A 57,671-nucleotide genomic window follows, 5' to 3' on the forward strand; every position below is an offset into this window, starting at 1 on the left:
ATGACTAAAACAGCTGATTCAGTTTGGATGGAATGTCTGTCCTTTATAAAGGACAATATCAAACCTCAAGCATATAAAACTTGGTTTGAACCGATTAAACCGGTAAAGCTATCTGGGGAAGCTTTAACAATACAGGTTCCAAGTAAATTTTTTTACGAATGGCTGGAAGAGCATTACATCAAGTTGCTGCGTGTTGCTCTTGTAAGACAGCTAGGAAGCGATGCTAAGTTGGTCTATGACGTTCGAATGGAAAATACATATAGTAGTAATAATCCTCAAACAGTAAAAATTCCTAGCTCTAATAGAAATCCAATTAAACCGCAAAAGGTAACGGTGCCTATTGAGTCGAAAAGAGAACTTAAAAATCCATTTGTAATTCCGGGTTTGCAAAAGGTGAAGATTGAATCACAGTTGAACCCAAATTACAACTTCGTTAATTTTGTTGAAGGAGATTCTAATAGACTGGCCAGATCAGCGGGAATGGCTGTGGCAAATAAGCCAGGAGGTACTTCTTTTAACCCACTACTTATTTATGGAGGTGTAGGGTTAGGTAAAACACATTTAGCTCATGCAATTGGAGTTGAAATAAAAGATAAATATCCTGATAAAACTGTTTTATATATTTCTTCAGAGAAATTTACACAACAATTTATAGATTCGGTAAAATCGAATACAAGAAACGATTTTATACATTTTTATCAAATGATTGATGTGTTAATAATTGACGATGTTCAATTTCTTTCTGGAAAAGCAGGAACTCAAGACGTGTTTTTTCATATTTTCAATCATTTACACCAAAATGGAAAACAGGTCATTTTAACTTCAGATAAGGCTCCTGTTGATATGCAAGATATAGAGCAACGATTGTTATCACGTTTTAAATGGGGATTGTCTGCAGAATTGCAATCACCTGACTATGAGACAAGAGTTTCAATTCTTCAAAATAAATTGTATAGAGATGGTGTAGAGATGCCTGAAGATATTGTTGACTATATTGCAAAAAATATAAAATCTAATGTTAGAGAGTTAGAAGGAGTTATTATTTCAATGATAGCACAAGCATCATTTAATAGAAAAGAATTTACTATTGAGTTAGCTAAACAAATAGTTGATAAATTTGTAAAAAATACTAAGAAGGAACTATCGATCGATTATATTCAGAAAGTTGTTTCCAAATATTTTGATATGGATGTGGCAACTTTGCAGTCTAAGACAAGAAAGAGGCATATAGTTCAAGCTCGTCAATTAGCGATGTATTTTGCTAAAAGAATGACTAAATCTTCATTAGCTAGTATTGGAAGTCAAATAGGTCAGAGAGATCATGCAACAGTTTTACATGCATGCAAAACTGTTGACAATTTGACAGAGACTGATAAGCAATTTAAAAAGTATGTTGAAGACTTAACAAAAAAGTTAACCATTTAATAGAATTTCAGAAATAATATGAAAATATTAATGGTATGTTTGGGTAATATTTGCAGATCTCCACTAGCGGAAGGTATATTAGCATCCAAAGTCGTATCAAAAAATATCATTATAGATTCAGCAGGTACTTCTGGATATCATGCAGGTGAACATCCTGATAAAAGGTCAATTAAAATAGCAGAAAAGAAAGGTATAGACATATCCAAACAAAGGTCAAGAAAGTTTATGATAGATGATTTTGAAAAATTTGATCTTATTTATGCAATGGATGAAAGTAACTTTCAGGATTTAATAACTTTAGCAAGGAATGAAAATGAAATTAAAAAAGTTAAACTAATACTAAAGGAAGTTTCAGAGAATAAAATATTAAATGTTCCAGATCCTTACTATGGAAGTAACCAAGGTTTTGAGAAAGTATTTGAAATGTTAAATGAGGCTTGTGAGGTAATAGCCTCAAAATATGTATAGTTTAGTCGTTTTTATTTAACTTAATTAAGCTTTGGTGTTCTATCTCTGAAAAGTAAATCTTACTATTATGATGATAATTTCGCTTAAAATCAATAAGTAAATGAAAGGTAAATTATATTTAATCCCAACTACTTTGGGTAATACAGAACCCTTAGAGGTGTTGCCAATTTCCGTAAAAAAAATAATTGAGCAATTAAATCATTTTATTGTTGAGAATGAGAAGACAGCACGTCGTTTTATTAAGAAAATAACCCCAAGTAAAGGTCAGGGTAATTTACAGTTGATGTTGTTGGATAAATACTCTGACGAAATTGAGATTCAAAACTACTTAGATGTTTGTGAAGAAGGAATTTCCGTAGGGATTTTATCTGAAGCTGGAGTACCTGCAATTGCAGATCCTGGAGCTTCGATTGCTAAGTTAGCTCATGAAAAAGGAATTCAGGTTGTTCCTCTAGTTGGTCCTTCATCTATTTTGTTGGCTATGATGGCTTCGGGAATGAACGGTCAGAGTTTTGCTTTTAATGGGTATCTTCCGATTGATAAAGCAGAAAGAAAAAGAGCTATTAAACAATTAGAAAATACTTCAAGAGAAAAAAATCAATCACAGATTTTTATTGAGACTCCTTATAGAAATGAAAAAATGTTAGCAGATTTATGTTCTATATTATCAGATCATACAAGGTTGTGTGTTGCTTGTGATGTAACATTAGCATCAGAATACATTAAAACACTTCCTGTAAAAAATTGGAAGAAACAAAAAATCGATTTACACAAAAGACCAGCTATATTTATTATTCATAAATAACCAGCTTACCTTGGTAAATACAATTTTTTGTATGTTGTTAATTAAGCACTAGCGTATTTATCACCAATAATATTTGATACATCGTAGCCCTTAAATTTTCTTATATAATCTTGAATTGTTGTTCCAAAGGCATCTTTAAAAGTAATTTTCCCATAAGATCTAAGATATTTTTTTACATTTCCTGCACCACTTAGATGAGCTGCCGCCAAGATTCCAGATTCTGTTATTACAACACCGTTAATCTTTTTACCTAAAAAACGACTAATGTCTTTACGTAGAATCCATTTATTAACTTTGCAAAGAGCTATAAAAGTTTTTTCTTGGAGTTCTGGGTCTCTTAGAAAGTTATAAGTATTGTATATTTTAAATCTTTTTAAAGTAGATTTACCAAATTGATATTTTCCCAAATATCCTAGTTTGTTTACAACCATGTACTTTCCTTGAGATTCTTTAAAAGCTAATGCTTCTCTAAACCCTATAAAATCTTTATCCAAAAAAGGAAAATTCAAATCCTCTTTAAAGACCACTTCAGGAATTGGTTTAGTTGTTTTCTTATTGTTCCCTTCTTTTTTACTCTTACTTATATTTTTAGTAAAACTTGTCGATAATAAAAATAATAAAAATAGAGTTCCTAAATTTCTGATAATTAAATACTTTCCGTTTAGCGCCGGCAAAGATACAATAAAAAATTAAAACTGCTAATAATCAATATGTTAAGTTTTTTTATCAGTTATTAAATATTTATTTAATTTGTGTTTATCTAATGAATTCAATAATCAAAATATTAATAAATATATTGGAAGAGTGTTAAAATATTCTTTTTGGTCTAAATAAAAAAAAATCAATTTATCTATTGATTCCTCTTTTGTTTATCCATTGTTGATATTGTAACGCATTTCTATTGTGTTGACTTAGCGTTCTCGCAAATTTATGGTAACCTATGTTTTCTATGCTAGCACACATATATATATAGTTATGTTCCTTATAATTTAAAACAGCATCGATAGCAGAAATGTCGGGCATTGAAATTACACCAGGAGGTAATCCTGAGTTTTTATAAGTGTTATAGGGAGAATCAATTAAAAGATCCTTGTTTAAAACTCTTTTTACTGTAAAATTAGGTCCATTGATCTCTTTCAAACAATAAATAACAGTAGGGTCAGCTTGTAACGGCATGTTACTTCTAAGTCTATTCAAATAAAGTCCAGCAACAATTGGACGTTCACTTTTCTGAACAGTTTCTTTTTGTACAATTGAAGCTAAGGTAAGAACTTCAGATTTGGATAAATTTAATTTTCTAGCCTTAGAAATTCTATCTTCATTCCAAAAACGATTATACTCTTTGAGCATTCTATTTCTGAATTTCTCAGCAGAGGTATTCCAATAAAATTCGTAGCTATTCGGAATATACATTCCTAAAGCCGATTTTTTATCAAAACCATTAGATTCTAAAAATCCCATGTCTTGCATTGACTGAAGTAAAGAAACAGAATCTGCTTCAATTTGTTCTGATATTCTACTGGCTAGTTTTTCTAATGTATCTTGATTGTTAAAAGAAAGTCTAATAGGGGTCTGTTTACCGCTCCTTAAAAGATTAATAAGATCATTTAAGCTCATCCCTTCTTTTAATTCATATCGTCCGCTTTTAGGTTTTATGTAATTTTTCTTTTCAGCAATCCATTCGAAATTTGAGGAATTATTTATGAATTGAGTAAGTTTGGTTTTAACATTAAGCAAGTTATCTGTGGAATTAATAAATAACGTGCCATTTTTAACAATAGCTTTTCCATAGATGTTTTTGTAAAAACTATATCCTTTAATTAGTGTAGCTATTAGTATAAAAATTATTATACCTGAGATAATTTTTTTATTCATTGATTAATTGAAGTAAAATTTCGTCTTTAAATTTTCCTTGATAATATATCCAGTCTTTTTTGATTCCTACTTTCGTGAAACGTTTAGCATGAAACAAATGTAAACTATTTTGGTTATCAATAGTAATATTTGCGTAAAGTTGACGAAGATTTAAGTGTTTGAAACAATAATTAATTAAATTATCTAAAGCTTCATTGGCATAACCTTTTTTTTGATAATCTGGATGAATAAGAATGCCAATACCAGCACGTTTATGTTGAGGATTGAAATCAAATAAGTCAATCATACCTACAGAAGATTTATTTTTAGAAAGTTCAATAATCAGTCGTAATTGTTTTGCTTCGTAAATATCTAAATGAGAGTTTTCTATGTATTTTTTAAGTAGAAACCTAGAGAAGGGGATTTGTGTATGGCTAACCTCCCAAAACTGTTCATTATTTTCAATATCGAATAAGAAAGAAAGATCTTCGGGCTCTAGAGCTCGTAAATTAATTTGATTTCCTTTAAGAGTTTTCATATTATAATTCAATATTAAGTTCTCCTTTAAAGACATATTTAGCAGGTCCTGTTAAAAAGATATTGGTATAAATACCATTATTTTTTTCAAATGAAACAGAAAGTTGACCTCCTTTTACAGGAAGTTTTATTGATGTACTATTGGTTTTCTTAGTAGCATGCATTGCAATTGCCACAGCAGTAACACCAGTGCCACAAGCAAGTGTTTCGTTTTCAACACCCCTTTCATAAGTTCTTACTTTAAAGGTTGATTCATCTATAGGTTCAACAAAGTTTACATTACTGCCATCTTTACCATAAAGATTATTTCGAATATTTTTTCCTTTATTAAATACATCAAAAGAATCTAAGTCATCTACCAATTCTATGTGATGAGGTGACCCTGTATTTGTAAAAGCATATGATTCTTGAATATTTATAGTGTCTACATTTATCATCTTTAGAGAAACAATGTCGTCTTTAATTGATGCAAAGTGAATGCCATCAACAGCATTAAATTTGGTTTCTTTTTGAATTAATTTTAACTTATGTGCGAAGGCAACAATACATCTGCCACCATTACCACACATGGTGCTTTCATTACCATCTGCATTGTAATAAACCATTTTAAAATCACTTTCTACATCATTTTCCAATAAGATTAACCCATCAGATCCAATACCGAAATAACGGTTACATAACGAAGAAATGATGTCTTTATTTTTTTTTGGAAAGGTTTTTGATCTGTTATCAATAATAATGAAATCATTACCTGTACCTTGGTATTTATAAAATATCAAATTCATGCAACAAATATAAGTATTTAAACAATGATTTGTTGCTGTTAAACAGTGGTTAAAAACAGTTAAAAACAAGTTAAACAGATTTTGTTAAAATGTTAAAATTGTATATTTGTATAACACTTAAATTATTGTAGACGTATGAAGAAAATCTTAGGAATTTTAGTAATAGCGTTTTTAGGGGGCGCTTTATCACTTGCTGGTTACAAATTATTTTTCGAGGAAACACAAGTAGTGGTTCAAGAAAGTACACCTTCTTTGCAAACAGTAAAAGCAAATTATGTTTCACCTATTTTAGCAAATTCTTCAGCACCAACAGACTTTACAAAAGCAGCTGAAAGTTCTGTTAATGCAGTTGTTCATGTGAAAAATACAGCAATCAGGACGCAACAAAATCCTTGGCTAGAACATTTTTTTGGAAGAGGAAGTGGTACAAGAAAATATGAGCAAATTGGAACTGGGAGTGGAGTGATTATTTCACCCGATGGTTATATTGTTACAAATAATCATGTTATTGATGGGGCTTCTGAAATTGAAATTACCCTGAATAATAGAAAAAAATTAAAAGCTGAATTAATAGGTTCTTCAAAAGATAATGATATTGCTTTATTAAAAGTTGATACAGATGAAGACTTACCTTTCTTGCCATTTGCCAATTCTGACTTTGTAAAAATAGGAGAGTGGGTTTTAGCTGTAGGGAATCCTTATAATTTAACGTCTACGGTAACTGCGGGTATTGTTAGTGCTAAGGGGCGTGATTTGGATGGAAACAGTAATACAGAGTCTTTTATTCAGACAGACGCGGCAGTAAATCCAGGAAATAGTGGTGGCGCACTTGTAAATACAAGAGGGGAACTAATAGGGATTAATACAGCAATTACATCAAAAACAGGTTCTTTTATAGGTTATTCTTTTGCTGTTCCATCTAATATTGCAAAAAAAATTATTGATGATTTATTGGAATTTGGTAAAGTTCAAGAAGCGCTGATAGGTTTTATACCTTATGTAGATAAGGAAGGAGAAATAGAAGGGGTTAAAATCGAGAGTATTGATAGAGAAAGCGAGGCGTCAAAGGCAGGTTTGAGAGAAGGAGATATAATTACTAAAGTTAATAATATAAAAATTTCTAAATTTTCTGATTTAAAAGGTCAATTAACTGCAAAACGACCAGGAGATGTAATAGATGTGACTATTGATAGAGAGGGGGAAGAATTAGTGAAAACAGTTAAGTTGATAAAAAAAGTTGTAATGCCAACAAGTAAGGTGCTTGGAACGCAGTTTAAAAATTTAAGTAAAGAGGAAATGAAAAAGTTAGGTGTCAAAGGAGGTGCAAAAATAACTAATTCCTGGAACCCTTATTTTGAAGATTATAATGGATTAAAAGAATATATTTTAATAAAAATCAATGGTAAAGACGTTATGTCTGCTGAACATGCTGTAGAGTTATTAGATCAAAGCGGCAATAGAAGATATATATTTGAAATGATAACTCCTGAGGGTAAAAAAGAAATGTTCCGATATTAAAAAATAACAGCTTAAAGCACAGTAAAATCTCAGTTTCATAACTGAGATTTTTTGTTTATGTGAATAGTGAAATGAATTGAAATACGTATTTTTGCACAAATTTTAAAAAAATTACTTAACACACAACTATGTCAACAATAATAAATTACGAAAATGAAGTAGCTAATCAAGCTCAGGTAAGAAGAGCTACTACTGAATTTATAAATATTGTCAATGATCTTTGGTATGACAAGTCCATTGAACTGGTTTTATTTAGAAACCCTTTAGTAGATAAGAGGGCAAGTGAGGTTCTTAATTTGATTAGTTATGCGAAAGAGTTTGTGGCAAAACCAATTTCCATAACCGATGCCCTAGAAATAGCAAAGGCAATACAAATAATTGATTTACCTGCATCTAAGTTGGATATAGGAAAATTAGCTTATGAGTATCATTTAACAGAAGATTCAGGCCTAGATAAGGTAGCATTTGTAAAACATCAGTTAAAAAATGCAACTGGAACAACTCCTTTTGAACCAAAAGATGTAGTACTTTATGGTTTTGGACGCATTGGACGCTTGCTAGCTCGTGAGTTGAGTAGTAAAATGGGAAAAGGATCTCAATTGCGTTTACGAGCCATTGTAACACGTGGAAAAATTGATCAATCTGTTCTTGAAAAAAGGGCTTCTTTATTAGGAGTAGATTCTGTTCACGGTGACTTTTTAGGTACTGTACAAATCGATGTTGAAAATAAATCATTAATAATCAACGGGACAACGGTTCAAATGATTTCGGCTAACGAACCTGAGGAAATAGATTACACCAATTATGGAATATACGATGCTTTAATAATTGATAATACAGGAGCCTTTAGAGATAAGGAGTCTTTAAGTCGTCTTTTAGCATCGAATGGAGCAAGTAAAGTTTTATTGACAGCTCCAGGAAAAGGAGTGCCTAATATAGTTCATGGTGTTAATCACTTAGATAATAATCCTGATCAGATAGATATTTTTTCTGCAGCTTCTTGTACAACGAATGCAATTACTCCTGTTTTAAAAGCGATTGAAGATAATTTTGGAATTAAAAAAGGACACTTGGAGACAATTCATGCCTATACAAATGATCAGAATTTAGTTGATAACATGCATAAAAAGTATCGAAGAGGGCGTGCAGCAGGGTTAAATATGGTTATTACAGAAACAGGTGCAGGTAAAGCAGTCTCTAAGGCATTACCAGCTTTGGAAGGTAAATTAACTTCAAGTGCAATTAGGGTGCCTGTTCCAAATGGATCATTAGCAATTTTGAATTTGCAGTTAAACTCCAAAGCAACTGTTGAATCGGTGAATGCTATAATGAAACAGTATGCATTGGAAGGAAGTTTAGTAGAACAAATAAAATATTCGCTAAGTAATGAATTGGTTTCGTCAGATATAATAGGTACTTCAGCACCAGCTATTTTTGATAGTAAAGCAACAATTGCTGAAGATGATACAGTTGTGCTTTATGTTTGGTATGATAACGAGTATGGATATTCACACCAGGTAATGCGTTTAGCTAAGCATATTGCAAAGGTTCGTAGATATACTTATTATTAAAATTAAATAATAATAGATACTATGTAAAAGTCGATATAAAAAATATTTATATCGACTTTTATACTGGTTAAAAACAATTGCTAATTGTTCCAGTCGGAACCAATATTTTTAATTTATTAGATATGAGAAAAGTTATTCTTAAATAAATTGTTGTTCACTTATTTGATCAATAATTAAGGAAAGAGTTAGATGATATTTGTGTTTTTTGATAAAATTAAAATTAATTATATTTCGTTTTTTTAAAAGCTAAACAGTAAATTAAATATGAGAATTATAAGCACCGTTGTATTACTTTTTTTTATGAGTAAATTAAATGCACAAACATTACCTTATTATCAAATACCAGAAGCTCCAAAGAACTATACAGAAGGGGCGGTAGCGGCAAGAATGATAGATGGTCTAGGGTTTCGATATTTTTGGAGTACAGAAGGATTAAAGGAGGAGGATTTACAATTTAAGCCAAATGATGAAGCAAGAACTTCTAGGGAAACTTTAGAGCATATTTTAGCCTTATCTATAATGACTTTAAGTACCTTAGAGGGGCGTCAAGTTGAATTTAAAAAGAGCGATCATCTTTCATTTAACCAATTAAGAAAAGAAACATTAGAAAACTTCAAGAGATCTAGTGATATTTTAAAAAGGTCAGATGACTTGTCAAAGTTTTCGATGAAAATAACCAAAGGTGATCATACAGCTGAATATCCATTTTGGAATCAGTTAAATGGGCCAATTGCCGACGCTCTTTGGCATTTAGGACAGATAGTATCCTTTAGGAGATCGTCTGGTAATCCTTTTCCAAAAGGAGTTAGTTTATTAACAGGAACAGTAAAAAAATAAGTAAATAGTTATACTTTTTCAATGACAATAAAGGATGAAATAGAGAAGCTTAGAGAAGAATTACGTGAGCACAATTATAATTACTATGTATTAGATAATGCTACAATTACTGATTATGAGTTTGATGTAAAGTTAAAAGAATTAGAAAAATTAGAAGAAGAGAATCCAATATTTTTTGATCCGAACTCTCCAACCCAACGTTTAGGAGGGGGGGTAACAAAAAATTTTGACACAGTTACACATGAAAATAGAATGTATTCTCTTGACAATTCTTATTCAAAAGAAGATTTACTAGATTGGGAAAAACGTTTACAAAAAAATCTAGGAGTTACAGATATAGAATATACATGTGAATTAAAGTATGATGGAGCTTCGATTAATTTGATATTTGAAAAAGGGAAATTTTTAAAAGCTGTTACAAGAGGAGATGGGTTTAAAGGTGATGACGTAACTACTAACATAAAAACTATTAAATCAATTCCTTTAGTGCCTAGAGAAGATTTTCTCTCTAATTATGAAATGAGAGGAGAAATTATTCTTCCGTTGGAAGGTTTTAATAAAATGAATGAAAAAAGAATTGCTAATGGAGAGGAAGTATATAGAAATCCTAGAAATACCGCTAGTGGAAGCTTGAAGTTACAAGATAGTACTGAGGTAGCAAAAAGGCCTTTAGATTGTTTGTTGTATCAGGTAGTAACGAATGAAAGAAAGTATACGACACATTATGATATTTTAGAGGCTGCTCGAAATTCAGGCTTTAAGGTTCCTAATACAATTGTTTTAGCAAAAAATATAGATGAAGTACTTAAGTTTATAAACATTTGGGACGTAGAGCGTCACAATTTACCATATGAAACAGATGGTATTGTAATAAAAGTGAATAGTTTAGAGCAACAAGAGGAGTTAGGTTATACATCGAAATCACCAAGATGGGCTATTGCTTATAAGTTTAAGGCTGAGCAGGTTTCAACAATTCTAAATGAAATAACGTATCAGGTTGGAAGAACAGGAGCGATCACACCTGTAGCAAATCTAGAAGCTATTCCTTTGGCAGGAACTATTGTCAAGCGGGCTTCTCTTCATAATGCTGACCAAATAGAAAGGCTTGATATTCGAGTAGGCGATACTGTTTTTGTTGAAAAAGGAGGGGAAATTATTCCTAAAATTATTAAAGTTGATTTAAGTAAAAGACCTGAAAATTCTTCTCCAACAAAATATGTAACAAATTGTCCAGAGTGTGAAACCAAATTAATAAGAACTGAAGGAGATGCGAAGCATTATTGTCCGAATGAATTTGGTTGCGCACCTCAAATAACAGGTAGAATTCAACATTTTATATCTCGTAAAGCCATGGATATTGATGGTTTGGGGGGAGAGACAGTTGATTTATTAAGAAAGGAAGGGGTGATTAAAAATTACGCAGACTTATACGAGTTAACTAAAGATGTGGTAATGCCATTGGAAAGAATAGCCGAAAAATCTGCTCAAAATATGATTGAAGGAATTACAAAATCAAAAAAAAATCCTTTTGAAAAAGTATTATTTGCTCTTGGAATACGTTTCGTAGGCGAGACAGTAGCGAGAAAGCTAGCTAAGCATTTTAAATCAATCGATAACTTAATGAGTGCAGATTTAGAAACTCTTACGGCTGTTGATGATATTGGTGATCGTATTGCTCAAAGCATCATAGATTTTTCTGTAAATGATAATAATAAGAAATTAGTAGAAAGATTAAAGTCTTACGGAGTTCAGTTAGAGGTTTCTGCGAAAGCCATAGAAAATCAAACAGATAAATTAAAAGCAAAGGCATTCGTAATATCAGGTGTTTTTCATCAATTGAGTAGAAATGAGTTAAAGAAGGCAATAGAAGATAATGGAGGAAAGGTTAGTAGTTCCATTTCTAAAAAAACGGACTATGTGGTAGCGGGAGATAATATGGGGCCAAGTAAGTTGGCTAAAGCACAAGGGTTAGGGGTTTCAATTATTACGGAACAAGATTTTATCGAAATGATTAAATAAAAATATGAAGTCTTTTGTATTGTTTGAGGCTTATGAAGTTAGTTTAATGTTTTTAACAAATAAGTAGGTCAAAATGTCATATAAGAGTTTTTTAGCTACTGTAGCATTTATATTAGTTTCGGCTTTAGATATATTGGCTGTAGTTACCTGTAATAAACAGCTTGAAATAATATTTAAACCTTTATTAATGATTTCGTTGTTGGTAATGTATTTAGCATTAACTAAAAAACGAAATCATTGGTTTATTATTGGTTTGTTTTTTTCGTTTTTAGGAGATGTTTTTTTACTGGGGAATAAAAAATTTTTGATTTTTGGTCTATCTTTTTTTTTAGTTGTTCACTTTCTCTATATAAGAATTGCGTTTAGTCTAATGATAAAACCGATACTTTTCAAAATTATCATTTTTATTATTCCTTTTTTATTTGTTTTTTTTAACATTTTCCATTTGATAAGGGAAGCTTTAACAGATTTAGTGATTCCTGTGATTTTTTATGGAGTCACAATAGCAACTTTGGGAGGGATTACATTGTTTAATTACGTCCAGCAAAATAATAATAAGAACAAATATTTATTCTTAGGTGTTATTCTTTTTATGGCTTCGGATGCTTTAATCGCATTGAATACTTTTTATAGTTCACTTTATTTATTTGATGTACTTATAATTATTCTGTACCTAATTGCTCAATATTTAATATGTAAAGGAGTAATAAAAATACATTCTTGATACATTATTAGCGTATGTAAAATAGCTATCATTCATAAAAATTGAAGTCATTTAAATCAAAAAGTGTTATAATATTCTAAATTGCATATAAGAACTTATAAGTTTATTAATTTAAGTGCTACTTTCGCTTTTTTAATATTATTATTTATTGCCTTATGAGATTTATATTTTTCGTACTTTCCATAGCATGCTTTATAGGTTGTGAAAACAATTATATAAGACTAAGGTTTTTAGATGAATATGTTATTAAAGATTCTGTCAGTTTTCAAAATAAAATAGTAGGAGGGCTATCCGGGATAGATAAATATAAGAATATGTACTATTTGGTTATAGATGACTCAAAAGAACCAAGAGTTGTAGCTTGCTCAATTCCTGTAAAAAATGGAAAAATAGAGAAAGTTATTTTTAACAAAACAATACTTATAAACGATTCATTAAATAGTACTAATTCAAAAGAGTTGTTAGATTTAGAATCTGTTTTTATTGATATGGATGGTAATTTGAATCTAGCAAGTGAAGGATCTATTAAGAAAAATAAAAGGCCCTTGCTATTTGTTTCAGATTCTTCTGGCAGCTTTATAAGAGAGTTTAAATTCCCAGAAAATTTAGCGTCTACTAAAAAAGAAAGTTATAGGCATAATGGTGTTTTTGAGGGATCTTGTAGGTCTTTTGATTCAAAAGGTTTTTGGGTCTCGTTAGAGTCCCCTTTAAAAGCTGATGGAGAAGAAGCTTCCCATAAACAGGAAAAATATCCTGTAAGAATTACTTACTTTAATTCAGGTTCTGGGAAGGCAGAAAAACAATATGCTTATGAATTAGAACATCTTGAAAATCCGATAAAAGGAAATTTAAATTTGAATGGGGTGACAGCACTTATTGAGTATCGAAAAGATGAATTTTTTATTATTGAAAGAATTTATCAAAGTGGTTATGGAAGTTATGGGAATACAATACGAATTTTTAGAGCAACAGTTTCTCAAAACACAACGAATACCATAGGGCTTCCATCTTTAAAAGAAGTTAACTATATACCACTTAAAAAAGAACTGTTATTTGATTTTGAATTGATTAAAAAAGAGTTGACAGGAGGAATTATTGATAATATAGAGGGAGCTTGTTTAGGCGATACTTTAGCTAATGGAAATAAAACATTACTTTTAGTTTCAGATGATAATTTTCAACTTTATGGAAAGCAATTGAACCAGTTCGTATTAATGGAAATAATTGATTGAGGGATAAAATAGATAAAGTCTAGTAACCATAGTAAAAAATGATAGGGAACTTTAGAAAGAAATCGATATTAAAACAATATAATAAACTCAAAGAAAGAAGTAAAGCAACTAGCAGTAATAAAGATAAGATTAAATCTATTGCTATTATTCTTGATAATGCTGCTCTTGAAAATGTAATAGCGTCTAATTTAGGAACAAAATTAAGCTTCAATAAAGAAAATATTACCTTTTTAGTTTATCGTAAGTTTTCAAAGAAAGAAGAGTCAATAACAAAGTTTTTCTCAGAAAGAGAAATCGGTTTCAAGGCAAGTTTGAAATCAGACAATTTGAAAAAGTTTGTTAATTATAGTTACGATTTACTTATAAATTACACTAAGGCTTCAAATTTATATACCAATGTAATAACTTTGCATTCAAGAGCAAAACTTAAGGCAGGTTTTGCTGAGATAGATGATGAACTCTTTGATATAGTAGTTTCAGACCCTACTTTTAATGAAGCAGTTTTGAATCAAGAATTAAAGAAATACTTAACGATTTTAAATAAAATATAATGCAAAGTTTTGTAGGAATGGGGGTTGCTCTAGTAACACCGTTTACCGAGGATTTAAGTGTAGATTACGGCGCTTTAAGAAAATTAGTTGAATATAATATTGAAAATGGAACTGATTATTTAGTCATAAATGGAACGACAGCAGAGAGTGCAACAATAACAAAGGAAGAAAAAATCGAGATTATTAAGTTTATAGGAGAAGTTAATAATGGAAGATTACCTTTAGTTTTAGGTGTGGGAGGAAATAATACGCAAGCAGTAATTCATGAATTAGAGGTGTTAGATTTATCAAATATAGATGCTATTTTATCAGTTGCTCCTTATTATAGTAAACCAACACAGGAAGGTTTTTATCAGCATTTCAAAGCTGTTTCAGAGGTAAGTACTAAGCCAATAATATTATATAATGTTCCAGGGAGGACGGCTAAGAATATGTTGCCAGAAACAACACTTAGGTTAGCAAAAGATTTTGATAATATCATTGGAGTTAAAGAAGCAGGAAATAATCAACAACAATATTATCAGTTATTAAAAAATAAGCCTGAGGATTTTTTGGTGATTTCTGGAGATGATGATCTAGCTTTAGGAACTGTATTAGCTGGTGGGTCTGGCGTTATTTCTGTAATTGGACAAGGCTTTCCAAGAGATTTTTCCACCATGATTAGGTTAGGGTTGGAAGGGAAAAATAGAGAGGCTTATGAAATTCATTATAAGCTGATGAATATAATTGAATTAATTTTTGAAGAGAATAATCCAGCAGGAATTAAGTCTGTACTTAAAAAACTAGATATTACAGGAAATGATGTTAGGTTACCATTGGTGCAAGCAACAGAAAGCTTACAAAATAGAATCAATAATTTTGTTGACAATTTGTACTTTGAATACAATAGGTAAAAAGCTCAGGGTGGCAACTTTTGAAGCTTGCTTTTTTTTTGCATCTTTGTAGCCTAAAAACCGACATAGACTATGTTATCTAAAAAAATAGAAGAAGCCTTAAATAAACAAATAAGAATCGAAGCAGAGTCTTCACAGGTATATTTAGCAATGGCTTGCTGGGCAGAAGTTCAAGGATTTGAAGGAGTCGCACAATTCATGTTTGCACATTCAGATGAAGAAAGAATGCATATGCTTAAGTTAGTAAAGTTTGTTAATGAAAGAGGCGGGCATGCACAAGTATCTGATTTAGACGCACCACCTACAGAGTTTGGTTCATTTAAGAAGATGTTTGAAACATTGTTTAATCATGAAGTAATGGTTTCTCAATCAATTAATGATTTAGTACATATAACTTTAGAGGAAAGAGATTATGCTACCCATAATTTTTTACAATGGTATGTTTCAGAACAAATAGAGGAAGAAGCGTTAGCCAGAAACATATTAGATAAAATAAACCTTATTGGTGATGATAAAGGAGGACTTTACCTTTTTGATAATGATGTAAAACAACTTGTTGCTGCTACAGATAGTACTTCAAAATAGTATTAACAAATAATTGTAAATTTCTTAGTGTTTTTGTAACATAATTTATAGTTATTTCGTGTTTAGAACTTAAAGAAAATATCAGCTTTTGGTTTTAATATTCATGTTACATAAATTCTATAATCCTAGTCAAAGTATTAAGATTTCAAAAGATCGTGTAAGTGAGTCAAAAATGTTTTTAATAATTCATTAATAATACTTAATTTTGCCAGATGATTAAAAATAAAATTTTAGCGCTATTATTTTCACTCATGTTCATGCTCACATCATGTGGGGAGTATCAAAAAATACTAAATAGAGGAACTACAGACGAGCAATATAAGATGGCTGTTAAATTATATGAGTCTCAAAAATATAGTAAAGCAATACGGTTATTTGAAAAAATAACACCTGCCTATAGAGCTAAACCTCAAATGGAGCGTATTCAGTTCATGGTTTCACAATCTAATTTTAATGTGAAAAATTATGCTTTGGCTGGATATTATTTTGACCGATTCGCTAAAAACTATCCTAAAAGTTCTAAAGCAGAAGAGGCAGAGTTTCTGTCTGCTCTAAGTTATTATAAGTCGTCACCTTCTTTCAGCCTAGATCCAACAGATACAAATAAGGCTTTGGAATCTTTTCAAAAATTTATAGACAAGTATCCAGAATCAAAAAGATTAGTAGAAGCTAATAAGTATTATGGTGAACTTAGGTTTAAACTAGAAAAGAAAGCCTTCGAAATAGCAAAAACTTATTATAGAACAGCAGACTATGATTCTCGAAATTATCGAGCTGCAATTGTTGCTATGGATAATTTATTATCCGATTATTTGGGAACAAGTTTTAAGGAAGAAGCGTTATATTATCGTTTAAAAGCAGCGCATGATTTTGCAATGAAAAGTACAAATAGGAGAAAAACTGAAAGGATAGAAGAAGCGCTAAAAGCTTATGAGAAACTAACAAGAAATTTTCCTAATTCTAAATTTTTAGTCGATTCAAATAAAATGTCAGCGGCATTAAAAAAGGAACAAAAACAATTAGTTAAAAGTTAAATAATAATGGATTATAAAGAGACGAAAGCACCAGTAAGTACAGTTACATACGATAAAGAAGCTATCGAAGAAGCTACAGATAATATTTACGAGGCTATTTCGATTATAGCGAAAAGAGCTACTCAAATTAATTCTGATTTAAAAAAAGAGTTGGTAGATAAATTGGATGAATTTGCTACTTACAACGATAGTTTAGAAGAGGTTTTTGAAAACAAAGAACAAATAGAAGTATCTAAATTTTATGAACGATTGCCTAAACCTCATGCTATTGCAGTAGAAGAGTGGTTAGACGGAGGTGTTTATTTTAGATCACCTGATCGTAAATAATATGTCAGTGCTGAATGGTAAAAAAGTGTTGCTAGCTGTTACAGCAGGTATTGCGGCATACAAAACAGCCAGTTTAGTACGTTTATTTATAAAATTAGACGCAGAAGTCAAGGTTATTATGACTCCTGCGTCTAAAGATTTTATAACACCTCTGACATTGTCTACGTTGTCAAAAAATCCTGTTCATTCAGCATTTTATGAAGAAGAAGAAAACGAATTATGGAACAATCACGTTGAGCTTGGACTGTGGGCTGATCTTATGATAATAGCTCCAGCTACAGCCAATACCTTAGCTAAGATGACTAATGGTGTATGTGATAATTTAGTTTTAGCTACCTATTTATCAGCTAAGTGTCCTGTATATTTCGCACCTGCTATGGATTTGGATATGTATCAACATCCTTCTACAAAGAATAGTTTAAATAGGCTCCAAGAATTTGGTAATGTTATGATTCCGGCTACCTCAGGAGAGCTTGCTAGTGGTTTGGTTGGAGAAGGTAGAATGGCTGAACCTGAAGATATAGTTTCATTTATAGAGAAAGATATTTTGCATAAGCTACCCCTGAAAAATAAAAGAATACTAATAACAGCAGGTCCAACTCACGAAGCAATAGACCCTGTTAGGTTTATAGGAAATCACTCTTCTGGTAAAATGGGATTTGAATTAGCAAAAGCAGCTGCAAATTTAGGCGGAGAAGTAGTTTTGATAAGTGGTCCTAGTAATCAGTTTGTTAATCATTTATCAATAAAAAGAGTTGATATTATTTCGGCAGAAGAAATGTTTAAGGAGTGTCATAAATATTATGAGAATTCAGACATTGCTATTTTATCGGCCGCTGTAGCTGATTACAGACCAAAAAAGATAGCCTCGGAGAAAATAAAAAAGAAAGATTCAGCGTTAACTATAGAACTAGAACCTACCAAAGATATTTTAAAGTCTTTAGGAGAACTAAAGAAGAATCAAATTTTGGTTGGCTTTGCTTTGGAGACAAATAATGAAATAGAAAATGCAAAAAGCAAAATTGAAAGCAAAAATTTAGATTTAATCGTTTTAAATTCATTAAGGGACAGCGGAGCTGGTTTTGCTACTGATACGAATAAAGTAAGTATTTTGGACAGTAATCTGAACTGTAAAGAATTTGATTTGAAAGAAAAAAGTAAAGTTGCTAGTGATATATTTAACGAAATAATATTAAAATTATATGCATAAGTTTTTCATTTTAATTCTTTGCTGTGTTTTATCAACCAATTTAAGCTCACAGGAATTAAATGCTTTAGTTACTATTAATACAGAAAAAATACAAAGTTCAAATAAGCAGGTTTATACAACACTTCAAACAGCCCTGACTGAATTTTTAAACCAAAAGCAATGGACCGATAAAAGGTTTAAGGTTCAAGAAAGAATAAATTGTGCTTTTACGATTATAGTAAACGAACAAAATGGGAATGATTTTTCAGCTAGCCTTCAGGTACAAGCTACCAGACCGGTATATAAATCTTCGTATGCAAGTCCTATTCTAAATATTAATGATTTAAATTTTAATTTTAAATATAATGAGTTTGACCCATTAATATTCAATCCTAATATTTATGAGTCAAATTTGGTTTCGACAATAGCCTTTTATGCATATTTAATAATTGGTATTGATGCAGATACGTTCCAACAAAATGGAGGTGAAGCATATTATAAACAAGCTGAAAACGCAATGTTACAAGCACAGTCTAATGGGGAGTCAGGCTGGCAGAATCAAATTGGGAAACAAAATAGGTTTGCTTTAATTGATAGCTTATTATCGCAGAAATTTTCTCCACTCAGAAATATTTATTACAATTATCATAGGAATGGTTTTGATAAAATGATCTCAAATATTGATGAAGCAAAACTAGAAATTGAAAAAAATATAATTGATTTAGATAAAATTCACAACATTACTGTTGGAAATTATATGATTCGTGTTTTTCTTGATGCTAAAGCGGATGAGATCGTTAATGTTTTTTCACAGGGAAAACAAAGTCCTAATCAGCAAAAGATGAAAGCAGTTCTTCAAGCGGTTTCTCCAACATATGAAAATAAATGGGAGAAAATTAATTAGGCTTTTAGTATTGAATTAAGATATATTAATTCATTCAAAATTCTTACTTTTATTCTTTTCAAAGAGTTAGAACTTGCTTACACATTTATCAATACATAATTATGCGTTAATCAATTACTTATCAATTGATTTTACAAAAGGACTATCTATAATTACTGGAGAAACAGGTGCTGGTAAATCTATTCTTTTAGGTGCTTTAGGACTTGTTACGGGAAATAGAGCCGATTTGTCCTCCTTAAAAAATACAGATCAAAAGTGTGTTATAGAGGCAGAGTTTTCTTTAGATGGATATGGTCTTGCTACTCTTTTCGAAGAACTAGATGTTGATTATGATGACAATACAATAATAAGAAGAGAAATATTACCATCAGGAAAATCAAGAGCTTTTGTAAATGACACTCCAGTTCGTCTGTCTGTATTAACAACACTCAAAACGAATCTACTAGATATACATTCTCAACATCAAACACTTGAAATATCTGATGAAAGTTTCCAGTATTCTATTTTAGATGCTTTAGCAAATAATACTGCTAAAATAGCTTCTTATAAAAGGGGATTGAGAAAATATAATATCCTAAAAAAAGAGCTGAAAATTTTTCAAGAAGAAGCCAAAAAGTCTACAGAACAATATGATTATAATTTACACTTATTTAATGAACTAGAGGAGGCTTCACTCCAATTAGGAGAGCAGAAAATATTGGAAGACAAATTAGATAAGCTTAATAACATTGAAGATATTAAATTAAACTTATCAGAAAGTCTTCACATGGTAATCAATGAAGAAATAGGTTTACAAACTCAGTTAAATTCACTAGAGAACAAACTCCAAAAAATAAGTTGTTATGCTAAAGAATACGACGAATTATTTTCTAGAATATCCAGTTTAAAAATTGAGCTTGATGATGTTATTTCTGAATTGGAATCAGAAAATGAAAAAGTAGATTTCAATCCATTAGAGATAGAAGAGTTAAATGATAGGCTCCAATTAATTTATGGTTTACAAAAAAAACACGCTGTAGGTAGCATTGATGAATTATTAAAAATTCATGAAAATCTGAGTGAGAAGGTTTCTCAGGTTCAGGGAGCTAGTGATCTCATTCAAAAAAAAGAAAATGAAATTAAAGAGGTGGCAAATAAGCTTGATGAGCTAGCTAAAGTTATTATGAGCAAACGAAATAAAGTGATTAAACCTTTACAAAAAGAGTTGAAATATTTGTTAACGGAATTGGGCATGCCAAATGCGAATTTTTTAATTGAAGTAAGAGAAAGCGAAAACTATAACAGTTTTGGTAAAGATGAACTTATTTTTCTTTTTTCAGCAAATAAGGGTGGTAATTTTGGTGAGTTAAAAAAAGTAGCTTCAGGAGGTGAATTATCAAGAATAATGCTGTCGATTAAGAATATTCTTTCAAAGAACATTCAATTACCAACAATAATTTTTGATGAGATAGATACTGGTGTTTCAGGTGAAGTTTCTAATAAAATTGCAGATATTATGAAAGATATGGCAAACTATATGCAGGTAATTACAATTACACATTTACCTCAAATAGCTGCACAAGGAGAACATCATTATAAGGTTTATAAAGGAGAGAAAAATGGAGTTACAACATCAAATTTAAAACTCTTAAACCATGAAGATAGAGTTTTAGAAATAGCAGAAATGTTAAGTGGTAAAGATTATTCAAAGAGTGCAATTGTTCATGCAAAAGAATTACTTACAAAATAATAATACTACCAAAATATTGATTTTTTTAAGTAAGCTTTTGGCTACAAAAAGAAATTAGTATCCATATATAAAGAATATTATTATATCTATAAAGGTTTATATTTGCCTTTACAAATAACTAAAGAAAAGACAACGATATTATGTACAATTTATTAAAAGGAAAGAAAGGAATAATTTTTGGAGCACTAAATGAGCATTCTATAGCTTGGAAAGTTGCGGAGAGAGCTCATGAAGAAGGCGCTCAATTTGTGTTGACAAATGCTCCAATAGCAATGCGAATGGGAGAAATCAATAATTTGGCTGAGAAAACCGGATCGCAAGTGATTCCTGCAGATGCTACTTCAATTGAAGATTTATCTAATTTAGTTGAAAAGTCGATGGAAATTTTAGGAGGAAAAATAGATTTTGTTTTACATTCTATCGGGATGTCGGTAAATGTTCGTAAAGGACGTCACTATACGGATTCTAAATATGATTTCACTAATAAAGGTTTTGATGTTTCAGCTTTATCCTTCCACAAAACAATGAATGTATTATATAATAAAAAGGCAATGAATGATTGGGGAAGTATTGTGGCTTTAACCTATATGGCAGCTCAGAGGGTATTTCCAGATTACAATGATATGGCTGATAATAAAGCTTATTTAGAATCTATTGCCAGAAGTTTTGGGTATTTTTTTGGTAGAGATCATAAAGTGCGTGTAAATACAGTTTCTCAGTCTCCTACACCAACAACGGCAGGAAGTGGTGTTAAAGGTTTTGATGGATTTATATCTTATGCAGAAAAAATGTCACCTTTAGGAAATGCTACAGCTTTGGAGTGTGCAGATTACACAATATCTTTATTTTCAGACTTAACAAAGAAAGTTACTTTGCAAAACTTGTTTCATGATGGAGGTTTTTCTAACATGGGAGTAAGTGATGCTGTTATGGAGAAATTTATTGAGAAATAGATTTTTAAGTCAAAAAGTTAAATATATAAAAAAGCAAATCAGTAGATTTGCTTTTTTATTTGAATGTATCTAAATAACGATAAAAAATTATGAACTAACTATTTTTCAGATATACTTGAGAGAATATAACTTATTTTTATGTGTATTTTCAAAAAATAATTATTAGAAGATTGATTAATGAGTAAAATTACATTATTAGAAAAGAAATTATCGACTTTAAGAGTTCAGTTAAAAGAACATCATTTGTATAAATCGTTGAATGATATTGAAGATGTACGTCTGTTTATGCAAGAACATGTTTTTGCAGTATGGGATTTTATGTCACTTTTAAAGGCTTTACAACAAGCATTAACCTGTACAACTTTACCTTGGATACCAGTTGTTAACCCTAAAACAGCAAGGTTTATAAATGAGATTGTTTTGGGTGAAGAAACAGATTTAAATGAATTGAATGAGCCAAAGAGTCATTTTGAAATGTATTTAGATGCAATGTTTCAAACAGGTGCAAATACAAAACAAATAGCCTCATTTATATCTAATTTAATAGACTCTGGTGAAATTGAGTCTTCGATGAAATATTTAAATATAGAAAAAGAAACTAAAGAATTTGTTTCGTTTACTTTCGAAGTCGTTGAAACTAAGCAACCACATATAATAGCAGCATGTTTTACTTTTGGAAGAGAAGATTTAATTCCAGATATGTTTCTTGAAATAGTAAAAAATACAGAAAAGAAATATGATGTTGATTACAGCAAATTAACTTATTATTTGAATAGACATATCGAATTAGATGGAGATGAACACGGGCCTTTATCCCTTCAAATGATAGAAGAGTTATGTGGTAATGATGAGCAGAAATGGGATGATGTTTTTTATTATGCAAAAGTATCTTTAGAAAAGCGAATAAATCTATGGGATGGGATAGAGCGAAAATTGCTAATTCGAAAAAAAGCAACCTTAAATTAGAAGAATGAAATTATCGTTATCTATTATAGTACCGGTTTATAATAGACCAAAAGAAATAGATGAATTATTAGAAAGCTTAACAAAACAAACTTACAAAGGCGATTATGAGGTTATAATTGTAGAAGATGGATCTCAAAACACTTCGGAAAAGATAACTCAAAAATACAAAGATTTAAATGTAAAATATTTATATAAACCTAATACTGGTCCCGGAGATTCAAGAAACTTTGGAATGAGAAAAGCTTCTGGTAATTATTTTATTATTTTAGATTCAGATGTTATTTTACCAAACAATTATTTAGAAACGTTAGAAACCTTTCTTAATGAATCTTATGTAGATTGTTTTGGAGGATCTGATGCGGCTCACGAAAATTTTACAACACTTCAAAAAGCAATTAATTATGTGATGACTTCTTTTTTTACAACTGGAGGCATTAGAGGTGGAAGAAACAGAGTTCAAAAATTTGAACCTCGAAGTTTCAATATGGGTATTTCAAAAGATGCTTTTGTAAAAACGAATGGTTTTTCCAGAATTCATCCAGGAGAGGATCCAGATTTATCAAGGAGAATAGAGAAAGCGGGGTTTAAAACTGCATTTTTGCCCGAAGCTCATGTTTTTCACAAAAGAAGAATCTCTTGGGATAAGTTTTATACTCAGGTAAAAAAGTTCGGAACGGTTAGACCAATTTTATCTAGTTGGCATCCGAAAACAAAGAAACTTACTTTTTGGTTCCCTACAATGTTTGTGTTTTTTACTTTAGGTTCGGTATTAGCGACTTTTGTGGTAAAAAATATTTGGTTTATTGTACCATTGTTATCTTATTTACTTGTTTTACTTATTCATTCTACATTATTAAATAAGAGTTTAAAAGTGGGGTTTTGGTCCATATATGCGGTTTTTATTCAATTTTTTGGTTATGGTATAGCTTTTTTAAAATCTACTTTTTATATACGTATATTAAAAAGAGATCCTGAAAAGCAATTTCCTCATTATTTTTTTAAAAAAAATGAAGCCACCTAATCTTATTTACTTTATGAGATATTTAAATAGGGATAATTGATAGATTCCAATGAAGTTCTTATTTTTGGTAAAAATAATTCTAAGTTGAAAAAAATATTAGTTACTGGTGGAGCTGGTTTTATTGGTTCGCACCTTTGTGAAAGGCTATTAAATGAAGGAAATGAGGTAATATGTTTGGATAACTATTTTACAGGTAGTAAGAAAAATATTTTACATTTGATGAATAACCCATTTTTTGAATTAGTTCGTCATGATGTTACTGAGCCCTATTACGCTGAGGTAGATGATATATATAACTTAGCTTGTCCAGCATCACCAATACATTATCAACATGATCCTATAAAAACAATTAAGACCTCTGTTGTTGGTGCAACTAATATGTTAGGTTTGGCAAAGAGAGTAAATGCAAAAATTTTACAAGCATCTACAAGTGAGGTTTATGGAGACCCAAAGGTTCATCCACAACCTGAAAGTTATTGGGGACATGTAAACCCAATAGGGTTGCGGTCATGTTATGATGAAGGTAAACGATGTGCTGAATCACTTTTTATAAATTATCATAAACAAAATAATGTTCGTATTAAAATTATTAGAATTTTTAATACCTATGGAACAAGAATGAATACTAATGACGGTAGAGTTATTTCAAATTTTATTGTTCAAGCTTTAAAAGGAGAAGATATAACAATCTACGGTGATGGATCTCAGACAAGAAGTTTCCAGTATGTAGATGATTTAATAGAAGGAATGATTCGAATGATGAATACACCTGAAAATGTAATTGGACCACTGAATATTGGAAATCCTTTGGAATTTTCAATTGCGCAATTGGCTAATGAAATTATTCGATTAACAAATTCATCTTCTAAGATTATTTATAAACCTCTACCTGAAGATGATCCAATGCAGCGTAAACCTGATATTACATTGGCACAAAAAATATTAAACGATTGGAAACCTGTGGTAGGTTTAGAAGAAGGATTAAATAAGGTAATTACTTATTTTTATAAGGTTATGAAATAAACGTGTTTGATTAACTGTATTTGAAAATTTTTAGTATTTATTGTTAATACTTAAATAAAATAACAAAACCGTCTAAAAAGAAATTTAGACGGTTTTTAATTTATTTTATTGCTCAGGATTTAATATTCCAAGTATATAGCCGTTTGCTAGATATTTTTTCGCTACCTTTTGTAGATCTTTAATTGTTAAAGAATTCACACGATCTTCAAACGTAAACGGATCTGATTTATCATTATTCAAATAATCAATATTTTTCAAAGTTGATAACCAAAAACGATTCTTTTTTAAGTTCTCTTTATGATCGTTAATTATTCCTTTTTGTGCCTTTATTAAATCTTCGGCAGTGGGACCATTTTTTACAATATCCGCTACTTGATTAACAGATATTGTTTTTAATTTTACCACATTTTCAGGAGCGCAAGGAAAAGAAATTGTCATATTATATTTTCCATAAGGTAATTTTGATATTCGTCCACGAGTTCTAGAAGAATATACACCACCTTCTTTTTCGCGAAGTTTTTCCGTTAATTTAATACCAATTACATCTCCTAAGAGCATAAAAGCTAAGGCTTCTTTTTCGTTATATTTTGTTTCTCCTTGGTAGATAATTTTAACATTACTTTTAGGGTCTTTACCTTTTTCAAAAGTTTTCGAGTGAGTTCCAGAAATGGGTCTAAAATCATGAATTTTATATGTTTCGTTTGAGTTTTTACCAGGTAAACTAGCTAAGTACTTTTCTGAAAATTCTTTGATTTGTTTTTCATCAATGTTTCCTACAAAGTAAAAGTTGAAATCTCCTGCGTCGGCGAAACGCTCTAGGTATTTCGTATAAGCAAGATTATAATCTGCTTGTTCATATGCTTCTGGAGAAGGAAATCCAGAATATCTTGAATTTCCATTGTTCATAAACTCACCCATTTCTTTTTGAAAATAAAAATTCGGGTTAGCCATTAAGTTCCCTAAGAAACTTTTTTGCTTATTAATATATGATTTAAAAGCTTTTTCATCTTTATTTAAAGCGGTAAAGTATAAATATACCATTTGGAATAATTCTTCAGTATATTTTGGAGTAACCATTCCTCGGAAGCCTTCACTTAATTCACTTATGTAAGGACTAACATTTACAATTTTACCAGACATCATTTTAGATAAATCATTTTTAGAATAAGTATTGATTCCCGTTTCAAAAAGCCCTCGATTGGCAAAAGTAGTTGCTTTTAAATCCTTGTCGGAATATAAAGAAGTACCCCCAAAGCTAAATGCTTCAAATAAAATTTCATCATTTTTAAAATTAGTTTTTTTGTAAATTACCTTAGCACCGTTACTTAGAGTCAATGTTGTTATTCCTAATTTATTATTTTTCTCAGTTGAAATAATAGAACCTGAAGTAATGGGGTTTGTTATTAAGTTGGAAGCTATAACTTTATCTTCATATGGTTTAAGGTCCTTTGTTTTAACATCATTTAATGCTTTTGTAACCTGACCTTTGGTAACAACTTTTTCTGGGCCTGTAATAACAACAACTCTATTGTCATCATGCAGGTAATTATTGATTAACTTGTTAACCTCATCAATTTTAATAGTGGGTAATAACCCCATTTGAATTTCATATTCCCAATCAATTCCTGGTATTGGTTCTTGTTCTAGGAAGTTATTGATGTATTCATTAACGATTCGTTTTGATTCTCTTTTATCCTTATCTTTAAAAGCCTTTTCGATGTTAGCTATAATGTTCTTTTTTGCTCTTTGAAGTTCACCTAACTGAAATCCGTATCGTTTTACTCGTTCATTCTCATCCAATAGTGTTATTAGGCCTTTTAACTGTCCATCGGCGCTAGTTCCAGCAATTGATTGATATGCATTTTTACCGCGTGCCCATGTTCGTCCGTGAAAGCTAAAACCATAAATAAAAGGAGGATTCTCACTATTTCTCAGCTCATCAAATCTATTGTTTATCATTTGACTAAATAGAGACTTTATAAGAGATTTTCTATAGTCTTCCATAGTTATCATAGGAGCAGCTTTATCATAATCTTTATACATTATCTGCACTCTTGAAAAAGGAGCTTCTTTGTCGGATTCAATTCCAATAAAGGTTTCTTTATGATTTTTCAGAGGAGAAACCTCTCTTTTTTTGGGGTTCTTTGGCATTGTTATTTGTCCAAAATGCTCTTTTACCTTTTGTTCTAGGGTAGCAACGTCAACATCTCCAACGGCAACAACAGCCATTAAATCTGGGCGATACCAGTCTTTGTAAAATCTTCTTAAGCTTTCATGTTTAAAGGTTTTAATATTTTCTTCAGTACCAATAGGAAGACGGTCGGCATATTTAGAACCATACATAACAATGGGTAAATACTTTTCACGCATTCTACTATCTGCACCCCTTCTTGAACGATATTCTTCTAAAATAACACCACGTTCTTCATCTATATCTTTTCCAGTTAACAGGGCACCATGTGCCCAATCTTCAATAATTTGGAAGCCTTTTTCTAATTTAGCCTTTTCATCACTTGGAATTGGCAAAATATAAACAGTTTCATCAAAGCTAGTATAAGCGTTTAAATGAGCACCAAATTTGACTCCTATTGACTGCAAATAATCTATTAAATCATTTTTTTTAAAGTTTTTGGTTCCGTTAAAGGCCATATGTTCCATAAAATGAGCCAAACCTAACTGATCTTCATCTTCTAAAATAGACCCAGCATTCACAATTAAACGAAGTTCAACTTTATTTTTTGGTTTCGAATTTTGTTTGATGTAATAGGTGAGTCCGTTCGATAACTTACCAATTTTTAGACTTGGGTCAACAGGTATTTTGATTGCAGTAAGTTTATTTTTTATTAAAGCGTTTGATTTTAGTTTCTGCGAATGTGACTTTAGTATAACAAAAACAATCAAAGAAATGATGAAAAACAGTTTCTTCATAGTGTTAAGTATTTGATTTATAGCGCAATTTACAAACACTATTTTTTACAACTAATTTTTTAGTTATAAAAAACTGTTAAAAAAAGTAGTATGTTTATTCAACTATTCAATCCTTTTTAGAAAATAACATTAATTACTTTATTATTTCTTCGGATTTAATGCACTTAAGATATGGTAATTTTTTTAGTAATGACCTTTATTATAGACTTGACGAAATGTCTTTGCTTGAATAAAATGAATGAAGCTACAATGTCTTTGATTAAGTCTTACATTTGAAAAAATCAAACGGAGAGTTTTCTATAATACTGTAGAAATTTTTTCAGGAGGTCTTCCAATAACAGCTTTATTTCCGTTAATTACGATTGGTCGTTCAATTAATTTAGGGTTTTCTACCATTGCAGTTATAATTTCATTTTCTGAAAGTTTCTTACCTTTAAAATTCTCTTTCCATATTTTTTCATTTTTTCTTACTAATTCAATAGGGGAGATATTAAGTAAATTGATAATTTCCGTTAGTTCTCTGAATGATGGAGGGGTATCTAAATATTTAATTATCTTGAATTCTTTTCCAGAATCTTCAAGAATGGCAACTCCTGAACGGGATTTACTACATCTATTGTTGTGATATATTTTTATCATGATAATATTTTTTCTACTATAACTCTTCAAAAAGAGGATTACGAATCTTGTTCTCTTTGCCCCATAGCCATTAGGTAAGATTTCAAAAATGGATTAATTTCTCCATTCATAATGGCATCAACATTACCTGTTTCGTGGGCTGTTCTTACATCTTTTACCAGCTTATATGGATGCATTACATAGTTTCGTATTTGACTACCCCACTCGTTTTTAAGTTTATTTGCTTCAATATCAGCACGTGCAGCTAACCTTTTTTGTAGTTCAATTTCATATAGTTGTGATTTAAGCATCTGCATTGCTGTGGCTCTATTGTCATGTTGAGAACGAGATGTAGAACATTGAATTTGAATTCCGGTAGGCTTATGGTGAAGTTGAACTTTTGTTTCTACCTTATTAACATTTTGTCCACCAGCACCACTTGACCTTGCAGTAGTTATTTCGATATCTGACGGATTAATTTCTATTTCTATTGAATTATCAGCTACAGGATATACATATACTGACGAAAAAGAAGTATGTCGTTTTGCATTACTGTCAAATGGAGATATTCTGACTAATCGATGAACACCATTTTCTCCTTTTAACCACCCAAAAGCATAATCTCCTTCCAGTTCAAGAGTTACTGTTTTAATTCCTGCAACATCTCCTTCTTGATAGTTTAATGTTTTTATTTTATATCCTTGTTTTTCAGCCCACATGGTATACATGCGCATAAGCATTTCAGTCCAATCACAACTTTCAGTCCCTCCAGCTCCTGCAGTAATTTGTATAACGGCACTCAAATTATCTCCTTCCTCAGAAAGCATATTTCTAAACTCTATATTTTCAAGAGTATTAATTGTTTTGCTGTGATAACTCACCAATTCTTCTTCTTCAATATCTCCTTCTTTATAAAAATCAAACAATACTTGAAGATCTTCGTTAAGAGCTACAATAGCATTATAGTCTTCAACCCATTTTTTCTTTAAACGAAGTGACTTCATCAATATTTCAGCTTCTTTTGGTTGGTTCCAAAAATCGGGATCTGCAGTTTTTTCCTCTTCATTAGAAATTTCAACCAATTTTTTCTCGATGTCTAAATAACCTCTAAGTTTTTCAACTCTTATAGAAATATCTTTTAATTGTTCTTGTGTAATCATAATTGAAGCAAAAATAAGTTAAAATTTAAGATTGAGTAGCGTATAGATTTAAATAACTAATACTATTTTATAACTTTAAGTAAAACTAATAAGTTTAATCGAGATAAGTCTACTTAGTGATGTGGTAGATAAATCAATAAAGAAAGCTTGTTAGATATTTGGAATGTTATAGGTTTTATTTTTTTTAATAAAAGAAATCAAATACATTAACTAGAAGTATATAATTCGGAATAGATTGTTTTTTATTAACGAACTCACATTAGTCATTTTTAAGTAAAAGGAGTTACTTTTTGTTCAGGTATTTTATGAAAACGATAGATTATTTAATAGGCATCAGAATAAAAGAGAATCACTTTAATAAAATTTTAAAAAAAATATGTACTGCATAATAATTAAATAAACGATGAAGTTATTTTTTTTAAGTTTCTTTATTATAGTGCTTTAACTTGGTTTTAGAATGTATTTAGGTTTAAAAATAAAGTTATATTTGTAGAAGAAGAATATATAATTGTTTATTTTATCAAGTCTTCTTTTAATTTACAAAATAAGACACTGAGAATTGAAAATATATGACAAATGCTCACTTGATATTTCAAATTTAAATTAAAGAGAGAGTAAAATATTACTTTGTCGATTTTAACTCAATGTATTGAATATTTTGAGTAGAAATGCTAAAATAACATTATGAAAATGAACAGATTGTTGCATTTTGTAGTCGAAATGTAAATGGTGTTTGAGTCATTTTTATGAATTCTACCGAATTGATTTTATAATGTTAACCTGAGATTTGAAATTTAATTTAGAGAGTTTATTCTTCTAAAATTTGTATTAATTAAAATAGGAGTTGTATCAACAAAAAATGAATAGAGAAAACGAAGACTTCGTGCTTATCAGAAGTAGGATGTTATAAAAATAAAGACACATAAAAGTGACAACTGAGCTATTCCCATAACTTAAATAATTTATTTGGCATAAAGTAGTTTACAGGTTACATGATTAGGAATAGAAAGAATGTGTGTAACATTATCTACCGTTATATTTTAAGATATAATACATTAAATATTAGTTAGTATTGAAAAAAAAGGTAAAAAAAATAATATTAAACAATTGGGGAAAATTTGGATTTGAATTTTTTTTAATATTTATTGCTGTTATAGCTGCATTTTCTTTAAATAATTGGAATGAAAATAGAAAATCTGATAATTCTGAAAATAAAATTCTTATTGAAATTTTTAATGGCTTAGAAAAAGACCTTGAAGATATAAAACAAAATAAGCTTGGTCACAAATACGGAATTTCAGCTTGTAACTATTTTAGGAAAGCTTTATATGATAAAAGTTTGAGTCAAGATTCTTTAAAAATTTATTATAATGCAATAACAAGAGATTTTATATCAATTCAAAATACTGCTGCATACGAGACTTTAAAGTCAAGAGGATTGGAGTTAATAAAAAATGATAGCTTAAGATTTAAAATAATTACGTTGTATGAGTTTGATTATCAAATATTAAGAAAATTAGAGGAAGAGTATTCTGAAATGCAATTTCATGAAAACTATTTTAAAGAAATAAACAAGAGTTTAGCACCAAATTTTAACTTTAATGATGAATATATAATTACAGGAATTAAATTACCCTTAAAAATTTCTAATAGAAATAAAAAAATATTTCTATTGTATTTGGTAAAAATACAAGGAAATAGAAGTTATATCATGAGTTACTATAATCAAATTGAAAAAAAGGTTTTTGAAGTTAAAGAGGAGATAAAAAAAGAAATAAAACGTTAGCTAATACTTATTACTATTAAACTAAAATAGTGTGTTGGACAAACATATACAAAATAAATAAACTTAATATGTTAAGTATTTTATATTTTTTTAGGTTAATTATAATAAGAGTATAAGTTGTGTAACAGTTACAAAAACAAAGTTTAGTTACTGTTTTATAAAATTTTAATTGAAATAGTCGAATTAATAAAAATAGAAGAATAAGAACCAAAATGAACAATTCTAAGCATAATAATATATAATTACAATTGGGGGGAATAAGATTATGTTTAAAACCATTTGAAATTATAAATGTTAGTTTTAAATCTAAAATAATAGCTCATTTAGTCAACCTGTAACTTTTACTATACTAGTCATTATAGCATATTAAAATGATGTTTTTAAGCGTTTTTAATGGTTTTTTTATAAGTTTAAAATAGATTTTATTAAGTCGTTATTCAGAATTTCATCAACTATTTTTGATGCTTGAATAGGTCTTTGTATAGGGTGACTTTGAAATACTTTTTTATTTAATTCATCTACAGTATTAGAGAATGCCATAGCTTTATTTTTTGAAAGTTCACTTATTCTAGATTTGTATCTGGTATTAAAATTTAAATTTTCAGGATCTACTTTTCCTTCCTTTATATAACCTCTTGTTTTCTTTGAACATCGACATGGATTATTAAGATTAACCAATCCACATTTTTTGTTCATCCAGTTATATAACTCTTTACGAGCTCTCATTAATTTAATTCTAAAATTACCTGGTGTAATCTCCAAAATCTCTGCACCAAGATTATGATTAATTTCAAACATTTCACCTAAAATATAAATCATACGTTGTTCTTTTGATAAACAAAGTAACATACCTGAAGTACAATTAATTCTAATCTCTTCTATTGTATCCTTTAATTCTTCTTCTTCTTGGTCATTTAAATCATGAGAAGGAATGGCATCAATAGAATTAAAATAATTCTCAAAACTAATTAACTTTAATTTAGAGTTTTTCTTTTTACTGTTAATAAAATGATTAATACTAATACGGTATAACCAAGTTGTAAATTTACTATTACCATTAAATTTAGATAACGCCGTAATAACTTTTATAAAGACTTCTTGTGTTAAATCTTCAGCATCTTGTATATTCCCAACCATTTTAAGGGCTAGATTATATACAAAAAGTTGATGACGAATAATTAAACTATTCAATGCTTCTTTATCTCCATTTATAGCTAATTTTACCAATTTAGTATCGTCGTAGTCTTTATAATTATTAGAAAAAATATTCATATTTTTTTATAAAAAGCCTTATTTTAAATTGTTAAAATAAGGCTTAGAATCTTAACTATATAGAGTTAATTCCTCCATGTACTGCAATTTCTTCACCAATGATATAAGAAGAATCATATGAAGCTAAAAATAATACAGCTTTTGCTACTTCCTCCGGAGTACCAAAACGCTTTAATGCTGTTTGAGCAGTAATTGCTTCTGTTGCTCCTGCAAGAACATCTTCTGGTAAACCAATTTTTTCCCAAAAAGGTGTTCCAATTGGTCCTGGACTAACTGCATTAACACGTATTCCTTGACTGGCAAGTTCTGCAGAAGAAACACGAACTAATGATCTCAATGCTGCTTTACTAGCACTTAACAAACTACTTCCACTAAAACCAGTTTCATTTAAATAAGATGTAGTTATAATTACAGAAGCATTTTTATTTAAACTTTTAATTCCTTTTTGTAATGTAAAATATGATCCTTTAAAATTGACATTCATCATGTCATCAAATAATGCTTCATTAGTATCTGCTACAGGAGCTAATTTTCCTTTTCCTACATTAATGAATAAACAATCAACACCACCAAATTTAGATTTAGTTTCTGAAAATAATCTTTCTAAATCAGAATGATTTGTAACGTCACCTTTTACTGCGTGACTATTATCTCCTAATTCTTTTAGAGCTGAATTTAGTGCTTTCTGTCCTCTGCTAAAAAGAACTACTTTTGCACCATTATTTATAAATTCTTGTGCGGTTGCTAAGCCAATACCACTTGTTCCTCCAGTAATAACAGCAACTTTACCTTCTAATTTTTCCATTGTTTTTGTTTTTTTAATAAATCAAGCATAATATTATCGTTATATGTCTAATTTAGACAAGAGGAAAATGATGGTGTTACAAAACTAAAGCAATAAATAAACTAATCAGGTTAATATATAGGAGTCAAATGTTAATTATTCATATTCTATTCGTGATGTTCATTGCAGATTTCATATTCAAACAAGCCATCATAAAGCATTTTTCACCAATTTTTTATCATAAAAAATTAAAGAATAAATAATCATTTTAATAAACTCTAATTCAAAATGTAAGTTAAGCCTAATTGATGTATAGAAGTTAATAAACATATCTATTGAGTTTCTCCTACCTATGTAAGTTTTACTTAAATGCTAGGCTGTTAAAACTTTCTTCCTTTATGAAAGAGCTATGTTAACAGTAAAATCGCTGTTGCAGATATTGTAAATCAATTGTTTTTACTTTGGATTCTTTATAATTGACTAACATAATCTTATTAAGAATTATATTTTTAATTTACTGAAACTTTAATAAGGAAAACCGTACTTCCTGCTAGGTAAATAAAAATATATTTGTTAACTAAGTATAAGTATTAATATACACAGTTAAGCATTGATAAAAAATGAACGATGAAATAATAGAAGTTCCACAACATCTTAGTTTTGAAAAAACAATTGATTTCATAAACAGTTTTGCTAGCATTAGAAAAGAAAGTAATTACATTTTTGATTTTAATAAAACAAAAATAATTGATCCCTTTTCTTTATTATTTGTAAGCCAAGAATTAGAGATATTTAAAAAAAACAATTTTTCATCTACTTTTCATGCTAGAAATTTTTCACATTTAACATACCCTGCCCATATGGGTTTTTTTAAATCTTTTGGTTTAGATTTTGGTAATGAACCTGGCGAGGCAAAAGGTTCAGATACTTATTGTCCTATTCAAGTTTTAAAAGTTCAAGATATAAAAAAAGAGGCAAAAGATTCGTATGTTAATCCTGGAGTTGTATTAGATAATTATGCCGAAGGGATAAGTAATATACTTACGCAAAATAAAAGTAATATTGTTACCAATGTTTTAAGATATTCTATGAGGGAAATATTAAGAAATATTACTGAGCACAGTCGAAGTGAAAAGTTTAGTTTTTGTGCTCAGTATTTACCTACCAAAGAGAAGGTTACTTTCGCTGTGTTGGATAATGGTATAGGCCTCAAGAAGTCACTTTCTGATAACCCTAAATTGTCGTTAGAAAATAATTTAGAAGCTTTATTATGGGGTATTAAACCAGGTGTATCAGGAAAAGTTTATCCAGGACAGAAAAGAAAACCAAAAGGAGAATGGGCTAATTCTGGTTATGGGCTCTATATGACAAGTGAAATTTGTAAAAAAGGAGGTTCATTTTTTATTTCTAGTGGAAATAAAGGAATTCTATTAACACATAAAGAACAAAGGGAATTTGATATTGAAACACATGGAACAGCTGTATGTTTAGATATTGATCTAAGTTCTATTTATGAGCTAGATACAATGTTAAAAGAATTGGGAGATAATATTCCCAAAAATGTTTTTCTTTTACCTTCCAAGTCTACGATGGATAAGAATACTAAATAAATAAAAGATTAAAAACTATAATTAATTAGTAAAGGTCGGAATAATAAATAAACAATATATTACAATCTCACTTATTTATGATAAAATGAAGAGTCATTTTTTTATTAAATATCATAATTTATATTTTGAAAAAAAATATTGATATCTGTAATGTGAGAAAGTATATTAAAAAGGGGGTATGGTTCGATTATTTCGATATTAGAGAAACTAAAAAATAGTCAAAGAAGATGAAAGCGCATATTGGTTCAATTAAAAAGAAGTTTTAACTTATTCAATATTCTCTAATTTAATGAGTTCTTTATAATTTTTATTTAATTTACTCAATAATCTACCATAGATAAGTCTATAGAAGCCCCAAAGCAACAAAAACATAATAAATATTGTAACACAAAGAATAACCAATAGTAAATTTAAAAAAGCATCCTTGTTTAAGGGAACTTCCATACCTTGTGATTTATAGTATTCTAATAATAAATCTGTATTAATGAAAAATAAAAATAGTATGACAATGTTAGAGGTAATGGCAAATATTATATTAAAATATACATAATAATTTACTATTTTTCTGGTAATCAGAATTTTTTGTATGAGAGTTCTAGTATTATCTGAAATAGAAATTGATTTATAGTTTTTGTAAAACAGAATTAAAAATATAATTATTATTATATAATGGATATAAACACTAGAGTAAATAAAAGTGTTAAGATGAAGAGCCTCATAGACCTTCATATGAGAGTTTCCTATAAAATAAAAATTTAAGCTAGTCCAAAATAAAAGCTCCAGAATACCAATTATAAAAATCCATTTAACAATAGAAGAAGATTTTGATTTTGACATTTTATAGATATCAGCTTTAGAAACTTTATTTGTTTCTTCACTTTGTTGGTCAATCCAAGCTTTTTTATATTTATCTAATGAGTCCATTTAGTGTTAAGGGGTCAATATTTTTTTTAATTTATCTTTTGCTCTGTTCATTTTAACTCTAGCATTTCCCTCACTTATACCCAGAGTATTTGAAATTTCTTTGTAAGGCTTGTCTTCTAGATATAAAAATATCAAGGCCTTATCGATATCGTTTAATTTATGAATAGCCTTATATAACTGTTTCAACTGTTCTTCTTCTGTATCATCGTAATCTTGAGATTGTATCTTATAGTCAATTTCACTTATATCTTGTGTTTGAATACTTCTTGTAGATTTTCTATACAAAGAAATAGCAGTATTTAAAGCAACTCTATACATCCAAGTACTAAATTTAGAATCTCCTCTAAACTTATTGTAATTTTTCCAAAGTTGGATAGTTATTTCCTGAAATAAATCATTGTGCGCATCTAAGTTCGTTGTATAAATTCTACAAATTTTATGCACAATATTCTGATTTTTTTCAAAATCAGATAAAAATTTATTTTCAAGTTCAGACTCCAACTAAATTATTTGTGTTAGATTATTATGAGCCTTTCAAAAATAAAAAAAGTTACAATAATTTTCAATTTTATTTTTCGAAGGTGAGTTAAAGGCAAATATTAAATTTTACAAAAGTATTATTTTCATCATTGTAGAGGTTTAACTTGTTTGTATGTATTTTTTTATGAATTTTTTGCCTTTATGAAATCAGAAATCAGATAGCTTATGAATTTTCCTACTTGAATTGTTGCTATGGGATCTTTTTTAATCGAAGGAGCCCCTTCACAGATATGTATGTAGGAAGCTTTATTAATTTTGGCAAAATTATAGGTGAATTGACGGACTTGTTGAGGTGTAAAGCCACTTGGCGTCATAGCGCTACTAGGAAAATATTGAATGCAATCTAGGTCAATTTCTATTCCAAAGTAATTATCCTTTATAAAATTTGATGCGCGTTGTAGCTCATTCTTCATATTCGTTACTTGATATACCTCTAATTCTTCAAAAGTATTGTATTCGAGATTCATATTACTATGAATTTTCTCAAAGATATACTGAGGAGTATAGCTTTCATGTAGGCCAAACATAAAGTATTTATTTAAAAAACCTTCTTTAAGAGCATATGAAAATCCATTCCCGCTGTGGCGTTCCTCTAAACGTCTTAGATCGGTATGTGCATCTAAATTGATAACATTTATGGAGCTTTTTTTTGCTAAGGAAAGACCTTTAATATTTCCATAAGCATTGTTATGCCCCCCTCCAATAATAATGGGGATTTTTTTGTGTTTCACTATAAGGGCTACTAGCTCCGAAACTTCTTGATCAATTTTTTTTAGTAACTCATCTCCTTTTTTACGGTCTGATGAGTCAAAATTGATAACATCGTCAAAGTGATCTAAATAACCAAGGACAAGAATATCTTCGCCTTTTATAAACTGATTTTGCTGCGTATTTAAAAAAGCTTTGATGCTCGGAATAAAACTTGTATGGGCTCCTCCATTACCACCGTTCATTTTAACTCCAATATCTTCAGGAATACCAAAAATAATGAAAGTAGCCTTAGATTTTTTAAGTTCTTCGTCAAGCGAATAATTGTTATTAATAGTAGAAACACATTCACCAAGTTTTATTTCTCCTTTACGAGCATTGGTGAAATCGTTAATATGTTTTTGATTAAATAAAGTAAGCATAAAAATTATATTTTTTCACCATCAATATATACATCTTCTATTAAATTTGATCCAAAGCTATATGGAATAAAGCCGTAAGAAGGAATTTCTTTAGTAATAATAAAATTAGCTTTTTTTCCTTTTGTAATACTTCCAACTTCTTCAGATAAGTTCATCGCATATGCCCCATTTATGGTAGCGGCATTGATAGCTTCTTCAGGAGTCATTTTCATTTTGATGCAGGCCGTAGCTACCACAAAATTCATGTTTCCAGAAGGGGTAGACCCAGGATTAAAATCAGTAGCCAAAGCTAGAGGGAGTCCTGATTCAATAATAGCCCGAGCAGGAGTGTAGGGAATACTTAAGAAATAAGAACAAGAAGGCAATGCAACAGGCATAGTATCTGAGCCTTTTAATGAATTAATATCTTCTGAAGTCATTACCTCTAGATGATCAACTGATAAGGCTTTGTGTTTCACACTAACTTGAATACCTCCAATAGTATTGAATTGATTTACGTGTACTTTTGGAATCAACCCATATGATTTCGCAGCAGATAATATTTTATTGGTATCTTCAACAGAAAAATAACCAGTTTCACAGAAGACATCAATAAATTCAGCAAGATTTTCTTGAGCAATTTTTGGAAGCATTTCATTAATAATCAAATTAATATAGCCTTCTTTATTATCTTTGAATTTTGAAGGAAATGCATGTGCTCCTAAAAATGTCGCTTTAATGGGAATTCTGTAATTTTCCTTAAGCCTTTTTATTACTTTAAGCATTTTGAGTTCAGCATCAATAGTGAGTCCATATCCAGATTTTATTTCAACGGCTCCTGTACCCAAAGCCATAATTTCTTCTAACCTTTTTGCTGATTGTTCATACAAATCAATTTCATTTGTATTTTGAAGTTTTTTTGCTGAATTTAGAATACCACCGCCGTTTTTTGCAATTTGTTCATAAGTTAAACCATTTATGCGATCAACAAATTCTTGTTCTCTATTTCCGGCAAATACTATATGCGTATGTGAATCGCACCAAGTAGGCAAAACCATTTTTCCTGTACAGTCGATTTTTTTACAAGCTAATTTGGGAACACTATCCATTGAACCAAAATCAATAATAAAACCATTTTTTATCAATAAGAAAGCTTTTTTTATGGTGGGTAAGGTTTTCATTTCAATGCCTGATATCTTTTTAGTTCCAGGTTTTCTTACTTGAATTAATTCTTTAATATTAACTAATAAAGTAGTCATATATTCGGGTTATTTTGATATTGCAAACTTAAACAAAAACATAATTTTATTATATTAAGAAGATATAAATTTAAATTATCAATCTAAATAACCATATCAAAAGCATTTTGTTCAAAAAATTAATATTTTTTGTGTTATACTCCACAATTTATGTTTAATATAAGTTTTAATGTCAAGTTGTTATAGTTAATGGTTTATTGATTTTTAGTTCCAGTATTTGTTTTTTGTCCTTGTTTTTAAGTGATTTACCTTTCCATTCTAACCATTCAACTAAAGGAGGTTTGTTTCCCAATATATTATGAATAAATTCTGAGCTTATTGTAAATAAGGTTTAAACTAATTAAACTTCTTCATATGCGATTAACTCATAGTATTCTTGGTAAAAAAAGTTTATTTTACGATTTGTTTCCACTCACTATATTTTCATTTGGTATTAAGTTTAGAAACAATACAAGCAAACTACCTTACATTTTTTTTAAAAAAACAACAGCTTGCTATGTCGTAAATACTTTTAACTCGATTTTTTTTAAAATAAAATATATTTTTTTTTTAATTTTTTTTGTTCTTTTAGGGATACAAGATTTAAAAGCTCAATGGACATTCCCATATCCAACTACAGGTTCACCATGCACTGGATGCGTACCTTCTGGTTGGTCAATGTTAAAAGGAACACCTGATATATCATCTTTGTCTAGTTGGATTGGTTATAATCACTATTCTTCATCAGGTAGCATTACTGTACTGAGTCCAGACGGGATTTCAAATTCTTTTATGTCAGTAAATCTCGATGAAGCTACTCAAACTACTTTTACAGCCCCTGCAGGAGCAGACTATATTAATATTTACTTCGGTGGATTTGGCACCAATCAATCGGGGTCAGGGCCCATTGCCGCTCAACCAGGCAATACAGCAAATGTTGTTATTAATGGAGCACCTGTTGTCGCAGAAGAAATTCCTTGGGACGGACAATGGCATATGAGAACTTTTTCAATTAATCCAGGAGCCTCTAATACAATTCTTTGGGACGCTACATTGAACAGTTCTTTAGATAAGAGTACCATACATATTTACATACCAGCCTCTCAAATATCTACAGAGGATACTGATGGTGATGGTATTAATAATGATATTGATATTGATGATGATAATGACGGTGTACTAGATAGTCAAGAGTGTTCTGAAACTAATAGTACCTTGTTTTTTGATGAATTTTCAGGGAGTGCTTTAAATGCACCTAATTCTCAAGTTCCTAATGGATGGACAAATATTAATTCTTCAGATTTAATTACAATTAACAATACAATAGATGGAGGAAGTTTTGTTAATGATTCAAATAATAGTGGAGTTATTGTGAGGTCTACTAGTTATGGTACTTCCTATATCGAAGGTATTTATAGAACAGTTAGTGGTTTTGAAATAGGAGAAGAGTATTACATTTCACTGGAACAATCAATTTACCACTATACATGGGGAGGGTGTACAGGGCAGTGGAAAGTAATTTTAGGAGGAGAAATTCTTAGAACACCTACAATGAGTCTACCTCCTTGGGGACAAAATGCACCTTTTGAAACCGTAGCGATTGGTCCTTTTACAGCTACAGCTAATAGCATGGAATTACGAATAGAAGATGAAAGTAATAATGATGGACTTCAATCAGCTGATTTGTTGTTAGATGCGATACATGTTTATAAATTAGAGGTAACTTCATGTGATATTGACGGAGACGGTATTGTTAATGAACTTGATTTAGATAGTGATGGAGATGGATGTAGCGATTCCGTAGAGTCAGGAAATACTCTAGGGTCTAATAATGATACGATAAACTATAAATCAGGAGCTGATTCAAACTCAAACGGTTTGTTAGATGAGTTTGAAGATGGAACTACCGGTACTATAAACTATGTTTCAACTTACAGTTACGCTATTGATAATAATTTAAATGCTTGTGCCGATACAGATGGAGATGGCATTGGTGATTTAATAGATATCGATGATGATAATGATGGTGTATTGGATACAGATGAAGATAAGGGGGATTCAACAAGAGATACCGATAATGATGGTATTGTTAATCGTTTAGATTTAGATAGCGATGGAGACGGATGTTCGGACAGCGTTGAGTCAGGAAATACAATTAAGGATAATAATGATATCACTAACTATAATACAGGAGTAGATGCAAATCTAAACGGATTATTGGATCAATTTGAGGATGGTGCAACTAGCAATATTAATTATACGTTAACTTATCATTTCGCTGACGATTCAAATTTAAATGCTTGTGCCGATACAGATGGAGATGGGGTTGGTGATTTGATAGATATAGATGATGATAATGATGGAATCTTGGATATAGATGAAGGATGTGAATTATCAAAACTCGATTTTTCAACATTAACATGGACTGAAGAAGATGCTTCTATGAATGTTACCACTACAACCAATTCCATAAACACAAGTGGTACTGGTTGGAGAAATCGTTTTTCAAACGAAACATTTTCGTTACCATTAGATATTTCTTTTACTTACAATACAACTAGTGCAGAAAAAATGTTTGGTTTTGCACCTGCTGAAGGTACTGTAGTGACCGATAATTGGAATTCAATGGCATATGGTTTTTATATTTCAAATTCAACAAGTTATGCTAGATATAATCAAACTTATGGAACCTCTACATCAAGTTCACAAAATAAAGTACATAGAATAATAATTGATTCTTCAGGAACATTAACTTTATATGTTGACGGAGTTGTTTTGTATACACAATCTGGATTATCTACCACGGATTATAGATTTTACATAGCAAATAATGGAGACAAAGAATTAATAAATCTTGATTTTGAAGATCCTAATGGTTATTTGGTTTGTTCTCTAAATTCAGATTCCGATGATTTTTCAAACCATTTGGATTTAGATAGTGATGGAGATGGGTGTTCGGATAGTGTTGAGTCAGGAAATACAATTAAGGATAATAATGATATCACTAACTATAATACAGGAGTAGATGCAAATTTAAACGGATTATTGGATCAATTTGAGGATGGTGCAACAGGAAGTATTAATTATAATTCTACCTATTACTATGCACTGAGTGTTATTACTAATGCATGTGCTGACACAGATGGTGATGGCGTAAATGATTTAATAGACATTGATGATGATAATGATGGTATCCTTGATACTATTGAATTATCTTGTAAAGCGGGTGCGGTAACAGTAAGTAATACAGTTTTAACAGCAGGAAGTCAACAAATTCAAGGGACTTTTACAAGTGGATTAGGTATTGCTGATTTTGATATCCAATTTACAAATTTGAGCGCGGCATTGGATGCATCGAATATTATTTCTAGATCTGCCGGAATTCATTATATAGTTGATGATACAAATTTAGGAGATTATGAGGTGGCTTTTACAGTAATTCCTCAGTTGGGAAGCTTATTAGGAAGTATCGAATGGGGACCTAATCTTATAAAAAATACAGACACAGAAAACAATAATGATGAACAAACAATAACTTTATCATGGAGCCCTGCCGTAACTGCAACAGTTATTGATCCAGATAATCAATTAGACATCGCTGATGGAACAATAATAAATTCAGGACAAGCCATAGTTCAAGGTGCTGAATATGAACATACCAGTCAACCAACATGGAAAATAATATTCAATACAAACTTATTGCCTTCTGCCTTCCAAATTAATGCTTCGCATATGGCACTTGCTGGTGTTGCTGATTTAAGAGACGAAGGATTCTCTTTAGTAGCTAATGTTTGTTATTCCGAAAATACAGACAATGATATTACTGTTAATAGCTTGGATCTAGATAGCGATGGAGATGGTTGTTCTGATGGTGTTGAATCAGGAAATACATTAGTAACAAATAATGACATTATTAATTACAACACTGGAGTGGATACGAATTCAAATGGGTTATTGGATCAGTTTGAAGAAGGAATTACAGGAAGTATAAATTTTGAATCAACCTATGCCTATGCGATAGAAAGTTTATTAAGTACTTGTGTTGATACTGATGGAGATGGTATAGGAGACTTAATTGATATTGATGATGACAACGATGGAGTTTTGGATGTTGATGAAGGATTAAATTGTAATACAAGTATTAATTTAGGTGTTGATGGGACTTTTGAAGATTTGGTAGATGTTGCTAGCACAGATGCCTATAATGGAAATGTTAATTCAGGAGGTTGGATCGATGGAAGTGGAACCCCAGATTCGTGGCAGTCACCAATGCCCAACACAGGCTCGGGTACATGGGGAGGAATAGCGGATGGTATGCCATCATCACCCGATGGAGGCGTATTTGTAGGAGGTTCGACTAATAATACAGGAACAGGAGAATCTTTTTATAAAAATATTGTTGGTTTAACAATAGGAGAGCAATACACAGTAGTTTTCTATCAAGCTCATGCGGGAATCCAAGGAACTACCCAATTCAATGATCTTGCACGTTATGATGTTTTGTTCGGAAGTGAATTACAAGCTAGTAATGAGCAACCCTATCTTGGTGAGGGAAATCAAGTGTGGGAAGAGCAACGATTACTTTTTACAGCGACAGCAGTAACTCAAAGATTGGAATTTTTTGCACATTCAGGCTCAGATAATCACACAGGTGGTTCTTCGGCTTATAATTATCCGGTTGTTGATGATATTAGAATTTTAGAAGGCGACCAATTAATACCGATCATTGGTGGGTGTGTAACTATCGATACGGATAACGATACTATTCCTAATCATTTAGACTTAGACAGTGATGGAGACGGATGTTCGGACAGCGTTGAGTCAGGAAATACAATTAAGGATAATAATGATATCACTAACTATAATACAGGAGTAGATGCAAATTTAAACGGATTATTGGATCAATTTGAGGATGGTGCAACAGGAAGTATTAATTATAATTCTACCTATTACTATGCACTGAGTGTTATTACTAATGCATGTGCTGACACAGATGGTGATGGCGTAAATGATTTAATAGACATTGATGATGATAATGATGGTATCCTTGATACTATTGAATTATCTTGTAAAGCGGGTGCGGTAACAGTAAGTAATACAGTTTTAACAGCAGGAAGTCAACAAATTCAAGGGACTTTTACAAGTGGATTAGGTATTGCTGATTTTGATATCCAATTTACAAATTTGAGCGCGGCATTGGATGCATCGAATATTATTTCTAGATCTGCCGGAATTCATTATATAGTTGATGATACAAATTTAGGAGATTATGAGGTAGCTTTTACAGTAATTCCTCAGTTGGGAAGCTTATTAGGAAGTATCGAATGGGGACCTAATCTTATAAAAAATACAGACACAGAAAACAATAATGATGAACAAACAATAACTTTATCATGGAGCCCTGCCGTAACTGCAACAGTTATTGATCCAGATAATCAATTAGACATCGCTGATGGAACAATAATAAATTCAGGACAAGCCATAGTTCAAGGTGCTGAATATGAACATACCAGTCAACCAACATGGAAAATAATATTCAATACAAACTTATTGCCTTCTGCCTTCCAAATTAATGCTTCGCATATGGCACTTGCTGGTGTTGCTGATTTAAGAGACGAAGGATTCTCTTTAGTAGCTAATGTTTGTTATTCCGAAAATACAGACAATGATATTACTGTTAATAGCTTGGATCTAGATAGCGATGGAGATGGTTGTTCTGATGGTGTTGAATCAGGAAATACATTAGTAACAAATAATGACATTATTAATTACAACACTGGAGTGGATACGAATTCAAATGGGTTATTGGATCAGTTTGAAGAAGGAATTACAGGAAGTATAAATTTTGAATCAACCTATGCCTATGCGATAGAAAGTTTATTAAGTACTTGTGTTGATACTGATGGAGATGGTATAGGAGACTTAATTGATATTGATGATGACAACGATGGAGTTTTGGATGTTGATGAAGGATTAAATTGTAATACAAGTATTAATTTAGGTGTTGATGGGACTTTTGAAGATTTGGTAGATGTTGCTAGCACAGATGCCTATAATGGAAATGTTAATTCAGGAGGTTGGATCGATGGAAGTGGAACCCCAGATTCGTGGCAGTCACCAATGCCCAACACAGGCTCGGGTACATGGGGAGGAATAGCGGATGGTATGCCATCATCACCCGATGGAGGCGTATTTGTAGGAGGTTCGACTAATAATACAGGAACAGGAGAATCTTTTTATAAAAATATTGTTGGTTTAACAATAGGAGAGCAATACACAGTAGTTTTCTATCAAGCTCATGCGGGAATCCAAGGAACTACCCAATTCAATGATCTTGCACGTTATGATGTTTTGTTCGGAAGTGAATTACAAGCTAGTAATGAGCAACCCTATCTTGGTGAGGGAAATCAAGTGTGGGAAGAGCAACGATTACTTTTTACAGCGACAGCAGTAACTCAAAGATTGGAATTTTTTGCACATTCAGGCTCAGATAATCACACAGGTGGTTCTTCGGCTTATAATTATCCGGTTGTTGATGATATTAGAATTTTAGAAGGCGACCAATTAATACCGATCATTGGTGGGTGTGTAACTATCGATACGGATAACGATACTATTCCTAATCATTTAGATTTAGATAGTGATGGAGATGGCTGTTCCGATAGCGTAGAGGCAGGAAATACATTAAGTATAAATAATGACATAGCAAATTATAATGTAGGAGTTGATATAAATGAAAATGGATTACTAGATCAGTTTGAAGATGGAGCGACAGGTACTATCAATTATACTTCAAAATATTCACAGTATGCATTAAGTGGTTTTTTAAACTTTTGTGCTGATACTGATGGAGATGGTATTAATGATTTGGTCGACTTAGACGATGATAATGATGGAATTTTAGACGGGACGGAATCTCCTACTTGTTATTATACTTCAGAGGAAGTAGCAATTTCAAAGGTTACTACCACGCTAACAAATTACGCTATAAGTACATCTTACGAGTTTTCAGAATTGTATGATAGTGTATTAAATGATCTAGCATCATACGGAGTCAACAATACTGATATTACTGGAGAAACTATTTATGAAATAGAAATGTTATTTCCTGTGGAATTAACAGAAATAGATGTTGTATTTAATTACAGTATTTTTAGAACGGCAGCAACCTTTAAATGGCAGGGATATGATGGAGCAAATTGGGTAGATGTAACAGGAGTTTTAAATGAAGCAGAAACTACAAATAATACGTATACTTATCCTTTTAATGTGACAGGAAAAGAATACTCTAAGTACCGACTGTTAGGGGTTTCAGGCAAAACATATTACAACAGGATTTATGAAATAATACCGAAAGTAGATTCTAGTGTATATGTTCCTTCATTACACCCAAAGTTGAGTTGCAGTAATGATTTAGATGGAGATTCAGTTTACAATCATTTAGATTTAGATAGTGATGGCGATGGTTGTTCTGACAGCGTTGAAGCAGGGAATACTTTAGTATCAAACAATGATATTGCCAATCATAATTCAGGGGCAGATTCAAATCAAAATGGATTATTAGATCAGTTTGAAGATGGAACTTCAAATACTATCAATTATAATTCAACCTATAGTTATGCTATCGATAGTGATTTAAATGTCTGTTTGGACTCCGATGGAGATGGTGTTGGAGATTTAATTGATATCGATGATGATAACGATGGTGTTTTGGATATTTTGGAAAATTCAAGTTGTGAAATGATAGGTACACCTACCCTTGGATATTCAGGAAGTTATCCTTTTGGGACAACGGCAATTCAATATCAATTAGCAAATTCAGAGAATTATGGAGGAGAGGGTATTTATTCAGCTGTAGATAATCCTTTTAGTTTTATAGATGTTACTAATGATTTAAATAATTTATCAGCGGAAGAACTTTTAGAAAAATATACCATTATTAATATGGGGACTGGTGATCCGACTGAGGTACAATCTCAAAAAATTTATGACTATGTCGTATTAGGAGGAACAGTACTTCACTCTTATAATATTGGTGCGGGATCTACATTAATGTCTAAATTTGGTTTTTCAGGTGCTGTGGGTACTGTTCACGGTTCTCAGCCATTTAGCTTGGGTCAAGCTAATATTCTTAATGGTGTTTTTGGAGATGTTAGAGGAGTGTCAAATATAGGTAATACTCCTCCTGCAGGAACCCTTTCAGTTTCTCAATTACCACCAGAAGCTATTGTTTTAGGAACGATAAATTCCAATGGAGAGGTTGCTGGTTGGATAGCAGGTTCGCCTGGGACAACAAAAGGGAGGGCAGTATTTATTTTTGATGAGCTAGGATATTTAGCTCAAGGAAATACCCCTTCTAATTCTTTAGACATATATTTAAATAATATTGTGTCTTATTTGCTGGATGAATCTTTGAAAAGATTTATCTGTAATAATGATTCAGATGGAGATGGAATTGTAGATTCTTTAGATTTAGACAGTGATGGAGATGGTTGTTCTGATAGTGTTGAAGCAGGAAATACACCTCCTACAAATAACGACCTTGTAAACTTTAATACAGGTACTGATGCCAATATGAATGGTTTGTTAGATGAATTTGAAGATGGAGTAACAGGTGGTATAAATTACACTTCAACTTATGAACAATATGCCTTAAGTGATTTCTTAAACTTTTGTACTGATACTGATGGAGATGGAGTCAATGATTTGGTTGATATTGATGATGATAATGATGGGGTATTGGATGCAATAGAATCACCTAATTGTTATTATACTGAATCGGAAATAACCATACCTTTTAAGGTAACTACAGAGTTAACTACCAGATCAAATGAAGAAATTGAGAGAAGTTTTGATAATGATTTAGCTACTTATTCATCTTTTAATCCAACACAAAATATTGCCAATATTACACTTTTTGAAATAACCCCAGTAGTACCAATTGCTATTAATACAATTAATTTTGAAATGGTGAATTGGTACATGACAACAAATGCTAGTTCTATAGCTAAGCTTCAAGGGTTCAACGGAAGTATATGGGTTGATTTATCAGTTGCTGAGGCACATAATACAGTGGCTAATGGAACGGATACTTTTATAAATACGATCCACTCGAATAGGGTTTATGAAAAGTATAGAATTTATGGTGTTGCAGGAACCAATTATTATAGTGGGGTTAAAGAGATCACATTCGATATAAATAATTTTGTTTCTGAGTTATATCCTAAACCTGCTTGTTCTGCAGATAGTAATGGAGATTCAGTTTACAATCATTTAGATTTAGATAGTGATGGTGATGGTTGTTCTGACAGCGTTGAAGCAGGGAATACTTTAGTATCAAACAATGATATTGCCAATCATAATTCAGGGACAGATTCAAATCAAAATGGATTATTAGATCAGTTTGAAGATGGAACTTCAAATACTATCAATTATAATTCAACCTATAATTATGCTATCGATAGTGATTTAAATGTCTGTTTGGACTCCGATGGAGATGGCGTTGGTGATTTAATCGATATCGATGATGATAATGATGGAATTTTAGATGAGAATGAAGGTTGTGGTGTTTTAAAGTTTGATTTTTCAACATTAACATGGACTACAGAAGACGCATCAATGAACGTCAGTACAACTGCTAATTCGATTAATACAAGTGGCACTGGCTGGAGAAATCGTTTTTCAAACGAAACATTCTCATTGCCTTTGGATGTTTCCTTCACTTACAGTACTACTAGTGCAGAAAAAATGTTTGGTTTGACTCCAATTGGAGGAGTTATAGCCGTAAATAATTGGAATTCTACAGCTTTCGGTTTTTTTCTTTCAAATACCACAAGTTATGCAAGATATGATCAAACCTATGGGGTATCAACAGCAAGTTCACAAAACAAAACACATAGAATAACGATTGATTCTTCAGGAACTTTAACTTTATTTGTTGACGGAGTCGTTTTATACACGCAGTCTGGATTACCTATAACAGATTATAGGTTTTACGTAGCAAATAAAGGAGATAAGGAACTAATAAATCTTGATTTTGAAGAATCGGAAGCCATCGTTTGTTCTTTAGATTCAGATGGAGATGGAATTCCAAATGCCTTAGATTTAGACAGTGATGGAGACGGGTGTTCGGATGGTGTAGAAGCAGGAAATACTCCAATAGCTAATAATGATGTTATCAATTATAAAACTGGAACAGATTCAAATCTAAACGGATTATTAGATCAGTTTGAAGATGGAGTGACAGGTACTATCAATTATACTTCAAAATATTCACAGTATGCATTAAGTGATTTCTTAAACTTTTGTGTAGACACTGATGGAGATGGAATTAATGATTTAGTTGACTTAGATGATGACAATGATGGGGTTTTAGATGCAACAGAATCGCCAGATTGTTATTATACTGCAGACGAGGTGGCCATTTCAAATGTCACAACCACGCTAACAAATTACAATACAAGTTCTTCTTATCAGTTTTCAGAATTGCATGATGGTATTTTAAATGACATAGCTTCCTATGGAGTGTACGATACAGATATTACTGGTGAGACTGTTTATGAATTAGAAATGTTATTTCCAGTAGAATTAACTGAGATAGAAGTTGTATTTAATTATAGTATTTTTAGAACTACTGCCACCTTTAAATGGCAGGGGTATGATGGGACAAATTGGGTTGATGTAACAGGCGTTTTAAATGAAGCAGAAACTACAAATAATACGTATACTTATCCTTTTAATGTAACAGGAAAAGAATACTCTAAGTACCGACTGTTAGGGGTTTCAGGCAAAACATACTACAACAGGATTTATGAAATAATACCGAAAGTAGATTCTAGTTTATATGTTCCTTCATTACACCCAAAGTTGAGTTGCAGTAATGATTTGGATGGAGATTCAGTTTACAATCATTTAGATTTAGATAGTGATGGCGATGGTTGTTCTGACAGCGTTGAAGTAGGGAATACTTTAGTATCAAACAATGATATTGCCAATCATAATTCAGGGGCAGATTCAAATCAAAATGGATTATTAGATCAGTTTGAAGATGGAACTTCAAATACTATCAATTATAATTCAACCTATAATTATGCTATCGATAGTGATTTAAATGCCTGTTTGGACTCTGATGGAGATGGCGTTGGTGATTTAATCGATATTGATGATGATAATGATGGTGTTTTAGATATCATAGAAAGAGATTGTTCTTTATCATTTAAAACAAGAACATTAGTGGATTTTTCTTCTTTGGTCTCTGGTTCTGAGTTAAGCAATCAACTTGAAAGTTCATATGGAATGATATTTTATTCATTAAGCGGTTATCCAGCAGTAATAAGATCTTCGCATGGAGGTTTCGTAGGTAGTCTTGTTGTCGGAGGAGCAAATACTTCTGGAAGCTTAAATTGGTCAGGAGTTGGAATGACATTCGTGAATAATGTCAATTATATAGAAATGCATGGTGATCCCATAGGAAATGGAGGAACTATATATTTTAATGTATACGATAGTAACGATAATCTTCTTTACTCAAATACGGCTCCTGACGGAGGAACTGTGTTTAGCTATCAATCTGGAAGTGACAATATAGCGAAAGTAGAAATTTATGAAAACAATCCTGCTTCTGCTCAAGATGTTGCCTTTGGGGATATTTATCTAAAAAGAAATTATTGCATAAATCAAGATACCGATGGGGATACAATTTTAGATCATTTAGATCTAGACAGTGACGGTGATGGATGTTCTGATAGTGTAGAAGCAGGAAACACGGTTCCAACAAGTAATGATATTACAAATTATAATGCAGGAACAGATGCCAATAACAATGGTTTATTAGATCAGTTCGAAGATGGGACTAATGGAGATATTAACTACACTTCAACTTATGAACAATATGCCTTAAGTGATTTCTTAAACTTTTGTGCTGATACTGATGGAGATGGAATTAATGATTTAGTTGACTTAGATGATGATAATGATGGTGTTTTAGATGCCACAGAATCTCCAAATTGTTACTATACATTATCTGAAATAGCAGTACCTTCTGAGGTTATTACGGAGTTAACTACCAGATCAAATGAAGGAATTGAGAGAAGTTTTGATAATGATTTAGCTACTTATTCATCTTTTAATCCAACACAAAACATTGTCAATATTACACTTTTTGAAATAACCCCAGTAGCACCAATTGCTATTAATGCAATTAATTTTGAAATGGTTAGCTGGTACATGACTACTAATGCGAGTTCTGAGGTTAAACTTCAAGGCTATGATGGAAGTACATGGATTGATTTATCATTGGCAGAAGCGCATAATACCATAGCCAATGGAATTGATACTTTTATAAATACGATCCACCCGAATACGGTTTATGAAAAGTATAGAATTTATGGTGTTGCAGGAACCAATTATTACAGTGGGGTTAAAGAGATCACATTCGATATAAATAATTTTGTTTCTGAGTTATATCCTAAACCTATTTGTTCTGCAGATAGTGATGGAGATTCAGTTTACAATCATTTAGATTTAGATAGTGATGGAGATGGCTGTTCCGATAGCGTAGAATCAGGGAATACTTTAGTAAATGATAATGACATTTCTAATCATAATTCAGGTACAGATTCAAATCAAAATGGCTTATTAGATCAGTTTGAGAATGGGGTGACAGGTACTATCAATTATACGTCAAGCTATACAGAGTATGCACTTAGCGATTTCTTAAACTTTTGTGTAGATACTGACGGCGATGGAATTAATGATTTAGTTGATTTAGACGATGATAATGATGGGATTTTAGATGCTATAGAATCACCAGATTGTTACTATACTACGGAAGAGGTAGCAATTTCAAATGTTAAAACCACGCTAACAAATTACAATACAGGTTCTTCTTATCAATTTTCAAAATTGTATGATGGTATTTTAAATGACATAGCATCATACGGAGTCAACAATACTGATATTACTGGAGAAACTATTTATGAAATAGAAATGTTATTTCCTGTGGAATTAACAGAAATAGATGTTGTATTTAATTACAGTATTTTTAGAACGGCAGCAACCTTTAAATGGCAGGGGTTTGACGGAACGAATTGGGTTGATGTAACAGGCGTTTTAAATGAAACAGAAACTACAAATAACACGTATACTTATCCTTTGAACGCAACAGGTAGTATCTATTCAAAATACCGATTGTTAGGTATTTCAGGGAAAACCTATCATAACCGTATTTATGAAATCATACCCAAAGTTGATGCTAATGTATACCAATCTTCTTTGTATCTAAAATCGAGTTGTACTAATGATACAGATGGAGATTCAGTTTACAATCATTTAGATTTAGATAGTGATGGCGATGGCTGTTCTGACAGCGTAGAATCAGGGAATACTTTAGTAAATGATAATGACATTTCTAATCATAATTCAGGGGCAGATTCAAATCAAAATGGATTATTAGATCAGTTTGAAGATGGAACTTCAAATACTATCAATTATAATTCAACCTATAATTATGCTATCGATAGTGATTTAAATGTCTGTTTGGACTCCGATGGAGATGGCGTTGGTGATTTAATCGATATCGATGATGATAATGATGGAATTTTAGATGAGAATGAAGGTTGTGGTGTTTTAAAGTTTGATTTTTCAACATTAACATGGACTACAGAAGACGCATCAATGAGCGTCAGTACAACTGCTAATTCGATTAATACAAGTGGCACTGGCTGGAGAAATCGTTTTTCAAACGAAACATTCTCATTGCCTTTGGATGTTTCCTTTACTTACAGTACTACTAGTGCAGAAAAAATGTTTGGTTTGACTCCAATTGGAGGAGTTATAGCCGTAAATAATTGGAATTCTATAGCTTTCGGTTTTTTTCTTTCAAATACCACAAGTTATGCAAGATATGATCAAACCTATGGGGTATCAACAGCAAGTTCACAAAACAAAACACATAGAATAACGATTGATTCTTCAGGAACTTTAACTTTATTTGTTGACGGAGTCGTTTTATACACGCAGTCTGGATTACCTATAACAGATTATAGGTTTTACATAGCAAATAAAGGAGATAAGGAACTAATAAATCTTGATTTTGAAGAATCGGAAGCCATCGTTTGTTCTTTAGATTCAGATGGAGATGGAATTCCAAATGCCTTAGATTTAGACAGTGATGGAGACGGGTGTTCGGATGGTGTAGAAGCAGGAAATACTCCAATAGCTAATAATGATATTATCAATTATAAAACTGGAACAGATTCAAATCTAAACGGATTATTAGATCAGTTTGAAGATGGAGCAACAGGTGGCATAAACTATTCTTCAACTTATGAACAATATGCCTTAAGTGATTTCTTAAACTTTTGTATAGACACTGATGGAGATGGAATTAATGATTTAGTTGACTTAGATGATGATAATGATGGTGTTTTAGATGCCACAGAATCTCCAAATTGTTACTATACATTATCTGAAATAGCAGTACCTTCTGAGGTTACTACGGAGTTAACTACCAGATCAAATGAAGGAATTGAGAGAAGTTTTGATAATGATTTAGCTACTTATTCATCTTTTAATCCAACACAAAATATTGTCAATATTACACTTTTTGAAATAACCCCAGTAGCACCAATTGCTATTAATGCAATTAATTTTGAAATGGTTAGCTGGTACATGACTACTAATGCGAGCTCTGAGGTTAAACTTCAAGGCTATGATGGAAGTACATGGATTGATTTATCATTGGCAGAAGCGCATAATACCATAGCCAATGGAGTTGATACTTTTATAAATACGATCCACCCGAATACGGTTTATGAAAAGTATAGAATTTATGGTGTTGCAGGAACTAATTATTACAGTGGGGTTAAAGAGATCACATTCGATATAAATAATTTTGTTTCTGAGTTATATCCTAAACCTACTTGTTCTGTAGATAGTGATGGAGATTCAGTTTACAATCATTTAGATTTAGACAGTGATGGTGATGGATGTTCTGATGGTGTAGAAGCAGGAAACACGGTTTCAACAAGTAATGATATTACAAATTATAATACAGGAACTGATGCCAACAACAATGGATTATTAGATCAGTTCGAAGATGGAGCAACAGGCGATATAAACTATACTTCAACTTATGAACAATATGCATTAAGTGATTTCTTAAACTTTTGTGCTGACAATGATGGAGATGGTGTTAATGATTTAACAGATATTGATGATGATAATGATGGAACATTAGACGCTACTGAATCTCCAGATTGTTATTATACTGAATCGGAAATTACCATACCTTTTAAGGTAACTACGGGGTTAACCACCAGATCAAATGAAGGAATTGAGAGAAGTTTTGATAATGATTTAGCAACTTATTCCTCTTTCAACCCAACACAAAATATTGTTAATGTTACACTCTTTGAAATAACCCCAGTGGCACCAATTGCTATTAATGCAATTACTTTTGAAATGATTAACTGGTATATGACGACTAATGCGGGTTCTGAGGTTAAACTTCAAGGCTATGATGGAAGTGCATGGATTGATTTATCATTGGTAGAAGCGCATAATATGGTTTCCAATGGAACTGATACTTTTATAAATACCATTAACCCGAATACGGTTTATGAAAAGTATAGAATTTATGGTGTTGCAGGAACTAATTATTACAGTGGGGTTAAAGAGATCACATTCGATATAAATAATTTTGTTTCTGAGTTATATCCTAGATCTACCTGTTCTGCTGATAGTGATGGAGATTTAGTGTACAATCATTTAGATTTAGATAGTGATGGTGATGGCTGTTCTGACAGCGTTGAAGCAGGAAATACTTCAGTATCAAATAATGATATTGTTAATCATAATTCAGGGGTAGATTCAAATCAAAATGGATTATTAGATCAGTTTGAAGATAGAATTTCAAATACTATAAATTATAATTCAACCTATAATTATGCTATCGATAACAGCTTAAATGCATGTTTAGATACCGATGGAGATGGCGTTGGTGATTTAATCGATATTGATGATGATAATGATGGAATTTTAGATAATCAAGAATCTGCTAATGGTAAATCATGTTTCTCTTGTGAATTTGACCCAGAATATCAATATGTAAGTTGGGTAGATGCCCCTTATGTAAATAATGGTTATACTGAAATTTATGGGGTAGCAATGATAAAAGGGGAACTGGTAAATGCAACCGTTACCTCAAGTATCTTACATGGTTTTGATGGACCTTTCCAGACGGATGATTTCTGCCCTCCTATAAATGCAACTAATGCCTCGATTTCTTCAAATCATGTTGGATCACATACTATTGATTTTGATAAGCCAGTATTGAATCCTCGTTTAATGATAAGTTCAATGAATACAGGAGCAACGTTCCCTCATGATGTAATTGTAATTCAAGGAGGCGTGGCTACCGTTCGAAATAATATTTCAGGTTGTGAGTGTGATGCTACAGTAATTTTCCCGGGTGTATATAATCAAATTACTTGGACTGGGGGAGGTAACGAATATAGAATGAGTATTAGTGTGACTCTTGAAAACGTCATGTCAACAGGCACTGTTCCTTATATTCAAACGGATATTACCGTAGGAGAGTGTATCGATATTGTTACAGATCAAGATACTGATGGTGATTCTATTCCTGATAGACTAGATTTAGATTCTGATGGAGATGGTTGTTCGGATAGTGTTGAATCAGGAAATATCTCAATAGCTAGTAATGACATTGCTAATTATAATACAGGTACTGATGCCAATATGAATGGTTTGTTAGATGAATTTGAAGATGGAGCAACAGGTAGCATAAACTATACTTCAACTTATGAACAATATGCCTTAAGTGATTTCTTAAACTTTTGTGTAGACACTGATGGAGATGGAATTAATGATTTAGTTGACTTAGATGATGATAATGATGGTGTTTTAGATGCCACAGAATCTCCAAATTGTTACTATACATTATCTGAAATAGCAGTACCTTCTGAGGTTACTACGGAGTTAACTACCAGATCAAATGAAGGAATTGAGAGAAGTTTTGATAATGATTTAGCTACTTATTCATCTTTTAATCCAACACAAAATATTGTCAATATTACACTATTTGAAATAACCCCAGTAGCACCAATTGCTATTAATGCAATTAATTTTGAAATGGTTAGCTGGTACATGACTACTAATGCGAGTTCTGAGGTTAAACTTCAAGGCTATGATGGAAGTACATGGATTGATTTATCATTGGCAGAAGCGCATAATACCATAGCCAATGGAGTTGATACTTTTATAAATACGATCCACCCGAATACGGTTTATGAAAAGTATAGAATTTATGGTGTTGCAGGAACCAATTATTACAGTGGGGTTAAAGAGATCACATTCGATATAAATAATTTTGTTTCTGAGTTATATCCTAAACCTATTTGTTCTGCAGATAGTGATGGAGATTCAGTTTACAATCATTTAGATTTAGATAGTGATGGAGATGGTTGTAGTGATAGTGTAGAATCAGGAAATACCTCTATTTCAAATAACGATGTTACAAATTACAATACAGGAAGCGATTCAAATCAAAATGGCTTATTAGATCAGTTTGAAGAGGGTACCACGGGTACTATCAATTATACGTCAACCTATACAGAGTATGCCTTATCTGATTTCTTAAATTTTTGTGTAGATACAGATGGTGATGGAATTAATGATTTAATTGATTTAGATGATGATAACGATGGTGCGTTGGATGCAACAGAATCACCAGATTGTTACTATACTGCAGACGAGGTGGTCATTTCAAATGTTACAACCACGCTAACAAATTACAATACAAGCTCTTCTTATCAGTTTTCAGAATTGTATAATGGTATTTTAAATGACATAGCTTCCTATGGAGTGTACGATACAGATATTGCTGGTGAAACTGTTTATGAATTAGAAATGTTATTTCCAGTAGAATTATCTGAGATAGAAGTTATTTTCAATTATAGTATTTTTAGAACTACGGCCACCTTTAAATGGCAAGGGTATGATGGGACAAATTGGGTTGATGTAACAGGCGTTTTAAATGAAACAGAAACTACAAATAACACGTATACTTATTCTTTTAATGCAACAGGTAGTACTTATTCAAAATATCGTTTGTTGGGTGTTTCAGGGAAAACCTATTATAACCGTATTTATGAAATCATACCTAAAGTTGATGCTAATGTATACCAATCTTCTTTGCATCCAAAATCGAGTTGTACCAATGATACAGATGGAGATTCAGTTTACAATCATTTAGATTTAGATAGTGATGGAGATGGCTGTTCCGATAGCGTAGAATCAGGGAATACTTTAGTAAATGATAACGATATAGCTAATTATAATTCAGGGGCAGATTCAAATCAAAATGGATTATTAGATCAGTTTGAAGATGGAATTTCAAATACTATAAATTATAATTCAACCTATAATTATGCTATCGATAACAGCTTAAATGCATGTTTAGATACCGATGGAGATGGCGTTGGTGATTTAATCGATATTGATGATGATAATGATGGAATTTTAGATAATCAAGAATCTGCTAATGGTAAATCATGTTTCTCTTGTGAATTTGACCCAGAATATCAATATGTAAGTTGGGTAGATGCCCCTTTTGTAAATAATGGTTATACTGAAATTTATGGGGTAGCAATGATAAAAGGGGAACTGGTAAATGCAACCGTTACCTCAAGTATCTTACATGGTTTTGCTGGACCTTTCCAGACGGATGA

Annotated in this window: 37 protein-coding genes (1 of these 37 running past the window's edge); 24 read left to right on the forward strand and 13 right to left on the reverse strand. The window is 31.1% G+C overall.

The features are described 5' to 3' along the window. From dnaA to ACSIGE_RS00015, 3 genes are all read left to right on the forward strand, one after another. Positions 1–1,425 carry a chromosomal replication initiator protein DnaA gene (gene dnaA / locus ACSIGE_RS00005; protein ID WP_440880750.1) on the forward strand — a complete coding sequence of 475 codons (1,425 nt, stop codon included), beginning with the start codon at positions 1–3 and terminating at the stop codon, positions 1,423–1,425. Positions 1,426–1,443: 18 nt separating this feature from the next. Next, a complete protein-coding gene (locus ACSIGE_RS00010; RefSeq protein ID WP_440880751.1) occupies positions 1,444–1,893 on the forward strand; it encodes a low molecular weight protein-tyrosine-phosphatase in 450 nt (149 codons plus the stop codon). Positions 1,894–1,993: 100 nt separating this feature from the next. Next, positions 1,994–2,698, forward strand: a complete 705-nt coding sequence (locus ACSIGE_RS00015) for an SAM-dependent methyltransferase (protein WP_440880752.1) — start codon at positions 1,994–1,996, stop codon at positions 2,696–2,698. Between the two features lie 41 nt (positions 2,699–2,739). On the opposite strand, the gene ACSIGE_RS00020 is transcribed toward ACSIGE_RS00015, so the two are convergent. From ACSIGE_RS00020 to dapF, 4 genes are all read right to left on the reverse strand, one after another. Beyond that, a complete protein-coding gene (locus tag ACSIGE_RS00020) occupies positions 2,740–3,372 on the reverse strand; it encodes a peptidoglycan-binding protein LysM (RefSeq protein WP_440880753.1) in 633 nt (210 codons plus the stop codon). 172 nt (positions 3,373–3,544) lie between these two features. Next, positions 3,545–4,573: an endolytic transglycosylase MltG gene (mltG, locus tag ACSIGE_RS00025; RefSeq protein WP_440880754.1), complete on the reverse strand. Its 1,029-nt coding sequence runs from the start codon at positions 4,571–4,573 to the stop codon at positions 3,545–3,547. Then, positions 4,566–5,090 carry a GNAT family N-acetyltransferase gene (locus ACSIGE_RS00030; protein ID WP_440880755.1) on the reverse strand — a complete coding sequence of 175 codons (525 nt, stop codon included), beginning with the start codon at positions 5,088–5,090 and terminating at the stop codon, positions 4,566–4,568. The genes mltG and ACSIGE_RS00030 overlap by 8 nt, the downstream gene beginning before the upstream one ends. Position 5,091: 1 nt before the next feature. Further along, on the reverse strand, positions 5,092–5,874 hold the full coding sequence (dapF, locus tag ACSIGE_RS00035) for a diaminopimelate epimerase (protein WP_440880756.1): 783 nt from the start codon (positions 5,872–5,874) through the stop codon (positions 5,092–5,094). 135 nt (positions 5,875–6,009) lie between these two features. Here dapF and ACSIGE_RS00040 point away from each other — a divergent pair, with 135 nt between their 5' ends. The 18 genes from ACSIGE_RS00040 to ACSIGE_RS00125 all read left to right on the forward strand — a co-directional run bounded on the left by ACSIGE_RS00040 (position 6,010) and on the right by ACSIGE_RS00125 (position 24,950). Then, complete coding sequence (locus ACSIGE_RS00040; RefSeq protein ID WP_440880757.1) at positions 6,010–7,392, forward strand: trypsin-like peptidase domain-containing protein; 1,383 nt, start codon at positions 6,010–6,012, stop codon at positions 7,390–7,392. A gap of 128 nt (positions 7,393–7,520) precedes the next feature. Then, positions 7,521–8,963, forward strand: coding sequence for a glyceraldehyde-3-phosphate dehydrogenase (locus tag ACSIGE_RS00045; RefSeq protein ID WP_440880758.1), 1,443 nt, complete (start codon positions 7,521–7,523; stop codon positions 8,961–8,963). A gap of 264 nt (positions 8,964–9,227) precedes the next feature. Then, entirely contained in the window at positions 9,228–9,800 is a 573-nt protein-coding gene (locus tag ACSIGE_RS00050) for a DinB family protein (RefSeq protein WP_440880759.1), read from the forward strand. Between the two features lie 21 nt (positions 9,801–9,821). Next, positions 9,822–11,819, forward strand: coding sequence for an NAD-dependent DNA ligase LigA (gene ligA, locus ACSIGE_RS00055; RefSeq protein WP_440880760.1), 1,998 nt, complete (start codon positions 9,822–9,824; stop codon positions 11,817–11,819). A gap of 73 nt (positions 11,820–11,892) precedes the next feature. Next, positions 11,893–12,543 carry a lysoplasmalogenase gene (locus ACSIGE_RS00060; protein ID WP_440880761.1) on the forward strand — a complete coding sequence of 217 codons (651 nt, stop codon included), beginning with the start codon at positions 11,893–11,895 and terminating at the stop codon, positions 12,541–12,543. A gap of 155 nt (positions 12,544–12,698) precedes the next feature. After that, entirely contained in the window at positions 12,699–13,775 is a 1,077-nt protein-coding gene (locus ACSIGE_RS00065) for an esterase-like activity of phytase family protein (RefSeq protein WP_440880762.1), read from the forward strand. Between the two features lie 38 nt (positions 13,776–13,813). Then, on the forward strand, positions 13,814–14,326 hold the full coding sequence (locus ACSIGE_RS00070) for a DUF6913 domain-containing protein (protein WP_440880763.1): 513 nt from the start codon (positions 13,814–13,816) through the stop codon (positions 14,324–14,326). Then, a complete protein-coding gene (gene dapA / locus ACSIGE_RS00075; protein WP_440880764.1) occupies positions 14,326–15,219 on the forward strand; it encodes a 4-hydroxy-tetrahydrodipicolinate synthase in 894 nt (297 codons plus the stop codon). The genes ACSIGE_RS00070 and dapA overlap by 1 nt, the downstream gene beginning before the upstream one ends. A gap of 72 nt (positions 15,220–15,291) precedes the next feature. Next, on the forward strand, positions 15,292–15,804 hold the full coding sequence (locus tag ACSIGE_RS00080; RefSeq protein ID WP_440880765.1) for a ferritin: 513 nt from the start codon (positions 15,292–15,294) through the stop codon (positions 15,802–15,804). Positions 15,805–16,016: 212 nt separating this feature from the next. After that, entirely contained in the window at positions 16,017–16,838 is an 822-nt protein-coding gene (locus ACSIGE_RS00085; protein WP_440880766.1) for an outer membrane protein assembly factor BamD, read from the forward strand. A 6-nt stretch (positions 16,839–16,844) separates the two neighbouring features. After that, positions 16,845–17,165, forward strand: a complete 321-nt coding sequence (locus ACSIGE_RS00090) for a DNA-directed RNA polymerase subunit omega (RefSeq protein WP_440880767.1) — start codon at positions 16,845–16,847, stop codon at positions 17,163–17,165. Position 17,166: 1 nt separating this feature from the next. After that, entirely contained in the window at positions 17,167–18,375 is a 1,209-nt protein-coding gene (gene coaBC, locus ACSIGE_RS00095; protein WP_440880768.1) for a bifunctional phosphopantothenoylcysteine decarboxylase/phosphopantothenate--cysteine ligase CoaBC, read from the forward strand. Further along, positions 18,368–19,258 carry a DUF4835 family protein gene (locus ACSIGE_RS00100; RefSeq protein WP_440880769.1) on the forward strand — a complete coding sequence of 297 codons (891 nt, stop codon included), beginning with the start codon at positions 18,368–18,370 and terminating at the stop codon, positions 19,256–19,258. The genes coaBC and ACSIGE_RS00100 overlap by 8 nt, the downstream gene beginning before the upstream one ends. Positions 19,259–19,331: 73 nt before the next feature. Beyond that, positions 19,332–20,987, forward strand: a complete 1,656-nt coding sequence (gene recN, locus ACSIGE_RS00105; RefSeq protein WP_440880770.1) for a DNA repair protein RecN — start codon at positions 19,332–19,334, stop codon at positions 20,985–20,987. Positions 20,988–21,127: 140 nt separating this feature from the next. Beyond that, a complete protein-coding gene (locus ACSIGE_RS00110) occupies positions 21,128–21,940 on the forward strand; it encodes an enoyl-ACP reductase FabI (protein ID WP_440880771.1) in 813 nt (270 codons plus the stop codon). A 177-nt stretch (positions 21,941–22,117) separates the two neighbouring features. Next, complete coding sequence (locus tag ACSIGE_RS00115) at positions 22,118–22,906, forward strand: DUF3050 domain-containing protein (protein WP_440880772.1); 789 nt, start codon at positions 22,118–22,120, stop codon at positions 22,904–22,906. 4 nt (positions 22,907–22,910) lie between these two features. Then, a complete protein-coding gene (locus ACSIGE_RS00120; RefSeq protein ID WP_440880773.1) occupies positions 22,911–23,927 on the forward strand; it encodes a glycosyltransferase in 1,017 nt (338 codons plus the stop codon). A gap of 84 nt (positions 23,928–24,011) precedes the next feature. After that, a complete protein-coding gene (locus ACSIGE_RS00125) occupies positions 24,012–24,950 on the forward strand; it encodes a UDP-glucuronic acid decarboxylase family protein (RefSeq protein ID WP_440880774.1) in 939 nt (312 codons plus the stop codon). Between the two features lie 105 nt (positions 24,951–25,055). Here the strand turns inward: ACSIGE_RS00125 and ACSIGE_RS00130 are convergent, their stop codons facing one another. The 3 genes from ACSIGE_RS00130 to prfB form a co-directional block, all read right to left on the reverse strand. Next, positions 25,056–27,878, reverse strand: a complete 2,823-nt coding sequence (locus ACSIGE_RS00130) for a M16 family metallopeptidase (RefSeq protein WP_440880775.1) — start codon at positions 27,876–27,878, stop codon at positions 25,056–25,058. Between the two features lie 297 nt (positions 27,879–28,175). Then, a complete protein-coding gene (gene arsC / locus ACSIGE_RS00135; protein WP_440882225.1) occupies positions 28,176–28,517 on the reverse strand; it encodes an arsenate reductase (glutaredoxin) in 342 nt (113 codons plus the stop codon). Between the two features lie 38 nt (positions 28,518–28,555). Further along, positions 28,556–29,656: a peptide chain release factor 2 gene (gene prfB / locus ACSIGE_RS00140; protein ID WP_440880776.1), complete on the reverse strand. Its 1,101-nt coding sequence runs from the start codon at positions 29,654–29,656 to the stop codon at positions 28,556–28,558. A 1,072-nt stretch (positions 29,657–30,728) separates the two neighbouring features. Between prfB and ACSIGE_RS00145 the strand changes: the two genes are divergently transcribed. Next, entirely contained in the window at positions 30,729–31,442 is a 714-nt protein-coding gene (locus ACSIGE_RS00145) for a DUF6090 family protein (RefSeq protein ID WP_440880777.1), read from the forward strand. Between the two features lie 402 nt (positions 31,443–31,844). On the opposite strand, the gene ACSIGE_RS00150 is transcribed toward ACSIGE_RS00145, so the two are convergent. After that, positions 31,845–32,714 carry an RNA polymerase sigma factor gene (locus tag ACSIGE_RS00150; protein ID WP_440880778.1) on the reverse strand — a complete coding sequence of 290 codons (870 nt, stop codon included), beginning with the start codon at positions 32,712–32,714 and terminating at the stop codon, positions 31,845–31,847. A 55-nt stretch (positions 32,715–32,769) separates the two neighbouring features. Beyond that, entirely contained in the window at positions 32,770–33,519 is a 750-nt protein-coding gene (locus ACSIGE_RS00155; RefSeq protein WP_440880779.1) for an SDR family oxidoreductase, read from the reverse strand. Between the two features lie 599 nt (positions 33,520–34,118). Here ACSIGE_RS00155 and ACSIGE_RS00160 point away from each other — a divergent pair. Continuing rightward, positions 34,119–35,108: a hypothetical protein gene (locus ACSIGE_RS00160; RefSeq protein WP_440880780.1), complete on the forward strand. Its 990-nt coding sequence runs from the start codon at positions 34,119–34,121 to the stop codon at positions 35,106–35,108. A gap of 267 nt (positions 35,109–35,375) precedes the next feature. Here ACSIGE_RS00160 and ACSIGE_RS00165 read toward each other — a convergent pair whose 3' ends face one another. The 4 genes from ACSIGE_RS00165 to hutI all read right to left on the reverse strand — a co-directional run bounded on the left by ACSIGE_RS00165 (position 35,376) and on the right by hutI (position 38,940). Continuing rightward, positions 35,376–36,032 (reverse strand): hypothetical protein, encoded by a 657-nt coding sequence (locus tag ACSIGE_RS00165; protein ID WP_440880781.1) that lies wholly within the window; start codon positions 36,030–36,032, stop codon positions 35,376–35,378. Positions 36,033–36,038: 6 nt separating this feature from the next. After that, positions 36,039–36,533 carry an RNA polymerase sigma factor gene (locus ACSIGE_RS00170; RefSeq protein WP_440880782.1) on the reverse strand — a complete coding sequence of 165 codons (495 nt, stop codon included), beginning with the start codon at positions 36,531–36,533 and terminating at the stop codon, positions 36,039–36,041. Positions 36,534–36,694: 161 nt separating this feature from the next. Then, positions 36,695–37,702 carry a formimidoylglutamase gene (locus ACSIGE_RS00175; RefSeq protein WP_440880783.1) on the reverse strand — a complete coding sequence of 336 codons (1,008 nt, stop codon included), beginning with the start codon at positions 37,700–37,702 and terminating at the stop codon, positions 36,695–36,697. A 5-nt stretch (positions 37,703–37,707) separates the two neighbouring features. Next, entirely contained in the window at positions 37,708–38,940 is a 1,233-nt protein-coding gene (gene hutI, locus ACSIGE_RS00180) for an imidazolonepropionase (protein WP_440880784.1), read from the reverse strand. A 354-nt stretch (positions 38,941–39,294) separates the two neighbouring features. Between hutI and ACSIGE_RS00185 the strand changes: the two genes are divergently transcribed. After that, positions 39,295–57,671: the 5' portion of a Calx-beta domain-containing protein gene (locus ACSIGE_RS00185; RefSeq protein ID WP_440880785.1), read on the forward strand. The gene runs 19,387 nt beyond the window's last position; the window shows 18,377 of its 37,764 coding nt (coding positions 1–18,377); it begins with the start codon at positions 39,295–39,297; its stop codon lies beyond the right edge, outside the window.

It is taken from the genome of Tenacibaculum profundi, from assembly GCF_052050075.1.
GTDB lineage: Bacteria > Bacteroidota > Bacteroidia > Flavobacteriales > Flavobacteriaceae > Polaribacter.

Bases quoted from the DNA above. Each gene is read 5' to 3' on its own strand.
- ACSIGE_RS00155 (WP_440880779.1), bottom strand. From the start codon at position 33,519: ATGGAAAAATTAGAAGGTAAAGTTGCTGTTATTACTGGAGGAACAAGT.
- ACSIGE_RS00045 (WP_440880758.1), top strand. From the start codon at position 7,521: ATGTCAACAATAATAAATTACGAAAATGAAGTAGCTAATCAAGCTCAG.
- ACSIGE_RS00060 (WP_440880761.1), top strand. From the start codon at position 11,893: ATGTCATATAAGAGTTTTTTAGCTACTGTAGCATTTATATTAGTTTCG.
- ACSIGE_RS00085 (WP_440880766.1), top strand. From the start codon at position 16,017: ATGATTAAAAATAAAATTTTAGCGCTATTATTTTCACTCATGTTCATG.
- dapF (WP_440880756.1), bottom strand. From the start codon at position 5,874: ATGAATTTGATATTTTATAAATACCAAGGTACAGGTAATGATTTCATT.
- dnaA (WP_440880750.1), top strand. From the start codon at position 1: ATGACTAAAACAGCTGATTCAGTTTGGATGGAATGTCTGTCCTTTATA.
- ACSIGE_RS00090 (WP_440880767.1), top strand. From the start codon at position 16,845: ATGGATTATAAAGAGACGAAAGCACCAGTAAGTACAGTTACATACGAT.
- ACSIGE_RS00130 (WP_440880775.1), bottom strand. From the start codon at position 27,878: ATGAAGAAACTGTTTTTCATCATTTCTTTGATTGTTTTTGTTATACTA.
- hutI (WP_440880784.1), bottom strand. From the start codon at position 38,940: ATGACTACTTTATTAGTTAATATTAAAGAATTAATTCAAGTAAGAAAA.
- ACSIGE_RS00175 (WP_440880783.1), bottom strand. From the start codon at position 37,702: ATGCTTACTTTATTTAATCAAAAACATATTAACGATTTCACCAATGCT.
- ACSIGE_RS00110 (WP_440880771.1), top strand. From the start codon at position 21,128: ATGTACAATTTATTAAAAGGAAAGAAAGGAATAATTTTTGGAGCACTA.
- prfB (WP_440880776.1), bottom strand. From the start codon at position 29,656: ATGATTACACAAGAACAATTAAAAGATATTTCTATAAGAGTTGAAAAA.
- coaBC (WP_440880768.1), top strand. From the start codon at position 17,167: ATGTCAGTGCTGAATGGTAAAAAAGTGTTGCTAGCTGTTACAGCAGGT.
- dapA (WP_440880764.1), top strand. From the start codon at position 14,326: ATGCAAAGTTTTGTAGGAATGGGGGTTGCTCTAGTAACACCGTTTACC.
- ACSIGE_RS00100 (WP_440880769.1), top strand. From the start codon at position 18,368: ATGCATAAGTTTTTCATTTTAATTCTTTGCTGTGTTTTATCAACCAAT.
- ACSIGE_RS00030 (WP_440880755.1), bottom strand. From the start codon at position 5,090: ATGAAAACTCTTAAAGGAAATCAAATTAATTTACGAGCTCTAGAGCCC.
- mltG (WP_440880754.1), bottom strand. From the start codon at position 4,573: ATGAATAAAAAAATTATCTCAGGTATAATAATTTTTATACTAATAGCT.
- ACSIGE_RS00165 (WP_440880781.1), bottom strand. From the start codon at position 36,032: ATGGACTCATTAGATAAATATAAAAAAGCTTGGATTGACCAACAAAGT.
- ACSIGE_RS00160 (WP_440880780.1), top strand. From the start codon at position 34,119: ATGAACGATGAAATAATAGAAGTTCCACAACATCTTAGTTTTGAAAAA.
- ACSIGE_RS00050 (WP_440880759.1), top strand. From the start codon at position 9,228: ATGAGAATTATAAGCACCGTTGTATTACTTTTTTTTATGAGTAAATTA.
- ACSIGE_RS00010 (WP_440880751.1), top strand. From the start codon at position 1,444: ATGAAAATATTAATGGTATGTTTGGGTAATATTTGCAGATCTCCACTA.
- ACSIGE_RS00080 (WP_440880765.1), top strand. From the start codon at position 15,292: ATGTTATCTAAAAAAATAGAAGAAGCCTTAAATAAACAAATAAGAATC.
- ACSIGE_RS00115 (WP_440880772.1), top strand. From the start codon at position 22,118: ATGAGTAAAATTACATTATTAGAAAAGAAATTATCGACTTTAAGAGTT.
- ligA (WP_440880760.1), top strand. From the start codon at position 9,822: ATGACAATAAAGGATGAAATAGAGAAGCTTAGAGAAGAATTACGTGAG.
- ACSIGE_RS00015 (WP_440880752.1), top strand. From the start codon at position 1,994: ATGAAAGGTAAATTATATTTAATCCCAACTACTTTGGGTAATACAGAA.
- ACSIGE_RS00040 (WP_440880757.1), top strand. From the start codon at position 6,010: ATGAAGAAAATCTTAGGAATTTTAGTAATAGCGTTTTTAGGGGGCGCT.
- ACSIGE_RS00070 (WP_440880763.1), top strand. From the start codon at position 13,814: ATGATAGGGAACTTTAGAAAGAAATCGATATTAAAACAATATAATAAA.
- ACSIGE_RS00065 (WP_440880762.1), top strand. From the start codon at position 12,699: ATGAGATTTATATTTTTCGTACTTTCCATAGCATGCTTTATAGGTTGT.
- ACSIGE_RS00150 (WP_440880778.1), bottom strand. From the start codon at position 32,714: ATGAATATTTTTTCTAATAATTATAAAGACTACGACGATACTAAATTG.
- arsC (WP_440882225.1), bottom strand. From the start codon at position 28,517: ATGATAAAAATATATCACAACAATAGATGTAGTAAATCCCGTTCAGGA.
- ACSIGE_RS00120 (WP_440880773.1), top strand. From the start codon at position 22,911: ATGAAATTATCGTTATCTATTATAGTACCGGTTTATAATAGACCAAAA.